Genomic DNA, 57,671 nt, shown 5'->3' with positions numbered 1-57,671 from the left:
CCTTTGGTAACTTCGAATGCGATGGGCTGGCCGTCGGCGGCTGCTTTGGAATTAGGAAGATAAACCGTTTCGAGCACGGTAACGCCGTTGAGCGAAAGGGTATTCAGGCGGGCGGAGTTAGGAATATGTTGTACAGACGCATCATAGGAGACTTCGAGCGTCTGCCAGAGCCCTGCCGACTTGGCTGCGTTCTGGGTTGGAAACTGGCCGATGTAGCCGGATGTCGATGCGTCCGCTGTTTTTTGTTTGCTGCTGTCGGAAATCTTCACCTTCTGTCCGCCTGGCAGGACGATATTTCCCTCGGCTCCCGGCGAAACGTTGAATTCAATGTAGAGCCGCAGGTCGCTTGCTTTCAGTTTGGTGGTCAGCACGGTGCCGGCATTTCCGACCAGCACGCCGTCGCCGGCCAGCGTTTTAGGCTTTGCAGTACCGGAAGGGTGAATGGAAATGCCTCCTTGTATCGACCAGTTGGGGGCGGCGCTCTCAAATGCGCTGAGGTCTTTGAGGGGAAGTAGTGAATAGTTTCCCTTCGCTGTCTGGCCCATTACCATCCCCGGACAAGCCAGGAACAGCAGGGAGACTTTCTGAAACAATTGATGCATTGGAATCGATTAAGTGTATTGTTTACAATTAAAAAGCGAAGTTCGGTATTTTTTTTTCGATTATATCCGGAAATAGTATGAATTTTTTGAAGGTTTTTTGGACAAAGGAAAGGCTCCTGATAGCGTTGTTCAAAAGTTTAACAAGGATGAATATGCATTGTCCCACGTATAGCCGCCAGGGTTGCAATCGGTTTCATGAGCGCGAGGGTGTGTGGGGCAGAGAAATGCGGACAGAAATAGTCCTCTCCGGAGATTTACCTGTATTATTTCAGAATTACCGCACTTAGGATTGTTTCAAAAGCCTCGGTTCCGTAAAATGCTTAGGAACAGTTCGGTAAGGTAAAGCATGGTTGCTATTTTTATAAATCCGATTTTGTAAATTTAAAGGGGCACGATGTGGGCGCGCGATCGCGGCGTTTGTGTGGCAGGTTCGACAGGAGTGATAATTAGTGAGATTTCCAAGCATTGATCAGTACTCAGTACCGGCTATCAGGGATGTAACCCAAGCCGCTGGATTTGTTGATGTTATGTTAATAAATACTTAACATAACAGACTGTATTTAACCGGATTTTTGCGTTTTCTAAGGCGGATTCTTGCCTCTTGCATTCTTTTCTCACCTAAAACAACCTAAGTGCTCATGATCAAAAAATTCTACTTATGCTTCCGGCTGAGTATTTTCAGAAGAAGCGCGTACACCGGGCTGATGCTCACGGGGCTGCTCTATTGCCACGCGGGTGTCGCTCAGTCGGTCGTTACCGGGCAGGTGACCTCCGACGATGACAAGCTGCCCCTGGCCGGTGTGAGTGTGATCGAAAAAGGGACCAACAACGGCACGGTAACGGATTCGAACGGAAAGTACCAGATCAGCGTCAAGGGAGCGAATTCGGTATTGACATTCTCGTTCCTCGGCTATGTATCGCATGATGTTACCGTCAATGGCCGCTCCGTCGCCGATGTTGTACTTTTTACAGATCAGAAGCAGTTACAGGAGGTGGTTGTAACGGCTTTGGGTATCAAAAAGGACGTTCGTAAACTCGGCTACGCGGTGCAGGAGCTGAAAGGCGAAAGCATTGTGACGGCGCGTGAGACCAACATTGTGAACCAGTTGGCCGGTAAAGTGGCCGGTGTGACAGTCGTAGGTAGCCCGTCGGGTATCGGCGGCTCCGCTCGTGTGACGATCCGGGGTGAGCGGTCGGTGGATTTGAACAAAAACCAGCCGCTGTACGTGATCGACGGGGTGCCTATCAGCAACTCCATCACCGGCGGTTCGGGGCAGGGTAACCTCGAAGTCGATTTCGGAAATGGCGCGAGCTTCATCAACCCCGACGACGTGGAAACGATGAGCGTACTGAAAGGACCTGCGGCCGCGGCGCTTTACGGTTCAAGAGCTGCGAATGGGGTGATCCTCATTACCACCAAATCAGGCAAGGGCAACAAAGGCATCGGTGTGGAAGTGAATAGCAATACCACTTTCGAGCGTGCATTGAAACTGCCTGAATATCAAAACAAATACGGCCAGGGCAACGGTAACGGCGGCGATTTTGCATTCGTGAACGGAGCCGGCGGTGGTCTCACGGATGGTACCGACGAAGGCTGGGGACCTGAGTTCAAAGGCCAGAGTTACCCGCAGTACAATTCGCCGCGTACGCTGAACGGGCAGGCAATTCCTTACCTCGGCGGTGACCTGAATGCCCCTGCCGGAAGCGTCATTACGCCAACGCCCTGGTTACCAGATGTGGATGGTTTGAAAAACTTCCTCCGTACAGGCCGCACGCTAACCAACAACATCGCGTTGATCGGGAACAACGACCAGGGGAGCTTCCGCTTGTCGTATACCAATCTGGATCAGACGGGTATCGTGCCTAATACGGATCTGAAACGCCATACGGTCTCATTGAGTGCGGGTTACAACCTGACGAAGAAGTTTTCGGCCAAGACATTTGTAAGCTATATCAAAAGTGCGAGCGGCAACCGCCCGTCGATCAGTTATGGTACGGAGAGCATTATGTATTTGTTCAACTGCTGGCTGCCGCGCTCGGTGAAGGTTTCGGATATGGAACGTTTATGGATGAACGGTCTGGAAGGCCGCCGTCAGTTTGGGTGGAACTACAACTACCATGATAACCCGTACCTGACGGTTTACGAAAACACCAACGGCCAGGACGTGAACCGCATTATCGGTAACGTGATCCTGAAATACGACTTCACGGACTGGCTGAGCCTGCAAGTGCGCACGGCAACCGACTGGGGTAACGAGCGCCGCGAATACCGCCGCGCATTCAGTACGCAGCGTTTCCCGTTTGGCCAGTACCGCGAGGTGAAAGTGAATACGGAGGAACGTAACAGCGATTTCCTCTTGTCGTTCAACAAGGATATCAGCAAGGATTTCAACGTGTCGGCCACGTTCGGTGGTAACCAAAACCGCCAGAGCTCGATTTATGACGAGGAAAATGCAGGCCAGTTGAACCTGCCGGGCATTTATAACCTGACCAACTCGCGCATTGCGCTGGTAGCCTCGCAGAGCAAGGTAGGCAAGCGCATCAACAGCTTGTACGGTTCGGCGTCCGTGTCGTTCCGCAATTACCTGTTCCTGGACATCACCGCCCGCAACGACTGGAGTAGCGCATTAACGCTCCCTACGGCGTTGAAGGCGTTCGGTACCGAAAATAACTCATACTTCTACCCATCGGTGGCGCTGAGCGCCGTGGTGAGCGATATGGTGAAGCTTCCTGAGGTAATTTCGTTTGCGAAAGCCCGCGCCAGCTTTGCACAGGTAGGTAATGATACCGATCCGTTCACATTTACGCAGGCATTTAACCCGAGCACGCCTTTCGGAAGCTCGCAGATTTACGGTGAAACCGATCGTTTGGCTAACCTCAACCTGAAACCGGAAATCAGTACGGCTTATGAAGTCGGTGCGGACCTTCGTTTCTTCAAGAACCGCGTCGGCCTGGATTTTACCTATTATCAAAGCAAAACCAAAAACCAGATCCTGCAAATCCCGCTTTCGTCGACAACGGGCTATAATGGCCGTTTCTTCAATGCGGGTGAGATCAAAAACTGGGGTTTTGAAACCATGCTGAACGTTACTCCGGTGGAAATCAACGATTTCAAATGGAATATCGGGGTCAACTTCTCGGCCAACCGCAGCAAAGTGCTCGAACTGTCCGACGGCATCACCAACTTCGTGATGGCGAGCAAGGGCGTGAGCATCGAGGCACGCGTGGGCGAGCGCATGGGGGATATGTACGGGATCGCATTTGCGCGCGTTCAAAACACCAGCGCTTCCTTGCCTTATTATGATGCGACCGGCCAGAACGTAGGTCAGATCGTTTACAAAGACGGCCGCCCGGTACCTACTACCAATGTTCAGAAAATGGGTAACTACAATCCCGACTGGCTTGCAGGTATTTCCAATCAGTTCAGTTACAAGAATGTGAAATTCAGCTTCCTGTTTGATATTCGTCACGGAGGAAAGATTTTCTCTGAAACACAAGTGGTTGGTCGTGAAGGGGGTATCATCAAAGAAACCCTCGAAGGCCGTGCGGATGGCTACGACCTGAGCAAACCGGGTAACGGCGTAATCGGCGACGGCGTGGTACAGAATGCGGATGGAACTTTCAGCAAGAATGATGTGAAACTGACTGCCCGCGCATGGCATACTGCCTTCACCGGCGGCCGGAATATCGCCGAAGGCGTGATGTACGACGCATCGTTCGTGAAACTGCGCGAGGTGCAGCTGGGCTATTCGATCCCGAACCGTTTGCTGGGCCGTTCGCCGCTCAAAAACATCACGGTTTCATTCGTGGCGCGTAACCTCGCATTATGGTCGGATGTGCCCCACGTGGATCCTGAAACAATGGCTTACAACGGCGGAACGGCATTGCCGGGTATCGAATACATGTCGATCCCTTCAAGCCGCAGCTATGGTTTCAATGTAAGTTTCAAACTGTAAAATTTCAATTGGAAAACAATGAAAAAGCTTATCCCGATATATATCATGGCAGCGCTGACCTTGTCGGCGGGGGCATGTACCAACGACTTTGAGGAAGTAAATACCAATAACAACGTGCCGAACGACGTCACGCCCGACCTGCTTCTGGCCGGTGTGATCCGCAACATGGTGAACAGCCAGGTGAACGACGCCTGGGGCATTGGGAACATCGTGGTACAGCACCACGCCAAAATCCAGTTCGTGAACGAAGACCGTTACCTGTGGGGCCAGCAAAACAGCATCTGGGACAATGTTTACGGCAATATGCGCAATGTAAAAAACATCCTGGACCAGGTCGGTACCGACGACGCCAATGCTTACAAGGGCATCGCGCTGATCCTGAAATCCTGGATGTTCGCGCTGGCTACCGATGCTTACGGCGATATTCCTTACACAGAGGCGACGAAAGGCAAAACCGACGGGGTGTATTTGCCCAAATACGACACGCAGGAGAGCGTTTACGCAGGCGTGCTGGCCGATCTTAAAGCCGCCAACGATATCCTCGCCAACAGCTCGACGGCGGTGTCAGGCGACATTCTTTTCGGAGGCGGTACTGCTTCGCTGATCAAATGGCGAAAACTCGCGAACTCGCTGCGCCTGCGTTACCTGATGCGTATTTCAAAGCAGAAGGACGTGAAGGCCGATATGCAGGCCATCCTCGCCGATCCTGCGAAAAACCCGATTTTTGAAGGAATACAGGACAATGCGGAGTTGAAATACCTTGCTGCGGCGCCGAACCAATGGACGCTCTACGGAGCACGTGTGGGTTCATTCGACGAGTTCCGCGTGAGCAAGACGCTCAGCGACCGCCTGACGGCGTTGAAGGACCCGCGTCTGACGGTGTTCGGTCGGCCTTCACAATCGTCCGTAACGGCCGGAAAACCGGTGATTGAAGGGGTGCCTAACGGATTAGGCGACGTGCCCGCGTTGAACTACAATGGCGGCCCGCAGGGCGTCTCGCGCGTGGGTTACACGTTCGCGTGCCTCGTGTGCAATGATCCGGGGCAAGCGGCACCAGATCCTTCTGCGCCGCGCGGAATCATCATGAACTACTCGGAGTTGCAGTTCATCCTTGCAGAGGCCCGCGAAAAAGGCTGGATTACCACCGGCACTGCGGAAGGTTACTATACCAAAGGCATCCAGAGCAATTTCGAGTACTGGAAAAGTGTGGTACCATCGTCGTATGGCATTAACGTCACGCCTGACCCGTCTTATTTTACGCAAGCTGCTGTGGCTTACACGGGTACGAGCGCGGAGAAACTGGGTAAAATTGCACTGCAAAAATGGGTTGCCTACTATTTCAATGGCCTGGAAGCATGGTTCGACTGGCGCCGCACAGGCATGCCGGAGATCAAACCCGGCCCTGATAACCTGAACCAGAACCGCGTACCGGTACGCTTCATTTACCCGCTATCGGAGCAATCGCTGAACGGAACCAACCGCGAAGAAGCCGTGAAACGGCAGGGGACCGACGATTTGAATACCCGGACTTGGGTGGCTAAATAACTAGCGTCGGGTTTAGTCAAGAGTGGTCAGGTGTTGTCAGTTGTGGTCAAGAGTAGTCAGGTGTTGCCAGTTGTAGTCAAGAGTAGTCAGTTGTTGTCATACATTCTCAAACAATACCTGACTACACTTGACTACTCTTGACTAAACTTGACAACACCTGACTAACCCCTTCCATAAAAATCAATGCGCTTCCAACCAATTAGCGCCGACCCCAATACCCGTTTCCATTCTCACCGCCATAGGGATCGCATTTCGCATTAGCTCATCTACTTTTTCTTTCAACAGATCGATTTCGCTGTAATGCGCGTCGAAAACCAATTCGTCATGCACTTGCAGAATCATGCGTGATTTGAGCTTTTCCTGTGCCATAAAATCATGGATGTTGATCATCGCGACCTTGATCATATCGGCCGCAGAGCCCTGGATCGGGGCGTTGATCGCGTTTCGTTCGGCATAACCGCGGTTGGTCTGGTTGCGGGAATTGATATCCGGCAGGTACCGGCGGCGGCCGAGGATTGTTTCCACATATTCACGCTCGCGGGCATCGTTCACAACTTTGTCCATATAACCCTTCACCGCCGGGAATTCCTCGAAATAGGCACGAATGATCTCGCTCGCTTCCCCGCGTGGAATGCCCAGGCGCTGCGCGAGGCCGAATGCCGAAATGCCGTAAATGATACCGAAATTGACCATTTTGGACTTCCGGCGCATATCCGAGGTCACTTCTTCCAATGGTACTGCAAACACTTTGCTCGCCGTGGTCGCGTGGATATCGCGGCCCTGGTTGAATGCCTCGGTCATACTCGCGTCGCCACTGAATGCTGCCATAATGCGGAGCTCGATCTGCGAGTAATCCGCGGAAAGAATCTGGAAATCATCATTATCCGGCACAAACGCCTTGCGGATTTCACGCCCGCGCGGCGTACGGATCGGGATGTTTTGCAGGTTCGGATTGGTGGAGCTCAAACGCCCTGTGGCCGCAACAGCCTGGTTGTAAGAGGTATGAATGCGGCCCGTGCGGCTGCTTACCATGGTCGGTAATGCATCCACATAGGTCGATTTGAGTTTCTGCAACTCGCGGTAATCCAGTATTTTACGGGCAATGAGGTGGTTCGCTTCGAGATCGGAAAGGATTTCTTCGCCCGTTGCATATTGTCCCGTTTTAGTCTTTTTCGGCTTATCGATCAGCTTCATTTTCTCGAAGAGGACCTCGCCAAGCTGCTTCGGTGAGCTGATATTGAACGACTGTCCTGCGGCCTCGTAAATCTCCGATTCGGTTAGGCGGAGATCGGATTCCAGCACCGCCGACATCTCCTTCAATGCATTGATATCGAGCCTTACGCCGGTGTTTTCCATGGACGCCAGCACTTTCGTCAGCGGCATTTCCACTTCATGGAAGAGTTTCGCCGCATTAACTTTCGGCAGTTCTTTACTGAAAATCGCGTTGAGCTGGAAGGTAATGTCGGCATCTTCTCCGGCATATTGGGTGATTTCGGGGATCGCCACATCGCGCATATTGCCCTGTTTTCCGCCTTTTTTACCGATCAGTTCGGTGATCGATACCGGTTCGTAGTTCAGGTAGGAAGCGGCCAGGATGTCCATTCCGTGACGCTTATCCGGTTGGAGCAGGTAATGAGCCAGCATGGTGTCGCTCAGCTTGCCGCGGACGTCGATACCGTAGTTTTTCAGCACCAGCAAGTCGTATTTGATGTTCTGGCCGATTTTTTCAATGTTTTCATTCTCGAAAACACCGCGGAAATGCTCAACGATTTCCTGTGCTTTGACCTGATCCGCAGGCACGGGAATGTAAAAAGCCTCACCGGCGAGGTAAGAGAACGACAGTCCTACCAGCTCCGCATCGGTGGTGTCGAGCGATGTGGTTTCGGTATCGAAGCAGAAAGCCTCCTGTATGCCCAGGTAGTGCGCCAGGCTCGTCATGAGCTCCGGGGTGTCTACCGTGTGGTACCGGTGGAATGTATTGTCGATAGTCCTTTTGGAGGTTGGAATATGGATTTCCCCGGTGTCTTCGGTGAGTTCACCATCGGCCAGATCTCCGCTGACCACCGCCGGCTGCTGGCCGATTTCTTCGGTGGGATTGCCGAAAATGTCGAGCTGGCCCTTGGCAGGGGCCTTGCGTGGCTGTGGAGCAGGCGTTCCACCTGGTCGTGTGGTTGGAGCAGGAGCACCGCCCGAACCGCCCAGTATGCGGGTTTTAAGCGTTTTGAATTCCAGCTCGTCGAAAAGCTCGGCAATCAGTTCCGCATTGGGTGCACAGATGGTCAGGTCTTCGGCGTCGAACGGCACGGGCACCTTGCAATCGATCGTCGCAAGTTGCTTGCTCAGAATAGCCTTATCGAAATTCTCCCGTACTTTTTCTCCAAGTTTTCCCTTAATTTCATCGGCGTGTGTGATCAGATTTTCGATCGTGTCGTATTCCTGAATGAGTTTCTGGGCTGTTTTTTCGCCCACACCCGGAATCCCGGGGATATTGTCGACCGCGTCACCCATCAAACCGAGAATGTCGATTACCTGGTCGATGCGCTGGATTTGCCAGCGGTCGAGTATTTCCTGAACGCCCAGCACTTCGGCGCCTTTGCCGAGGAACGCGGGCTTGTAAATGTGTACATATTGTTCGACCAATTGCCCGTAATCCTTGTCGGGTGTCATCATGAAAACCTCGAAACCCTCCCGCGATGCTTCTTTGGCAATGGTACCGATGATGTCGTCGGCCTCGTACCCGTCCAGTTCGAGAATCGGGATGCACATACCTTTCAGGAGGCGCTTCACAAGAGGAATAGCCACGGTAATGTCCTCCGGCTGGGCCTCGCGCTGCGCCTTGTATGCCTCAAACTGCACATGGCGGAAAGTAGGCGCGGCGGTGTCGAATGCAACACCGATGTGGGTTGGTTTCTCTTTTTGCAGTACTTCGAGCAGTGTGTTGGTGAAGCCGAAAACGGCGCTGGTATTCAGTCCTTTTGAAGTGATGCGCGGCGCCTTGATGAATGCGAAATGCGCCCTGTAAATCAAGGCCATAGCGTCCAGAAGGAATAGCTTGTGAACGGGTTTTTCCATGAGGTAAGTTTATGATCGAAACTCAAATATAATGCAACTACGGCGACAGAAGGGGTTTGCCGGCGGTTTTTTGTGGATTTGCCGGAGAAGTATAGAAAGGAGATTACTGTTGGTATGAATTAAATGTTTTATACAATTTAAATGAATGATACTATTTATTCGGATGAAAGTCAGATAGATGTATTGAAAGTTAGATATATATGGTATTTATTTTACATATAAAAAGTATTAAAAGATAAGTACTTTAATTGATTATACGCTTATTAAAAGTAATATTAGTTTCATATTTAAAATAATTACTTAAAGTTTAACAAGTATAATACTATTAAGATTTATTTAGTATAGAAAGAATAGAAAGATAAGTACTTATTAAAAATATAATCATATTAAAAGTATTATACTAATGATACTAACTTGGCGATAAGTTGGTTTTGTAATTACTTGATAACCAGTCATTCATAACCCGATCCCGCATATGAGAAAAAAAACCTTACTTTTAGCTGTTATCATTTTTTCGTGTAACCAAAATAAACCCGTGAAACAAGCATATCAATGGCCGGGAGCCACACCTCCCGTTGCAGCAATGAAAGACCATGAAACCGGCATGCATGGCGACAAACGAAATGACGAATACTACTGGATGGGCGACTTCTTTCGGGAAGGCCCCGATAGCGACAAGGTCGTAGAATACCTCAAAGCCGAGAATGCCTACACCGACACGATGATGGCGGGTACGGCGAAGTTTCAGGAAGCGTTGTTTTCGGAGATGAAGGGACGGATCAAAGAAAAGGACGAGTCGGTACCGGTTTTCAGCAATGGGTATTGGTATTACACCCGCAGCGAGGAGGGAGAGCAGTATTTCAAATATTGCCGCAAGAAAGGCTCTCTCGAAGCCGCCGAAGAGATCCTGCTCGACGTCGATAAAATGGCGGAAGGGCATCCCTACTATTCGGCAGTCGGTTTTAATGTAAGCCCCGACAACAAGCTGCTGGCATACGGGGTCGACACCGTTTCGAGACGGCAGTACACCATTCACATCAAAAACCTGGAAACAGGGGAGCATTTTGCCGACAAGATTTATCCGGCAAGCGGCGGCTCGGAATGGGGAAATGATAACAAAACGCTTTTTTACACAGCAACAAACCCGAAAACGCTCCTGAGCGAGAAGATCAAACGCCATACACTTGGAGCGGATTCCAAAAAGGATGTCGTTGTCTATAACGAGAAGGACAAAAGCAATTATATAGGGGTAGGGAAGACCAAGTCGGAGAAGTACATAGTGATCGCTTCGTCGGCCACAATGTCGTCGGAATACCTGATCCTCGATGCGGATAAGCCGGAAGGCAAGTTCGAGGTGTTCCAACCGCGAATGAAGGATGTATTGTATGATGTTGATCATCAGGGGGATAAATTCCTGATCGTGACTAATAAGGATGCATTGAATTTCAGGTTGATGGAAACGCCGGTAACTAAAACCGGTGTCGAAAACTGGAAAGAAGTAATCCCCAACCGCGCGGATGTGCTGCTCGAAGGCATCGACGTTTTTAAGGATCACCTGGTGATTACAGAGCGTAAAAACGGCCTTTTGCAGCTTCGTATCCGGAACATCAATACCCATAAGGAGCATTATGTGGATTTCGGTGAGCCTGCCTACACCGCTTATGCCGGCTCTAACCCGGAATACAACAGCTCGACGCTGCGCTACATTTACACTTCGCTGACGACGCCGAGCTCCGTGTACGATTACGACATGGAAACCCGCGACAAGGAGCTGAAAAAGCGCCAGGAAGTGGTGGGAGGCTATAATCCGGAGGAATATGTGACGGAACGTTTGTATGCGACCGTGCGCGATGGTGTAAAGGTGCCTATTTCGGTAGTGTATAAAAAAGGTACGCCGAAGAGCGCCGAAACGCCGCTTTTGCTCTATGCATACGGTTCTTATGGCAACAGCATGGACGCCGCGTTCAGCAGCACGCGCCTGAGCCTGCTCGACCGCGGGTTCATATACGCGCTCGCACACATACGCGGTGGGCAGGAAATGGGTCGGCAATGGTACGAGGATGGTAAAATGTTCAAGAAAAAGAACACATTCAACGATTTCATCGATTGCGCCGACTTTTTGATCAAGGAGAAATTCACATCGTCCGCGCATTTGTTCGCCGAAGGTGGTAGTGCGGGCGGCCTGCTCATGGGCGCGATTAGTAATATGCGTCCCGACCTGTGGCGTGGTATTATCGCCGACGTGCCGTTCGTAGATGTGGTAACAACCATGCTGGACGAAAGCATTCCGCTGACTACCAATGAGTTTGATGAATGGGGCAATCCTAAAAACAAGGAGTCATATGACTATATGAAGTCCTATTCGCCGTACGACAACGTGGAGAAGAAGGCCTATCCGAATATGCTCATTACCACCGGCTTGCACGATAGCCAGGTGCAGTACTTCGAGCCTGCCAAATGGGTAGCACGCCTGCGAAAGCACAAAACGGACCACAATGTGCTGCTGCTCAAAACGAATATGGAAGCCGGTCACGGCGGCGCGTCCGGACGGTTCGATTACTTGAAGGAAATCGCGCTGCAATTCGCGTTTATGTTCGCGCTGGAAGGGATTGACCGGTAGGGAGGCGGAACTTTGCTTGATGTAATCAGGTCAGGTATTGTCAGATGTTGTCAAGTTTAGTCAGATATTGTTAGGATAGAGTCTAAAATTCATGTTTTTATGACAATACCTGACAACATCTGACTAAACCTGACCCAATGACTTCGTTACTTTTACGCCCCAATCGCCTGCTCTACATCCGCGATGATATCGTCGATATGCTCGATACCTACGGAAATGCGCAGTTGAGTAGGCAGTACGCCAGCTGAAAGTTGCTCTTCGTCAGATAGTTGTGAATGCGTGGTGGATGCCGGGTGGATGATGAGCGTCTTCGCGTCGCCCACGTTGGCCAGGTTGCTGATCAATTGCAGGTTGTCGACAAAATGTTCCGCCGTCTTCTTGTCGCCTTTCAGCGAGAATGACAATACCCCTCCAAAACCGCGCGTGAGGTACTTTTTAGCCAACTGGTGGTATTTATTACCTTCCAGACCGATGTAGTTTACGCTTTCCACTTTCGGGTGTTTTTCAAGCCATTGCGCGAGTTTTAATGCGTTTTCGGCAATGCGCTCTACTCTTAGCGACAGTGTTTCAAGCCCTTGCAGGAACAGGAACGAGTTGAATGGCGACAGTGACGGACCCCAGTCGCGCAGGCCTTCCACGCGGGCGCGGATGATGAACTGGATATTGCCGAACGGTCCGCCGATACCGAAAACGTCGTTCAGGACAAGCCCGTGGTAGCTCGGCGAAGGCTCGGTAAACTGCGGGAATTTGCCATTACCCCAGTTGTACGTACCCGAATCGACGATCACCCCGCCAATAGAAGTACCATGGCCGCCGATCCATTTCGTGGCCGACTGTACGACCACGTGCGCGCCATGCTTAATAGGCTGAAAAATGGCGCCTGCCGCCCCGAACGTGTTATCGACTATCAACGGGAGGTCGTATTTCTTTGCAAGCGACGAGAATGCCTCAAAATCGGGTACGGAATAGCTCGGGTTACCAATTGTTTCGAGGTAAATGAACTTCGTTCTGTCGTCGATGAGCTTCTCGAAGCTGCTCACATCGTCGCCATCCGCAAAACGCGCTTCTACGCCGATGTTTTTAAAGGAGTTTTTAAACTGGTTGTAAGAACCGCCATAGAGGAAGGAAGTGGTTACGAAGTTATCGCCGACGGTCGTGATGTTGTTAATCGCCAGAAACTGCGCCGAATGCCCCGAACCGGTTGCCAATGCAGCTACGCCGCCTTCCAATGCCGCCACGCGTTTCTCGAAAACGTCGTTGGTCGGGTTCATAATGCGGGAATATATGTTGCCAAACTCTTTCAGTGCGAACAGGTTAGCAGCATGCTCGGCATTGTTGAACACATAGGAAGTGGTTTGGTACAAAGGCACGGCCCGTGAATTGGTAACTGGGTCGGGCTGTTGTCCGGCATGAAGCTGCAAGGTCTCAAATTTCATTTGGTTAGAACGTTTAAGGTGGATAAAACCCAAATGTATCAAACTAAATGATATTACTCTATGAAATTCATAGTCTTTTGCTTGCCGGATAATAAATTGGATTTTGATAAGGAGATATCAGCCTCCGATCAGGCTGAGCAGATTGGTGCATTGTATTCTGAGCTCGTTGAGCGTATGTGCGTCTGTTACACGGCCTTCCGTAATTTTCCCTTTGACGTTCGGAATGGAGAGCGCACAGGCGTCGGTTTTTTTCGTGCCTAACGCAGTCAGGGTAAGCAAAAGTGAAGCGAGGGCATTGTTTCCACCCGAATTGAGCGGAGAGGCGCTGATAGCCGACACCGGCTTGTCGTTCAGGTCGCCTGTGCCGACGGTCCAGTCCAGGGCGTTTTTGAGCGTGCCCGGCACCCCGAATGCATATTCCGGTGTGCATATCACCACGGCGTCTGCTTTTGCAATAGCGGCTTTGAGGCGGGCCACGGGCTCCGTATCAGGAAGGCCCGGAGAGAAATGCGCGATTTCGTCCAGGCCTTCGAAGATTTCAAAAGTGGTGTCGGAAGGCAGAAGGCTTCCCAAGGTTTTTAGGATGATGGTATTGGTGGAGTCGGCGCGCAGGCTGCCCGAAATGCCCAGTATGTGGATGTGTTTCATAAACAGCATTACAAAAACCGGTGGCTGCGGGTTTCCTGTACTGCCAATTTATTTAGCCATGACGTTGTAAAAATTGTAATCGGTCATGGGCGCGTCGGTGAAGCCCAGGTTACGGCCCATCGTGATGATCTGTCCGCGGTGGTAGGTAGTATGGTTCACGACGTGCATGATGTATTCGAAGTTCGGGAAGTTACATTGGAACCATGGGCTCTCCACAAGCGTCTCCTGCTGAATTTGTTGGGTCGAGAGGCTTTCAACGTATTCTGCAAGCTCCTGAGATTGCGCTATAAGCGTATCGAATGTCGAGTCGAGGTCTCCATCGAAATCCTGGCCGCTATAATTGCTCTCCGGATTGAGGACCGAGAACCAGTAGCGCTGCGTTTCAAGGATATGGATGAGCGTCACGCGGATCGTCGTAAAGCTCGATTTCAGCTCCGTTTCGAGGATTTCGGCCGGTTTTGTGCGCAACCAGTTCACCAAAGTGCAGTTGGCCCAATGGTTGTAATCTGCGAAATTTTTCATCGCGTAGGCCAAACTTTTTTCTGCGGTCGGAATTTCAATTGTGGCTGACATAGCTTCTTTGTTTAAGTGCAATACAAAGAAAACTGATGCTTGTGACAGCCCTGTGTCAGTAGGAATCGTCAGTGATTGAGATTTTCCAGAATTTTTTCAGAAAGCTGCCGCACGATCGTTTTGAGTGCCTCGGGCTCCATAATGCAGGCCTCGGGGGCGATCATCATGTACCACCTGGCAAAGCCTTCGAGTGATGCGCTGAGGAAGGTCATTTCAATGTAATCGTCATGCTCGGTTTCCGAAGCGAAGCCGTAGTAACTTCGTTGCTCGCGAATGTAGCGCGCCACGCGCTTGTTTACGCGCACCCGCACGAGACGCATGTTGTCGTTCTCCCAGCTGTCGTGCATGAAGTCTTTCAGTGGGGCATGTTTGTGCTGGAACGGACGATCCGTAACGTCGCATTGCAGGATGCGGTCGGAGCGGAAATTGCGGTAGTCGTTACGAAGGTGGCAGAAGGCGATGGTATACCAATAGTTGTTTTCATGGTAAATACCCACCGGCTCGATGACCCGCTCCACGGGCTCGGAGGCACTAAGCGCCACATAGAGGATTTTCGCAATTTTGCGCTCCGAAATGCTGTTGAGCAGAATATCGAGCGTGTTGCTGTTGGGCTGGTGAAATGCCCGTGGCCGGCTGCGCACTTCAATGTGGTTTTCAAGGTTTTCCACCATCGATTTTTCGGTACTGCGCAGCACGGCTTTGATCTTGTACATCGCCGCCTGGTAATGCGATTGCGTAGAGAAATCGGTGAATTTCTCCATCAGCTTCTCGGCGGTGATGAATGTGCGCGCCTCCTCCTTGGTGAACATAACAGGAGGCAGGCGGTAGCCATCCATAATGGAATAGCCGACGCCTGCCTCGCCTATGATGGGTACGCCCGCTTCCGCGAGCGAATTAATGTCACGGTACACCGTCCGCAAACTGATCTCGAAGCGCTCGGCCAGGTCCTGGGCTTTGACAATTTTGCGGGATTGAAGCTGGATCAGGATGGCTGTAATGCGGTCGAAACGGTTCATGAGTGTCGGTGAAGGAATGTCCGGCACAAATTAAGTTTAAAGAACCGGTTCTCTCAAATTAAATGCTTCCGAAATCAGTTGAAAGGATTTGATACGGTTTTCAAAAGTATCGGCCATGGTCGATACCATTACCTCGTCCGCTTCGAAGTCGACGGCCAGTTTGGTCAGCTGCTCCTTCACCGACTCCGGCGTACCCGAAACGATCCGGCCGCTGTTGTATTTGATCCGGTCGAGCTCTCCGAAATTGAACTGGTATTTTCGTACCGTTTCAGGGTCGGGGAACGGCCCGAACTTGCCGCGTTCGAACTCCACCAGCACGTAGTCCATCATCTTGCGCATTAAGGCCGCTTTTTCTTCGGTTTCGGCGCACAGGGTGAATGCGGAAATGATCACTTTCGGTTTTTCGAGCTGGTCCGACGGGCGGAAATTGCGTTTGTATTCTTCTACGACATCGGGCTTTACGAAGCCGTTGATGAACTTGGCCACGGCCAGACCCATTCCAAAACGGGCCGCAATGTTGCTGCTGCCGCCGCTCGAACTCAATATCCATTGTTCGGGAATAGTTGTTGACTGCGGGGTAGCATATATAAACCCTCGCTCGGTGCCAGCCGTATCCCTGAAAAAATGCTGCAAATGTTCCAGCTGGCGCAGGTAGCTGCTTTCGCTGAAATCGTTGGATGGGTTCAGGAGCGACGAGGTAATGCGGTCGGTACCGGGGGCGCGGCCCATACCGAGGTCGATGCGGCCCGGGTAGAGCGTTTCGAGCATGCGGAAGTTCTCCGCTACCTTCAATGCGCTGTGGTTGGGGAGCATAATCCCGCCCGATCCGACCCGGATATGGCTCGTCACATCCGCCAGTTTGACCATCAGAACTTCGGGGGCGGAACCGGCAATAAAAGTGGAATTATGGTGCTCGGAAACCCAGAAACGGCTGTAACCAAGTTCTTCGGCCAGCTTTGCAGTGGCAATGGTTTCCTGTATGGCTTCGCTGACTGTCGATCCGTGTCTGACGACGGATTGGTCGAGGACGCCGAGTTTGAAATGCTTCATACGATAAATACGTGATTTGAAGCATAACACGGCCAGCCCGGTTTGTATTCATTTTGGAGGCCTAAAATGTCCTTTCCGCGAGTATAGTAACGTTCGGCCGCAGGGTAGGGGAGGTCAGGGCACTCGGTCCCAGTAGGTACTTCTGCCCAGCAGCGGTATGCCCACGTAGCTCCTTACTTCGAGTTTTTCTTTCCGTAGTTTAATCAGGCAATTGTAGGTTTTACCGCTCTTGGGGTCGTACATTTTACCGTTGTCCCAAAGGTCTTCGCTAAAGACGAAGTTGTTTAGCAGGTTCACATGGAGCAGGTTCCGCGTGCGCAGTTTCTCGTTGGAATTCCGCGTGTCTTTCCGGGACGTTTTTCCATCCGCTTCAAAGAGATCCTCCGACCAGAGCAGGCGGCCGAAATATTCTTCCCCGGTTTTATAAATTTCGATTCGGGTATCTTTTTCTTCATTGATCCACTCGCCAACGATCTTATCTGCGACGATAATTTGTGATCCGGCAGGGTTGAAACTCACGAAAAAAAATATAGTAAAAAGTATTTTATACATTCTAATGGTGTCCCTCGGGTTGGTGTTTTCTGTTTTGAGAGCCTTGAAAATATGCAAGTTTAAAATTTCTAAAACTTTACTGTGTTAAGTGTTGCAAAAATCAAACCTGCGAAATTTTAGCCGAAGTGAATATTTTTATCAATGGTTTTTTATTTAACAATGATAGATTTGTCACTTAACATTGTTAACTCGTTTTGATCTACTCTTGTATGCGGGATTAAGTCCAATTATTTCCGATTGTTGGTGTGACAATATACGACACTTCCTCAAAATACGAAACAGAATTATTCCAAGATGGCCGCGCGGGCTTGCCGCTGCGTTCTATACCCGGGTGGCAATATGCCGGTGTCTTAGGACGGTATACTGCAAAAGTTATTCCGCGCAGAAATTTGTATCCATCGGTGATTTTACTCACCTCCTCCGGCTCGGGTAGGCGGATTTCGGCATTGTTTTTTTATAGAATTAGTTCCCTTTTTACATTAATGTTTGTAGAATTGGATATAAACTGCATTTACCTATGAGTACACCCAATGCGCCTGTGCCTGTCAATGAAATGGAACGTTTGCTGGCGCTCTCAGAGTTGGATATCGACTATTCGGATCACCAGGTTACATTTCAGGATTTGGCCAAGCTGGCGGCCAAGGTTACAGGCACGAGAATATCGCTCGTTAACCTGCTCGATTCGCTTACCCAGTGGACCATCTCGAATTATGGCTTAGATATCGAACAAATGCTGCGCGAAGATTCTGTCTGCCAATATACCATTATGGAATCCGACCATTTCGAGGTAGGGGACTTGACTGAGGACGCGCGTTTTAAGGACAAATTTTACGTCACCGGTGAGCCCAAAGTAAAATACTATTATGGTTTACCGCTCAGGACGAGTGAAGGGCTGCAAATCGGAGCGTTGTGTGTGCTCGATCAGGAACGTAAAACACTCGAACCCGAGAAAATAGAGCTTCTGAAAATTATTGCGGATGAGATTGTCGCACGCCTGAAAACGCACAAGGTGCTTGAAAACCTGAAATCGAGACTTTTGGAGGCTGGGCAGGCGCAGAAAAAGGTGGCACACGACATACGTGGGCCACTGGGCGGGATTGTCGGACTTGCCCAGATCATCCGCGACCAGGGGGAGCAAAACCGGATGGACGAGGTGCTGGAATTTATTAACCTGATCCATAAAAGCGGCAACTCCATTCTCGATCTCGCCGAGGAAATACTCGACTCGCATCGCGAAAAGTCAACGGATGTCAACGCACCGCGCGCTGCGAATGGACAGGGCTTTACGCTGATGATCTTCAAGGATAAGCTCGAAAAGCTATATGGACCGCAGGGCAAGCACAAAAACATTCGATTTCAGGTACAAACAAGTCCATTGACGGAGAATATACATTTTTCAAAAAACAAACTGCTTCAAATTACCGGTAACCTGATTTCCAATTCCATGAAATTCACGCCTGCCGGCGGCGAGGTGATGGTGGATTTGCACCTGCTGATCGACCAGGCGAGGCCTGTGCTGCAAATTTCGGTGCGTGATACCGGCGTAGGGATCAGCGAGGAGAACATTCAGTCGATTCTGTCAGGTAATGCATCGTCTACCGATGGTACCAGCGGCGAGCAGGGCTTCGGATTTGGGCTGGCGCTGGTGAAGCGCCTTGTCGACAGCCTGGGCGGGAGGATCAGCATTACTTCGGAGCCGGGTATCGGGACCAACTTTGAGATTAGTCTGCCGCAGAACATCTATTGATCCTGGTTGGCGGTTGGTGGGGCCCGCATTTGCATTCCAGCCGATCCATCGCCAATTTTGTCTTCTTGTTTTACCTGGAAACTGAAATTTTGAAACTTTATAAAGGACTTGTTGCCGCTACCGTTGAGGCATTGCAGGATATTTTTGTGAAAAACCGGCAAGCCGACCGCGTCGTAGAGCAATTGCTGAAATCCAATAAAAAATGGGGAGCCCGCGACCGCGCTTTCATTGCCGAGAACGTGTATGAAATCGTACGGTGGTGGCGGCTGGTGAAATACGCTGCTCATGTGGAGAAGGCCTCCGAGGGCGACGATTTCTGGCGTCTGGCAGGTGCATGGCAACTGATCAAACCGTTACAGCTGGAAGGCCGCGAGGCATTGGAAACCCTGCCAGAATGGCCCGAATTTGAAGGGATAGACAGGCAATCGGTCATCGAGCGCTATCAGGAAGGGCTGAAAATCCGCAAGATTGCGCAATCGATACCTGACTGGATCGACCAGATCGGGGAATCGGAGATCGGGGAGGAATGGCCTGCGGAGCTGGCGGCGCTTAACCAGATTGCACCGGTAGTTTTGCGCGTCAATTCGCTGAAAACGGATATGGCTGCGGTACGTGAGCAGCTGGGGCCAGACATTACCGAAACGGTAGCAGGTGTGCCCGATGCATTGGTACTCAAAAAGCGTATCAACGTGTCGGGGCTTGACAGCTTCAAAAACGGCTTTTTCGAGGTCCAGGATGCCGGTTCGCAACTGATAGCGCCATATCTCGATGTACATCCGGGCATGTCAGTGATCGACGCCTGCGCGGGCGCGGGCGGGAAAAGCCTCCATCTGGCCGCATTGCTGCGTAATACCGGTTCAATCCTTTCGATGGACATCGAGCACCACAAATTGCAGGAACTCGAACGCCGGGCCGCCCGAAATGGCGTTACCAACCTTACGACCATGCTCATCAGCTCCGAGAAAATCATCAACAACCTGTCGGAAACTGCCGATCGCCTGTTGCTCGACGTGCCGTGCTCCGGGTTGGGCGTGTTGAGAAGAAACCCCGACAGCAAATGGAAGCTCAAACCCGAGTTTCTGGAAAAGATTCGCAAGGTGCAGGCGGATATCCTGGAAAACTATTCCAAAATGGTCAAGAAAGGCGGTAAGATGGTGTACGCGACGTGCAGTGTACTGCCATCAGAGTCCGAGGAACAGGTAAAGGCATTTACTAAACGCCATAAGGCCGATTGGCGGTTTGTTTCCGAGCACCGTACCTCTCCTGCACGCGACGGTTTCGACGGGTTCTACATGGCGCTCCTCGAACGGAAATAGGATTATACTGCCGGCTGAACGGCGAAATACCAGACCCAGGCGATCAGAAAGACCTGCATAGGAATGCGGAACCACAAATATTCGGGACCTTTGCCGTCGTAGGTGCCTTTCTGGTAATCGAGGTGCTGGCTGGCCGCGTAAATGTTGGCCGGTAGCAGCGCAATGAAGAAGAGGATCAGGAAGATCCCCGCTGCATGGCGCGTGGCCGGGAAAAGCAGTGCAATACCTGCCGCGATTTCTATCAGGCCGGTTAACAAAACCATCGTCTTTTTGAAAGGGACAAATGGCGGGATCATCCTACTCATACCTTCCGGAAATTTGAAATGGCCCAATGCAGTGAATTGCAGCATCGCACACATCGCAATGTTGCCGCTTAAAATGTAGGCCGGTTCGCCCGAACCGGCCCAGGTAATGCCCAGGCTGGCCAAAAAAGTGACGATCAGAACGACGAGTACTGCCATAGTTGATGAAATGCTTTTCCGGTGAAAGCGTGAAATGCAGTCAAGTAGTTCCGCAATTTCGCGAAGGCATGGTTTTTTCCCGATTTCAAAAAATCAACGAACAAAAACCATGGACTTTCAGAACGAGTATGTATTGGCTTTCCCGGTCGCGGAAATGCCTGACGACCAGCCGCCTTCGCCAAGTTATCCCGAAAAGCCAAGGGAAACCGGCCCGCTGAACCCAACGCCCGACGTGCCAGGAACCGACGCGCCGGAGGTCAATACCGGTTCGAGGATTGACGAGGATCAGCCTGCTGAGCCGACTGATGAAGATGAGGTGGGGGAAATCGAGTCACAAAATCCCTGAACAAAAGAGGGTTACCGAAAGCCGGTAACCCTCTTTTGTTGACTTGAATGCTATACTATTGCGCTTCCACCAGCTTCTTGATCTCTACCAGGATCGGATTCCAGCCCTCACCGTTGTTGTAAGAATCCTGGTAGCGGCGCTCACCCTCGGCAACGGTGCTGTAATCACCCTGCGTGACCTTCAAAAGTGTCTTTTCGCCTTGTGGAATGACGTCGTACGTTACTTGAAGGTAGTTGTCGGATATATCGTCGATGTTTGAATGCGGATCGATGGTGGTGTAGCGGAGAAACTTCCCCGGGTCTATTTCCAGTACTTCCCCTTTGACCCAGATAATCTCTTTCCCTTCGTGCTCGCCCTTCCAGAGCAGCGGGCTGCCGACATTCCAGTCGGAAAGTGCCTCACAGCCAAACATATACTGCTTGGTTTGTTCGGGATTTACGAGCGCGTCCCATACACGTGCCGCGGGCGCATCAATGGTGATTTCGTTTTGGATGATGAGTGGAGTTTGCATTCGGTTTGCTGTTTAGTGAACGATGTTTTGTGGACGGCCGACGGCTGACCGCGGACCGCCGATTGCTTTATGCGACTTCGTCGCTGACCATCGACGATCGATCATCGACCATGGACCATGGACCATTACAATAGCTATCCGTTGCTAACTAACCTCTTCGATCGTCCATCGTCTATGGTCAATGGTCCGTTGCCTTTGGTCGGCGGTCCATGGTCGGCGGTCGGTCGGCGGCGGCTCCGGATGACAATATTACAGCACACCAGCCGCCGCCCCATTGCGTTTTACGGATTATTTCTAACCGAAAAGGGAGTGATGCCGAATTTCTTTTTGAAGGCATTATTGAAGTGCTGTGGCGTGGCGTAACCGAGCTGCATCGATATCTCTGCGGCTGTTTGCTGCGTATCCAGCAGGTATTGTTTTGCGAGTTGCAGGCGCTGGTCGGTGAGGTAGCCGAATATGGTATTGTTGAATGTCTCCTTGAAACCCTTTTTGAGCTTGTATTCATTCAGGCCTACGTGATGCGCTATCTCCGAAAGATTGGGCGGACAATGCACCCGTTCGTTGATCAGGTCGCGGACGGCTATAATCTTCTCCTTGTCGGTTTTGGTTTTGATAAACGTCTCTGTTTTACGCTCGGAGGCCTCGCAGGCGTCCGCGCACAGCACGAGGAGTTCAATGCTTTTGGAAAGGAGAAATAGCTTTTTGAGGTTTTCGGAATACTTGCAGTGGATGATTTGCTGGATCACCTGCTGGATAGGCGAGTCGATCGTTCCCCAACTCTCGGTCAGGATCGCACTCTTGCCCAAGATAATAGCTTCCGAAAAGCGTTTCAGGGCATCGTTGGCATTTTGTGTAAACTGAATAAAAACATCTTTGGGAAATTGAATACCGAAGGTCTCGATTTCAAGCGTTTTGGCCTGAACCGTCATTTCAAACTCCCTTGAATACATGATGTTATGATGCCCGCCGACGAGGTCGAATGTCTTTCCAAGCTGATTGTAGGTAAACATATAGTCGCCTTTCAAGCCAAAATGCATGCGGACCACGTCGGTATTGGCGCTTTTGGAATGGAAACCCGATAACTCCGTAAACCGCGAAACGGTATGTCCGAGCAAAATGCCGTCGCATTGCCAGGTGGTGCCGGTCATTTGGCCTTTATCGAAACTGCGGGTCTGCCTTTCTTCCATGGTCGGTCACTTTTTGCGGTTGGCGAGCCAGAGGATCGAGTTCACGATGAACTGGTTCTGCGCGTCGTTATCAAAGGTAAACGATAATTCCTTGTTCGTTTTATTCTCGTAATCGATGTCATTATGGCCCATATTCATGTAAAGCATTTTGTACTTTTTATTGGTCCACGCGACGGGGTAATAGCCGCTATGCCAGATTTCATGCTGCTTCGGACCTGTACCCAGCGGGAAACTCGACGGATCGATGGACAGCAGAATTTGAATGTCGGGATTTTGTGTTAAATCCTTCTCCCAGCGGTACCATTCGTTGGGGGAAGCTTTGAAAGTAGAACCCAACCCTTTGGTAGCGGGGCTTTGGGCATTTTCCACCCTCAAAACAGCCGAAGTAGGCCGCCAGGTGTTGCTTTTGTATTGCCCAGAGCCAAGGAATTGATCGTGGTACCAGTCCCAGTTCTGCGGGTAAGCTGAGGGAGTCAATGCAAATGCGGCGAAGTGAAAGCCGATCCAGCCGCCGCCGTTTTCCATATATTGCTGAAACGCCGCGCGCTGTTCGGGCTTCTCCGGGCGCGTGTCCAGGAAGAGCACTACCTGGTATTTCGACAGGAACCCGGCATTGAGGTTGTCCCAGTTGCTGGTAGAATCATAGGTAAACCCGTTTTTCTCACCGAGTTGGGGTAAACGTCTATGGGCTTCACCGACGAAACTGATGTGTGCCCGGTCATTTTTGCCTGTAAAAAAGGCGATTACTTTGAATTTGGCCTTCTTCTGTGCGGAGGCCGGATGCGCGGCGGAAATTATGCTGAGCACGACGATGAGGATAGCCAGCGGCTTTCCGAATAGATACTTCATTTGATAAGGGGTTAGGTATGAGGATTAAATTATGCCAAATATAAACGGTAAAATGCGTACGATGCTTCGTCTCTAATTTTAGTTTTGAAAACCGTGAATATCCGCTTTATTTGCCGTTTCCAATTTCATTAGTAAACATGAACTACACCCTTATTGCACAACAGGCGGGCGTCAGCGACAAGCAGGCGAGAAATACCATCGCGTTATTCGAGGAAGGCGCTACGGTGCCGTTTATCGCGCGGTACCGCAAAGAAGCGACCGGCGGGCTGGATGAGGTCCAGATTGGCGCAGTCAAAGAGGCATGGCAGAAGCAGCAGGAAGTCGAGAAGCGCCGGGAGGCCATTTTAAAAAGCATCGAAGAGCAAGGCAAGCTCACGCCCGAGCTGAAAAAGAAAATTGAGGGCGTGTTCTCCATGACCGAGCTTGAAGATCTTTACCTTCCGTATAAACAAAAGAGGAAAACCCGCGCGACGATCGCCATCGAAAAAGGCCTGGAACCACTTGCCAAGCTCATTTTCGAAGGAAAGGAACGCGACCCGGAAGGAAAAGCAGCCGGTTTCCTGAACGATCAGGTGGCGAATGCCGGTGACGCATTGCAAGGCGCGCGGGATATTATCGCCGAGTGGATCAACGAAAACCAGGACGCGCGGACCAAAATTCGTTACACATTCCAACGCGGGGCCATTGTCACTTCCAAAGTCAAGAAGAAGAAGGAAGAGGAAGGCGCCAAATACCGCGATTATTTCGAGTTTTCGGAGCCTTTGGCAAAAATACCCTCACACAGGCTGCTCGCGCTGCGCAGAGGCGAAGAAGAAGGCATTCTGAGTGTCGATATTTCGCCCGACGAAGACACGGCGCTGGAAGCATTGGACAGGCTGTTTATGTTCGGTACAGAGGCTTGCAAAGACCAGCTCGAACTGGCGATCGGCGATAGCTACAAACGGTTGTTGAAGCCGTCGATAGAAACGGAATTTGCTAATCTATCCAAAGAAAAGGCGGATGTGGCGGCGATACAGGTGTTCACCGAAAACCTCCGGCAGCTCCTGCTGGCCTCGCCGCTGGGCCAGAAAACGGTATTGGCCATCGACCCGGGCTACCGCACGGGCTGTAAGGTGGTGGTACTCGACAGCCAGGGTAACCTCATTGCCGACCATGTTATTTACCCGTTCGATAAACCTTCGGAAGCAGGTGCGAGGATCAGCGAGCTCATCAGGAAGTTCAAAGTCGAAGCGATCGCCGTTGGTAATGGTACAGCGGGACGCGAGACGGAGGATTTCGTGAAGAAGCTGCTGGATGGTTCGGGGCGGTCGGCGGAGATCGGACTGTTCATGGTATCCGAGCAAGGGGCGTCCATTTACTCCGCTTCGGAAGTCGCGCGGGAGGAATTTCCCGATAAGGATGTGACAGTCCGCGGCTCGATATCGATTGGGCGTCGCTTGATGGACCCGTTGGCGGAGCTGGTGAAAATCGATCCGAAGTCGATCGGCGTCGGCCAGTACCAGCACGATGTGGACCAAAATTCATTGCGAAATGCCTTGGATGTAGTCGTAGAAAGCTGCGTGAATTCCGTAGGCGTAAATCTCAACACGTCGAGCAAGCATTTGTTGCGCTATGTTTCGGGCCTTGGACCCGCTCTGGCGCAGAATATCGTGGATTTTCGTGCTAAAAACGGAAATTTCAAATCGAGGCAGCAATTATTGAAAGTTCCTCGCCTCGGAGCCAAGGCGTTTGAGCAGGCCGCGGGCTTCCTGCGCATTGAGAACGGGGATAATCCGTTGGATAACAGTGCGGTACACCCGGAGCGCTACGAGTTGGTGGAGCAAATGGCCAAAGATGCCGGGGCTACGGTGAAGGATTTGATGCAAAAACCCGATTTGCGGCGTCAGGTCAAAATTGAAAAGTATGTGTCGGCCTCGGTGGGCTTGCCCACTTTGAAGGACATCCTTGCCGAACTGGAAAAACCCTCGCGTGACCCGCGTGCGGAAATGAAGAAGTTTGAGTTCGATGCCTCCGTGAGGAAGCCGGAAGATTTGAAAGTGGGGATGATACTCCCGGGTATCGTGACGAACATCACCGCATTCGGCGCGTTCGTCGACGTCGGGGTGAAGCAGGATGGGCTCGTTCACGTTTCGCAGATGGCCGACAAATTTGTGAAGGACCCGAACGAAGTGGTGAAGTTGCAGCAGCACGTCACCGTAAAAGTAACCGAAGTAGACCTGAGTAGAAAGCGGATCGCTCTCTCGATGAAACTTTGAAAAATACAAAACCCGTTCTTCATAAGCGGAACGGGTTTTGTATTTAATACCGTCAAAGAACGTGCAGCCTCTCTTCCTCCACAACCTTTTTCAGCTCGTGCAGCACGTGTAACCAATTCCCTTCCGCTTTCACGACGGCATCGTCATCTTCCAGGTTATCCTGGGTCACTACCAGCGTTGTATTCTCGTGGTAGTCCGACAAGTGGAAGGTCACATGCGTATAATTATCCTCAAAGTCCTCGGTGCCCGACAGCGGGCTCCAGAACGAGTAGCTTAGCTCGCGTTCGGGCGTGATCCTCAGGATTTCGCCCTTATCGACATAATGCTGGCCTTGCCATTCACCCTCAAAGGTAATGGGGCTTCCGATTTCAAAATCCGAGCGCATTTCCGTGCCATGAAAGTACTTTTTGACGAGTTCGGGCTCTACCAATGCCTTCCAAACCGCAGAAGGGCTTGCATGGATAGAAATGGTTGTGGTTGCGAGCTGTTTTCTGTTCATGTTATTCGGAGTTAGTACTGTGATAAATGCTGAGAAAACTGTGCCAAAGGGCTTGGACCTGTCCGGCCTGCGCGGCCCGGCCTCCGCGGCGCGGATTTTGATCGCTGGCTGGGTATTTAACGTATATTAGGGCAAATGAGTTGACATGCGCGAGCTATATTTTAAACAATGGTTACCTATCAGCCTCGATGAGGCCTGGGCTTTTTTCTCCAACCCTTCGAATTTGAAGGAAATTACCCCTGCACAAATGGGGTTTGTAGTGACATCATCCTACCATGGCGAGAAGATGTACGCAGGACAAATTATCCGGTACATTGTGAAGCCGCTTTTCGGCATACCATTGAAGTGGTGCACCGAGATTACGCATGTGGTTGAAAAACAATATTTTGTAGATGAGCAGCGCTTCGGACCATATGCATTCTGGCACCATCAGCACCGCTTCACCGAACAAAACGGCGGGGTACTGATGGAGGATATTCTGCATTATAAGGTGCCTTTCGGCATTTTGGGAAGTTTGGTAGACCGGATGATCGTGAACCGGGAAGTGAATACGATTTTTGCTTACCGAAGGAAAATTCTGTCCGAGCGCTTCGGAAGCTAGAAATTGTATTGTACGCGGGCAGTGAAAACATCGTCCGAAACATCGCTTTCGTAACCCGCCAGCGCCGATTTTTCATTCCGCACGAACTCATAGTAGAATACGAATTTCAGCGATTCGTTCGCCATGTATACATAGCCCATTCCCAGGGTGTTATACCGAAGATCAGCCTTGCCGAAACCCTTGTCGGAGGCGATCTGCTTGCCCGAAACTTTGGTGTTGGGGTCGTACCAGTCGTATTTCAGCACAAACTGGTGATCCAGGCTGCCGAGGTGTTGGAGGAAATAGAAATACGCACCGTCGAAATTGCGGGAATAAAGCGGATCTTTAATACCATTGGTGACCGGGTAGGTACCGGGCGTTTCACTGGTACCGAAAGTCGCGGTTTGCTGGCCTTTGATATACTCGGCTCGGAACTCGGTTTCACCCTTCCGGTTGGGGAACGATAGCTGGAAGTCCGCCCCGGCGTAGTTGCGAGGCCGCGTCTTGTGCAAATTGGCCGCTGCCGAATCGCGCACTGCCTGGTACTCGCCGCCCCGGCGCTCCGTTTTATAAAGGATATCGGACTGGCTCACAATGCCGCCCGCGTAGCCTGATACCGCGGCGGACAACGTTGCGTTACCCAATGCGCGGATTGTGGTTGGTTTGAGGCTCAGCCGGCTGATCACATCCTTGTGGCTGTCGTAATCCATCGGTCCCGACATGCCCTGGCCATTGAAAACACCCAGGTCAAATTTCAGTTTCTGGTGCCATTCCTGAGTTTTGCGGCTGGTAACGGTCAGCATTACACCGATGTCGCGCTCGGTCTTCATCAGGATCTGGGACATGCGCCCACGCTCGGGCGACTCGCGGTTCGCGGACGAGAGGTTCACCTCGTGCCCGAACGGCCGCGCGAACATCCCGGTCGTCAATGCGAATATTTTAAACTTGTTCTCATAAAACCGGCCCCAGAAGTCGCGGATGGCCACACCGCGCTCGGTACCATCGAACTGAAATACAAAATATGAGGTCGGATCGTCGTTCTTGTTCAGGTGCGCGTAATCCACACGCAAGCGCCCGCGGCGGAGCATGAAACGGTTATTTGAGAGGCCGGAGAAGTTCCCGCCCGCGTAGGTTTCGGCTCCCTCTTTCGAAATAACCTGGAATTGTGGTTGAATATACCCGCTGATTCTCACACGATTATATCGCTCATAAATGGAGAGCATACCTTTTCCCATTTGGTTTGTGGTATCCACAAGGTCCATAAGGAAGCGCTGGGCAAAAAGGTTTGAATGGCTTAAAAGTATAAAAAGTAATAATAGGCCGGCAACACGGAACTTCATCAGGTTATATAATTGGTGGCTGTAAAATCGGGCTACAAAGAACCTGATTTTCCCTTAATTATTTCAGCCAGATCGGATAGTTTTTCTTGCCAGTGCCTTTTCATTGCATCGCGGTCGGCAGCTCTCGGCAACTTTTCATGATGAAAACTGATGACGCTTTTACCGGCGCTCTTGCTTTTGCTGCCCACCACGCGTACCTGTAATGTTGAATTGTAACGCCAGTGTTCGGGCCTCCACGCCACCCGGAAATGCGAACCTGGTGCCAGGACGGTTATAATTCCGATGATACCGTCCTGCGTTTTGAACGATTCGCCCATGCCGATGCAGCCATCGACGAGCAGGCCGAGCCAGATGGATAGCCCTGCTTCCGAAGCGATGAGCTCCCACGCTTTCTGAACCGGGATAGGGAACGTCCTGGAAATGCCTACTTCATAACCAGACAGGAGCTCCCCCAGCTGCCGCTGCCCGATGGCTTCGCGGTAACCCAGCGCGATTTTTTGCCGGTACCAGGTGTTTTCAACGTGATCTTCCAGCAGCGCGACGATATCCTTGTGCGCTCTTCCGTCTGATTTAAGGTTATCGAGCCATTCGATCCATTCCGGCCAATTGCGTCCGGTTTTTTCTTTTAAGGTGTGTGACGACAGCTTGGCAAGTTCATCTGCTGCTGACAATGCTTCATTTATAGCCATGATTTTGACAGGTTTTAGGAATGCAAAATTAGTCAAAAATCGGCGCTAATACGGACAGCGGTCGATTGACGGTCTGCGAGGGCGAAAAAATGAGTGGCAGTGGGTATGGCAGTTTTAACCGGTTGATGAGAATTATTGTCCGGTTTAAAAGGTTGGTAATCAATGTATTTTATAAGTATATACATTTGATATATTGAATACTTTTAAAATATATATAAATATTAAACATATTATAAGTATTAAAAGAATTGCACTTATGTGAGGTTCGAAAGTTAGGTACTTTAAATACTTTTTTTTATTACAGTATGAATTAAAAGTATTTACCATTTATCCATAGTATACTTTCTATAAGTACAAAAAGTCTGATACTTTTCATAAAATGTAAAGTATCAGACTTTTTGTATTCGGTAGGAAATTTAAAGTATTATATGAATTATACTTATAGTACTTTTAAAATGTATAAACAGTATTATTAATATAAATCTGATAATACTGTTTATATGAAGTATTCGGTTTATAAGTATGCTACTAATAGGCTGCTGTAAACCGCTTCCGGATGAAGTTGCCTTGCTCGATCTCGTCGACAATGGCGACTGCCGTATCGTCTACCGACAGCCTGCTGTGATGGTGTTCATCGAACACCGGCGTATCGAGTGCGGTGCGGTATTTCCCCGTGCGCTCACCCGGATGTGCGGGCGACATCTCTATGGCAGGGCTTAGAAAAGTCCAATCGAGCTCCGTTTCCGTTTTGAGGAAATTCAGGTAATCGCGGGCTGCTGTGGCACCGGCTTTATATGCCTCGGGGAAAGTAGGGGTGTCCACCAACTGCAACCCCGGCTTGATTTCCAAGCTTCCCGCGCCGCCTACGGTCAGGAAACGTTTTACACCAGCCTGCTTCACACCCGCCTGAATGGCCTTTGCACCGGCAAGGAAGTCATGGTAGATGTTGGGATTCGTCCAGCCTGCGTTGAACGTGCTGATTACGGCGTCGTGGCCCTTTACGGCGGCCGCAACCTCGTCAGCATTCGCTACGTCGGCAGCTTTGGCTGTAACCAGTTCGCTGCTGGTGTCGATTTTATCGGTATTGCGGGCAATGGCTGTAACCTGGTGGCCGCGGGAAACAAGTTCTTTCAAAACGTGGGTGCCTACAAATCCGGTGGCGCCGATCAATGCAATTTTCATAAGTATTTGTTTTTAAGATGGATATTCTAATCTGAAATAATAAATGTTACAGTTTTAATTAAAAAAATCAGTTGAACTTATCACAAAACTCGGCCAGCGATACTTTTCCGAGACTGGCGAGCAGCGTCTTTTCTGCATCGTCATAAAGGCTGTCGAGGTGGTCGTTAATCTTGCGGCCAACAGGACAAGCCGGGTTAGGGGAGTTGATACCTTTTCCCAGCAGATCCTTTTGTTTTACAGCCTCATATACCTCCGACATAAATATTTGGCCCGCAGGTTTTGCCAGCTTGCTTCCGCCCGATTTTCCTTCTTTACTGAGTACCAGGCCGCGTTCACGCAGGTTGCTGAGCTCTTTTCGCACAAGCACCGGATTGATGTTAATACTCCCCGCCAGGTATTCCGACGACGTCCATTCATCTTCCGAGAACGTCAATAATGTCAGGATATGTACCGAAATGGCGAAACGACCGCTGTTCATACTGTAACTTTTATTATTACAGTACAAAGGTGCGGAACGTTTCGGAGAAATGCAAGCGGTAGGGGAGTTTTTTACTCCCTCTAAATTCCCTGCCCGAATGCCGGATTGTTTTTATCAAACCACAGACGCTGGCTGTTCAGCGTGGCGGCGGTACGGTCGTTGGGCGTAAATCCTTGCTCTGTCTGTGCTTTGAGCCAGTTGGCGTTGTTGGTGCCCAGCGGCGGCTCATCGACCCAGTAGCGGCGCGGAATGGCCTCGTTAAACGCGTCCCGCGGATAATACGTGGAGCTGTTTTTGGGATAACCCGTCCTGCGCACGAATGTGAATGCCTCCGTCGGCAGGCGCATGAAGTTCAGGTATTCCTGAATGTAAATGCGTTCCAGATTATTGGTGCCGTTCAATTTTACCTGCGGAAGGGCGAGGTAGGCGGCAATTTCAGCGTCCGCATTGGCGGATAGCCCGGTGGTGGACAACGCCGCTTGCGCGATGGAGTTCATCGTGCGCATCGACGACGCAATGCCTTTTTTATACCAATCCTCGGCAGTACCCGTGATTTTCGAACCCGTTCCGTAGCCTTTCTGAATCAGTTCGGCAATGTAGAAACAGCCTTCTGCGCTCGTGATCATGTAACCCTGGAATGTGCCTTTGCCTCCGTTGCGGGTGGGCGCGAAGAATACTTTGTTGATCGTCGACATCACCACGTACTTGTTGCTGCCTGCATTGAGCGGGTTTTTGTAGTACTGTGCGACGGTCGGATTAGTCGTCCAGTCCGCAGGGCCGCCCTGGAAGCGGATCTGCGGATCTGCCGGATCAATGAACGCCGGCAATGCCTGGTTGTACTTTTTGAGCGTATCCAACGCATTCTTCGTCAGGTCGTTGGGGCTGAAATAGATCGCCAGCCGCGGATCTTTGGTCTGTTTCAGGAATGTCATGATCGACTTCGTTGCGAAACGCGTGCTCCGGTAATCGACATCGCCGCCGACAGGCCCCCAATCCGGATCGAGGTAGGCAAACTGGTCGGCATCCTCCACAACGGGGCCGATGGCATTGTCGGCCACTTCCTTATAAATCTGCTGCGTTTTGGCTTTGTCCTGGCCTTCATAGCGCAATGCGATGCGTAATTTCAGGGTGTTGGCCGCCTTCACCCATTTCACCCAATCGCTGTGGTAAATGATATCGGCATTACCGAAGCCTTCCTGGTCTTCCGACCCGGCGCTCAATGCAGCAATCGACTCGTTCAATTCGGCCAGCCAGGTGTCGTAAAGGGCCTTTTGCGTATCATATTCGGGTGTATAGTTCTGTTCATCACGGGCTTTAATGGCCTGGGTGTAAGGTATCGAGCCATTCATGTCCGTCACGCGCAGCCCGTGCAGCACGCCCACGATGTACGTAGCGGCGCGCATGTTCCGGAACCGCTCCTTATCCGATTTCATATCGATTTGCTTGCGAATCTCTACCAGATTGGGCAGGATGTTCGTGTAGTAAGCCGAATACCGGGAGTTGATATTGGTCGAAAGCTCGTAGGGGTCGGTGGTGAGGTGTTGCGAGAAGCGCAGGAGCTGTTCCAGGTTTTCCCAGATCCATTCGGTACCCTGGTAGGACTCGAGGCTGTTGAGCGAGTGGGTAAAAAGGAACTTGGGATCCGGTGTGATCACAATGCTCGGGTCGGTGTTGATATCGCCGAAATCCTTCTCGCAGGAAGTCGCCCACAGCAGGCCGGTGGCGAGGACGGTACCGGCGGCGCATTTGGTTAGTATATTTTTCATTTGAAATTTCTTTAAAAAATGACTGAACAAGAGTCGGTTATATTCAGAATGCAGCACGGAGCGTAACACCCAGGGCGCGGGTCATCGGCGGAATAAAACCGACCTCTTTCTGCACCGCGGTGCTGTTCGAGAAGTTTGAGGCGGGGTTGAAATTCAGCGGCAATGTGTTGTACAGGTAAAGCAAATCGCGTCCTACGAGGTTGACCGACAATGCATTAAGCTTGATTTTCTCGCAAAGCGATTGAGGGAACTGATAGCTGAGCGAAACCTGGCGCAGCGAAATCCACGAGTTTTCCGAAATCCAGTAGTCGCCAACAGCGGTCGAGAATGAGCCGTAGCGGTAGTTGTATTGCGGCAAATGGGTCGGTTCGACCAGGCCTTTTTCATAAGCTTCCCTGAAAGTCATCCCGCCGACGTTCACATTGAAGCCATCAGGCTGCGTGATCGTTTGTCCTGCCGCGAAAACGCCCTCGGGCAGAATGCCGTCGTCATAGGTTTTGCCGTCAAACTTGCTTTGGAAGACGATTCCGCCGTGATCGGCGTCGCGGCCTTGGAGTGAATTTTTGAAAACACCCGTGTGTGTGCCATAGCGGAGCGAAGTGATGATCATATCGCCGCCGATCTTGGCATCGAATAATACGTTGAGCGACAGCCTTTTGTAAGAGAATGTATTATCCCACCCGCCACGGAATTTGGCGTTGATATCCCCCACGTCTTTCCATTCGTTGCTGCGCGCCGGGAAAGCGGCGCGGGCGTCGCCGCGCCACGATAGGATCGGCATTCCGTTGCGCGGATCGTTCGCATCGGTCCCCTGGAAGCGCGCCGCGGCAATTTTGGTGCGGATCACACCGTAAGTGCCGCCCACTTTGGCGTAAGGAATGAGGTCGTTACCGCCTCCCGATTCGTCGGCCAGGGCATAGTACTCGCGGTCGCCATACAACTCGATGATTTTGTTGCGGTTACGCGAGAATGTGACAGTGCTGTTCCAGGAAAAGGCACCGATTTTGATCGGCGTTGCGTCGAGCGCGATCTCGATGCCGGTGTTCTGGATATTCCCTGCGTTGATCAGAATGCTGTTCACGCCCGTTTCAATGGCCGCAGAAATCGGGATCGGTTGGTTGCGGGAATTATCGCGGTATACCGATAAATCGAGCCCCAGCCGGTTGTTCAACACCTTCACTTCCAGACCGATCTCCTTAGCGATCTTGCGCAGGGGCTTGATATTGGTCTGCAAGGTCGATTGCGCGCTGAATGTCGACAATGCCTGGTCGCCGAAGCCTCCGGCATTGGTATAGCCTCCGAACTTGAATCCCGGGTTGAGCAGAAACGGCTCGATATCGCCGCCCAACGCTGCCAGATTTCCCCTCAACTTTCCATAGCTGAGCCAGTTAGGCAGGGACGAATGGAAGGATTGTGTAAAAATCCAGGACAAGCTGGCGGAAGGATAATTGTAAAAGTTGTTGCCCGACCCATTGGAATAGGTCAGCGCCGACGACCAGTCGCCACGCCAGGTTGTTTGCAGGAAAAGCTGCTCGCGCCATGCGAAATCTGCACTGGCATACAGTGACTTATAAGAACGCCGCGTCTTGATCCCTCCTTCCGATTTCTGCGATTGCACCGAGTTGGCCAGGAAGAAGTTACCGGGGTACGAAAGCCCGCCTACCGTTTCTGCATTGTTGAACGACAGGCTGTATTGCTGCGATTCTCCACCGATGTAGCCGTTGAAATCCAGGTCTTTGGTGATGGGTTTATTAAAAATCGCGAGCCATTTCATGAAGTTTGTTTGCTTCGTCGAATGCCCTAGCCCGTAGCGGCCGCCGGTGAAGTTCACGCCCTGGCCGAGCTCCTTGATTTCGCTCTTCGTGTACAGGTTGTTGAAATTGCCTTCGATCTGCAATTTGAGCCAGTCGGTGACGGTGGCAGTCAGCGCGAGACGCCCCCGCACCATTTGCTCGCGCTGGCTATAATTATTTTCAAAGATATTGAACCAGTAATCGGCGCCCGGGACGAGATTCGGCTCGTTCACGTCACTCACGTTCCGCAATCCGCCTTTGTAACCCAGGTAATTCTGACGCTGCATCCAGTATCGGGTATCGTAGTTGCGCGGGAAAATCCAGATGTAGTTGTTCAGGCTGAGCGAGGGCGGATTGGTACCTTCCGTCGTGGTGTAGTCGGCGGTGACGTCGGCCACGAGGAATTTGTTCAGGTTCTGGGTCGCGCGCAGGTTGAATGCATTCTTATCGAGGTTGTTTTTGAAATTGATACCCCGGCTGTCGACGCGGTTGTAGGAGAATCGGAACGTAGAGCGCTCGTTGCCACCATCAATCGCCACGTTCGTCAGGCTGCCTTTTCCTGTCTGGAATGCATCCAGGTAGTTGTTTGGATAGGCCTGGTAAGTGGTCATTTTGCCGTCGTAATCAACCACTTGCTGATTGGCGAAGCGCGGGCCCCAGTTTTCCAGCTCGCGGTTCATTTGCCGGTCGATATAGGGCTGGCCCTGCGCATTGGTTGGGAAGACCTTGGTGGTCCAGCTTTCGTCCGGTTTGTAGTTCGGGTCGCGGGTGTCGGTGAAGAATGCGCCTACTGTACCACCGCCATATTCGTTCTGGAAATCGGGCCCGCGATAGGGTTTCTGCATATTGAAAGTCTGCGAAACGCTCACACCAATGCCTTTGCGCTGAGCGCCTTTCTTGGTGGTGATCAGAATCACCCCATTGATTGCCCGGGTGCCGTACAATGCCGCGGCTGCCGAACCTTTGAGCACCGAAACGCTCTCAAAATCCTCCATATTGAGGTTTTTAAGCGAGTTTCCGAAGTCGCGGGGGCCGCTGCTGCCGTCGTACACGTCGTTGTCGAGAATCACGCCGTCGACGACGAAAATGGGCTGATTATTAACGCCGAGCGTAGAATTTCCGCGGATCAGAATTTTGGTGTTACCCATGAGCCCGCCAGCACCCTGGTCGATCTGCACGCCGGGAATGCGTCCTTGCAATGCGCTGATGGGGCTCAGCTCGTTCGTAGCGGCCATTTTAGCACCAGCGATCTCCGAAACAGTATAGCCGAGCTGCTTTTTCTCACGCTTAACACCCAACGCAGTAACTACCACTTCGTTGAGCTGCTGATTATCCTCTTTCAGGACCACATTGATCACGCTCTGGTTATTGACCTGCACTTCCTTTTTTTCAAAGCCGACGAACGAGAAAACAAGCGTTCCGCCGGAAGGGGCGTTGATCGCATATTCCCCGGCCGCGTTGGACGTAGTGCCATTATTGGTGCCTTTTACGAGGATGGAGATCCCGACAAGTGCCGCGTTGTCGGAGGCTGAGGTGACCGTTCCGGTAACCTTTACATTTTGGGCGTGCAGCGTGAGACAACTCCCAAGGATCAGGCACAGCAGCCGTAATAAGTACGCGCTGTGCAGAAGGTACATTTTCTTCATACAAAAGAGATTTAGAGGTACGAGCAGTTACTGTAATTGTGTAGAAAAGATTTTCGGGGCAATAGAAATACTACGCCGTAAAGACGCAGATAAATTAATAAGATTTTTTATTAATATGTCAGTATTTATTTATCTTTTTAAAAGACGGGCGGGCTCTGAAAACGCTGCATTCCTGCGGAGAAAGTTTTAAAAGCAGGGATTATTTGGTATTCACTATCAATATAATAAGTATCAGACGTATTAAATGTTATATATGTTTTAAATGTATATAATGTATTAATAGCTTATTATAAGTATAACATGTTTAATATGTTTAAAAAATATTAAAAGTATAAAACTTTTAATACAAAATGTTCATATGAAACTTACTGTTAGGGAACTACATATAAAACAAATACCCCGTAACATTCATATGAAATGCTACGGGGTATTTAGTTGATTAATAGTTATTTAAGAACTGTGAGCCCGCCTTTGTAGGAGCGCTTGGTATACTGTATAAGGAAGTAATAGTAGCCGCCGGAGATCTTGTCGGGGCACCAGTTGTTGGGTCTTACCTTGGAATAATAGACCTGCTTGCCCCAGCGATTGAATACGGTGATGTCCTTGAAATAGTCATCGCAATTGTCGGTCGGTAGTTCGTCGAACACAAGGCAATCGTTTTTGCCGTCGCCATTCGGCGTGATGACATTCGGGAATTCAGGGAATGGGGTAGAGCCGTTGTCCTTGATGGTAAGCTTTACGGTAGTGGTATCGGTGGCGGCTGCACAGCTCTTATCCTGGGTAACGAAATCGACCATGAAAGTTTGTTCGGGCTGGCCGTTGAGTACTGAGCATTCGGGATTCCAGGCGTATGGAGAGGTGATCGATTTTACGCCTGTTTTGGCCTCGAAAATCATTCCGGCATCCTTCATGTCAAATCCACGCCCCGCGGCCGTCAGAACGATCATATTCGTGTCGGGATCGCTTGCCAGCACATCGAAGGTAATGCCGGATGAGCTGCCGATCTGGTAGGTGATTTCCTGAACGGGCAGGGAGGTTTTCACCGACGGTGCCCGGTTGGGCGATTCATCCACGATGAAATACACCGGTTTCGAAACGGGCATCGGGTTGCCTTCGCAGCGCATATCCTCCACTTTGAAATCGACAGCGAGGGTATCGCCCTTTTTGGCATTGCATGGAGGTACCCATGTAAACTTCTGCTGTACGGTTGCCTGGCCGCTGGCGGGTTTGAAATCCATCCCCATATCGGTCATATTGAAATCCTGACCGCGACCTGAAAGTGCCAGATTATCCTTGTCGGGGTCTTTTCCGTACACGTCGAAGGTCACGGGGACGCCCGCGGTCACGTGTACGTAGTCGCTCGTGAGGGAGGTCGTGACGGTAGGGGCATTATTGCCGCTGCTTTCCCGGCGGATGTAGATATTGAGGGTGTCGGTCAGCGGGAAAGGGCAGCTGCCGTCCTGTGCCACGAGCTGGATCTTGATCGGGCGGTTATCGTAGGTGACGAAGCAATCTTCGAGGCAGACCTGGAATTTGAGGGTGTCGTTCGGGATCCTTGTGGTGAATTGGGCAGGCAGTACCGTAAAATAGTCCTTTGAATTGTTTACGGCATGGCCATCAACGGCCACAATCTGGTTCACGGTAGGATCGGTAACCATTACTTCAAAGCAGTTCGGATCGCCCTTTTTGATTGTGATAATCTCGTTTTCAGTGTAATAGGTACTCTTGCCTTTGGGTTTGAACAACAGCTTGGGAGGGTCCATTTTGGGGCAATCGACCACTTTGAGCTGAAAATCGCGCGTCAGCATCCCGATTTTAACGCCATTACGGTATTCCTCGACCTGCACCGCGAACACATACAACCCCACGGAACCAGCTGTTACGGACAGCATTCCCGTCGATTTGTTTACTTTCAGGGGAACGGGGCCCGGGATCATATTACTGACCGAAATGCCATCGATCCAGGTCAGGCGTGGGTAGTTGGATGAACCACGGGCAGGTGCGCTCGGGTTAGCCTTGTCGGCATAGCCCTGCATAGGCGTAATGAGTGAATACACGAGGCTGTCGCCATCGGCATCGGTTCCTCCGAAATCGAAGAGAAATGGTGAATTGACGCAGGCGTAATCGCCTTTGATTTCAGGAAAGACAGGGGAAGAGTTTTTGAAATTGGCATTATTCTTGAAAAGCGGCGGGAATTCGAGGTAAAAGAGGCTGCCGGCATCACCGGGTGCCTGAATGTTCGTAATTGTCCCGTTACGGCAGCATCGATCCCATACCATATAATAGCCCTCGGCATCGGCAAAATCGGTGGGAACAAGCCGTACTGCGGCGCTGTAAGTGATCTGCCAGGTCTGGAGTGTCGAGATTCCGCAGAGCGGGTTTGCGTAGTTGACCGATTTTCGTTCTATTTTTGGGGCTTCAAGAGAGCCTATGAGCACATTGTCTCGCTTTCTGAACACATAAATTGTGACGAACGGGTCTTCTGCGCCGGGATTACCATTGAGGGCATCGAAGTACATCGTGAGGCCCATGTTGTAGTTGTACCGGGGATCCTGGGTTTGCGTGATGAAGAGCTGCCCGCCGACGATGTGTGTGGCGCTGGCGTCGCAAATGGCAAACAGCATCAGAATAAATAAGATGAACCGTTTTTTCATGAGAATGATGCGGCAGTAAAATTGATCCGATAGGATATTGGGATTAGTAATTAAAACAGGAAATAATGTCTAAGAGTAACAAGTACGAGTACGTTGAAATTACCGATTTTGCGGCAGAAGGCAAATGTATATTTAAATCGGAAGACGGCGTAATCTTTGTAGAAGGTAATGTGGCTCCTGGTGACATCGTCGATCTTCAGGTTGTTCGCACCAAGAAAAAATTGAAGGAGGCCATCGTTACCAAAATCCATTCACAATCGGCCTTACGTACGGAACCCTATTGCGAACATTTCGGCGTGTGCGGGGGCTGTAAGTGGCAGCATATCGGCTACGAGCATCAGCTCAGGTTCAAAAGGCAGCAGGTAGTGGATCATTTTGAAAGGATAGGAAAGATCAGGAATGTTGAGATTAACGAGATTATCGCTGCCCCTAAGACTGAATACTACCGCAATAAGTTGGAATTCACTTTCTCGAATTGGCGCTGGCTCACCAAGGAGCAGCTCGATTCGGGACAGCCATTTGCCAAAACCGCATTGGGCTTCCACGTGCCGAAGCGCTTTGATAAGATATTCACCGTAGACCACTGCCACCTCCAACCGGACCCGTCGAACGCGATCCGGAACTCGCTGCACCACTTTTCGGAGGAAAAAGGGTATCCTTATTACGACGTACGTTTTAATGTAGGCGTCATGCGTAACGTGATCATCCGTACAGCCAATTCTGGCGACGTGATGGTGATCGTGCAATTTGGGGAGCAAAACGATGAAATTATCGCGGAAGTGATGGCGTTTTTGCATCAAAATCATCCGGAAATCACTTCACTGAACTACATCGTGAACCTGAAAGGAAATGATTCTTATCAGGACCAGGAAGTGATCTATTACGCCGGTGATAAGGTAATCCGCGAAACGATGGAAGATCTGACGTTCCTCGTGGGGCCGAAATCGTTCTATCAGACCAACTCAGAGCAGGCGTACAAGCTTTTCAGTGTGGCGCGCGATTATGCGCAGCTCACGGGTAATGAATCGGTTTATGACCTTTACACCGGTACCGGAACCATTGCCAACTTCGTGGCCCGGAGCGCAAAGAAAGTGGTAGGCGTGGAGTATGTGGAAGCAGCCGTGCAGGATGCGCGCATTAACTCCGAGCTGAATGGCATCACCAATACTTCATTCTTCGCAGGCGATATGCGCGCGATCATGAACGAGAGCTTCCTGCATACGCACGGCCGCCCGGACGTGATCATTACCGATCCGCCACGTGCCGGAATGGACGTGCCTGTGATCGAAACGATCCTGAAAGCCGCACCCGACCGCGTCGTGTACGTGAGCTGCAACACGGCCACGCAAGCGCGCGACCTGGCATTAATGGCAGATGATTACGAAGTGACGCGCGTACAGCCCGTAGATATGTTCCCGAATACGCACCACGTCGAAAATGTAGCATTGCTGGTACGGAAATAGCAAGTTGCTAGCGTGGGAGGAAGGGTCAGGAATAGTCAGGTGTAGTCAGGTGCAGTCAGGTGTAGTCAGGGGTAGTCAGGGGTAGTCAGGTATTGTCAAGAATTGTCAGGTATTGTCAAGAATGACTAGAAAACTCTTGACCACGCTTGACTACACCAGACAATTCTTGACAATCACTAGCCACACCTGACAAAGAAAGGCCGGAATGAGCGATCATTTCCGGCCTTTAATATTATTGTTCAAATCAATAGCGTATCAGAAAGGCGGTTCGCTTTCCGGGCCTTTGTAATCGAAGTTGCTCAGGTCGTTGGCGCGGCTGCGGAGTGTTCCACCCATGGCTGGTGCCGTAGGCTTGGCCTGGCTTTCGAATGATGATATCGGATTTGAGGTCTGAATCGGGCGGTCGATCGAGAATGGGGCAGGTGTGAAGCCCGAATCGAGATCGGCGAACTTGGTGTATTTACCAATAAAGCGAAGTTGGATCGTATCCAGTGAACCTGCACGGTTTTTAGCCAGAATTACCTCACCTACACCCGCCACCGAGTTGCCTGCTTCGTCTTCCGTAATGCCGTAGTATTCAGGACGGTACAGGAAGATTACCATATCCGCATCCTGCTCGATGGAACCGGATTCCCTCAAATCGGAGAGCTGCGGGCGTTTTTCACCGCCACGCGTTTCAACGGCCCGGCTTAGCTGCGACAGCGCGATTACCGGCACATCGAGTTCCTTTGCAAGGTTTTTCAACGATCGTGAGATCATCGCAATCTCCTGTTCACGGTTGCCGGGGCTTTTACCGCCCGTATCGCCGGTCATGAGCTGCAGGTAGTCGATTACGATCATCTGAATATCGTGCTGCGCTTTCAAACGGCGGCATTTGGCACGCAGTTCAAGTACCGAAAGGGCAGGGGTGTCGTCAATGTAAATGGGGGCATTAGTCAGCCGGTGAATGCGGTGGTGCAATTGCTCCCATTCGTGCGGTGCCAGGCTTCCTTTACGGATTTTCTCACTATCAATCTCAGCCTCGGCGGAAATCAAACGATTGACCAGCTGCACCGAGGACATCTCCAAAGAGAATATCGCCACCGGAATATTGAAATCCACAGCCGCATTCCGCAGCGAGGACACGACGAATGCCGTTTTACCCATACCGGGGCGTGCCGCGAGGATCATCAATTCCGTCTTTTGCCAGCCGGAAGTGAGCCTGTCTAGCGCACTGAAACCGGACGGTACGCCGGTAAGACCGTCCTTATTATTCTTTTTCTGGTCGAGTTCGGCCAGCGCCTGGCGCATGAGCGCGCCCATGTCGGCGTAGTTTTTCTTGATATTGGATTCTGAAATCGCGAAAAGCGACTGCTCTGTTTTGTCGAGCAAACGGAACACGTCGGTCGTATCTTCATAAGCCTCGCGCTGAATCTCGGAGGAGACTTTGATGAGCTCCCGTTTGATGTAGGCCTGCGAGATAATACGAGCGTGGAATTCGATGTTGGCCGCGGAGTTGACTTTGCTGGTCAGCTCCATAATGTACGATGCGCCACCGACCAGTTCAAGTTCTCCGGTGCTACGCAATTTGGCCGTCACCGTCAGCATATCGATAGGCTCCGAGTCGGCGAAGAGCGTGACGATCGCGCTGTAAATGCGGACGTGAGACTCCTTGTAAAAACTATCCGGACGGAGGATATCCGCTACCGCCGTGAGGGCATCCTTTTCGATCATCAAAGCGCCCAAAACCGCCTCTTCCAGGTCGATTGCCTGAGGTGGTAATTTGCTGAAAACCTGATCGTTGGATGGCGTTCTCGGAGCAAAAGCCCGCTTGGTACCGTTACCGGTTTTGGAGCCGCTCCTGGGGTAGCTGTTAGATGCCTTTTCGTTTTCCATATTAAGACAAAGTTAATCATTGGAGGCCTTCAACGAAAGCGGCGGCGGGGAGTTTGGCGCAATAATTTTTTTTCTGCCACACGACTTTTTTGTCCGTGTCTGATAATGAAAGACTTGGTCGGGAAACGCTAATTTTTTCGCCCGGGATTTAGCAGGTTAATTGTTTTTTCGACGATTATGTTTTACAAATGTTGGTTATTATTACTAAATTTTACAAACAATAGAGAAACATTAAACACTGATTCATTTGCTGGAAAAAATCATCACACTCGAAGACGTATCCATGGTCGATTTTCTGGGCATTCACAATTCGAATATCAAGGAAGTTGCCGCCGCTTTCCCCGAAAGTAAAATCATTTCACGCGGAAACGAGATCCGCATCCAGGGGACTGCCCCCGAAATTATCCGAATCACAGATGTAATCGACTCGCTTCTGGCACATTACCAGAAGTATGGAAAAATAACCAACGACAACGTTAAGGGCTACCTGAACGGCATCGCTAAAATGCCCGTAGCTACCGGCGAGGACGACGACGACGTGATCCTCTATGGCAACAAGGGGCTTGTTGTGAAAGCCAAAACGCCTAATCAGAAGCTCCTGGTAGAACAGGCCGGTAAATACGACCTCGTATTTGCGATTGGTCCGGCAGGTACAGGAAAAACCTACACTGCCGTAGCCATTGCCGTAAGGGCATTGAAGAACAAGGAAGTACGTAAGATCATTATCACGCGTCCTGCGGTGGAAGCGGGCGAGAACCTGGGCTTTTTGCCGGGTGACCTGAAAGAAAAGATCGATCCGTACCTACGCCCGATCTACGACGCGCTCGACGATATGATTGCGCCGGAAAAACTGAAATTGTACCTGGAAAGCCGGGTAATCGAAATCGCGCCGCTTGCCTACATGCGGGGGCGTACGCTGAACAACGCATTTATCCTGCTCGACGAGGCCCAGAATACCACGCCGATGCAAATGAAAATGTTCCTTACCCGTATGGGCCCGAGCTCGAAGGCGATCATTACCGGCGATAAGTCGCAGATTGACCTTCCTAAGAACCTCAAATCGGGGCTGATCGACTCTCTGACGGTTTTGAAGGGCATTAAAGGGATCAGTTTTGTAGAACTGGATGGTTCTGACGTGGTACGGCACCGTTTGGTGAAGGACATTCTTGCTGCCTATGAAAAATCGGAAAAATAGCCTTTTGCTGGCTGGCTTGTTGCTGGTATCTGTGTTCGGAAAAGCGCAGGATTCGCTCGTTACGCGCTGTGCCAGCACGGAGCGTGATTCGGTGCGGCTATTGAAAAACCCCGCGCTGAGGAACCTGAGACTCCAATCGGAGCAGGCGATACAGAACTACGTGCGCTCCGCTGCGGGTGCACGCACGAGCGCGAGTGAGGTAATCACGATCCCGGTGGTAGTGCACGTCGTTCACAACCGGGCAGATAATGTGGTCGGTGGCGCAGGGAACGGCAATATCTCCGATGCGCAGATTCAGAGTCAGATCGACGTGCTGAATGAAGATTATGGCAATACATCCGGCTACAAGGGCTTTTATACCGATTCACTGGGTGTCGACACAGGCATCCGTTTCAGGCTGGTGTCGGTGGTTCGCACCTATAATGCGACTTCGCAGTTCAGCCCGATTACCGACGCGGATGATCTGGCGAACATCTCACCAGCCTGGTTTACCAATCGTTACCTGAACATCTGGGTAACAAGGCTGAATGACCGTTATCTCGGGACTTCGCAATTTCCGGTTGTGACGGAAATTAATGACCGTACGGCTGGCCTTGCCACTTCCGAAAACACGGAAGCCGATGCATTGACCGACGGGGTTATCATCGATTACCGCTACTTCGGACGCAATTCCGATGCGATCACAAGCCGGATTTATAACCTGGGCCGGACCACCACACACGAGGTGGGGCATTGGCTGGGCCTGATCCACATCTGGGGCGATGCCACTTGCGGTACCGATTACTGCGATGATACCCCCACGGCTAACACCAAAAATGAAACTACCGATGTTTCGTGCTCACCGGTGTACTCGCAATGCCGAGGGAATGTCGTGACGCGTAATATGATCGAAAATTACATGGATTACTCGCCCGACGTTTGTATGAGTATTTTTACAAACGATCAGAAGGAGCGGATGCACGCCGTAATGGCGCTGAGCCCGAGACGTGCGAAACTGGTAGAATACTCGAAGATTTCGACGAATGAACTACTGGTTGAAATTTATCCTAATCCGGTCCGTGAAACATTGACAACCAATGTTTTTACACCTAATTTCGAGAATTACACCGTGTCCGTTTACAATCAAAAAGGGCAAAAAGTGACGGAGGATACCGTTAACCGTACTTATCTCAACGTTAAAAACTTTCCCAGCGGTTTGTACTATTACAAGGTAACGATTGCCGATAAGACAATCACGAAACGTTTTGTTGTACGATAAACACCCATGCTATCACGCGCTCCGTTTGTCAGCGTAGTCATATTCCTAGCAACCGGCATATTGGCGGGCGACGCATTGCGTACAACCGGCGGTATGCCGGTTGTTTTTGTTTTGATAGCATTGGTGCTGGCGACGATCGGATGCATTTTGCTGTATCGGTTTGGACGTCGGGTAGCTTTTGCGATCGGATTGGCTGTTTGGATGTTTTTGCTTGGAGCCGGAATCAAAATAAAGGTTGAAGCGGAAAAAGACGCACGAATTGCAGCGCTTCATGCATTGGAATACACCACCTATACCGCGGAAGTAACTACTATACCTGAAAAACGCAGCAATTCCATTCGTTTTGAAGTGGATGTCAAACAATTCGGTCACGAGAATAAGTGGACCAGTTATCCGGTGAAAGCGTTGATTTATCTGCCGGATAGCCTTTCAGACATTCCACAACCTGGCGATTTGCTGCTGGTGAAGGGACGGTTGGAACGTCCTGCTCCGCCGGCAAACCCCGGGCAGTTTGATTATGCACAATATCTGCGCAACAGGGGTATTCTCGTCACCGCATTTGTGAATGATCGCTCGTACAAACTGATTTCATCCGGCTCGCGAAAGAGCCCTTCCTATTGGCCGGAGGCCGTTTCAGAATGGGCGGACAGTCAATTCCGTGTGTACGTGAGCGATCCGGCCGCATATGGGCTCGTAAAGGCCATGTTACTAGGGCGACGGGACGACCTCGGAGCGGAGCAAGTGGGCGATTATGTGATTTCGGGTGCCGTACATATTCTTTCCGTTTCGGGAATGCATGTGGCGATTATTTTTCTCGCCATCAGTATGGCCCTCGGCTGGGTGAGGCGTTGGCAGTTCGGCAAATGGGTGTACCTGTTTTTGATGGCCGCATTGCTGGGCTTTTATGCATTGGTGACCGGCTTACCGCCTTCCGTACAGCGTGCCGCGCTGATGTGCATGGTACTGGTGATTGCAGAAGTCGCCGAGCGAAAGCACAATTCGATGAATACGCTGACGTTTTCGGCACTGATTATTCTGCTGGTAGATCCTTGTGCATTGTATGATGTCGGATTTCAACTGTCGTACCTCGCTATGACGGGCATTTTTCTCTTTTACGAGCCGGTCTACGGCCTCCTGAATCCGGCCAATCGCGTTTTGAAATTCGTCTGGCAGGTTACCGCATTGGCGTTCGCAGCTCAGATCGCCACATTTCCGCTCAGTATCGTCTATTTTCATCAATTTCCGACCTATTTCTGGCTTGTGAATCCGCTGGTCGTTGCGTTTACCAATATACTGCTGCCTGCCGCATTGGTATTGCTGCTGATCAGTCTGTCAGGAATTTCCTGGTTGGGATGGTTGGGATGGCTGGCGGGTCAGGTTGTAACATTTTCAGCAAAGCTAACCGATTGGGCCGCCTCGATCCCGCGACGGCTGCCGGGGCATTTGGTAGAAAACCTGCATTTGAACAAGTTGGAGGTGGTTTTGCTATACGCGGTCCTTTTTGCGATCTGGTATGCCTGGTATGTGCGTTCGCTGAGCTGGTTGAAGATATCGGCCGCGGGAGTAACTCTTTTTGCAGCATTTTCAATCGCAGGGAGTTTGAATGTGTATTGGAATGCCGAACCTGTCGTTTTTCAGGTTCCTAAGCATCAGGTACTGAGCTTTAAATCTGGAAACAGGCTTTACCTTTTGAGCGATAGGTCGTTTACAGACGATGCCCGTGCATTTGATTTCAATGTAAGGAATTACGTCGTGAGCCATGAAATCCAACAGATTATGCGAATTACCGCGCCGTAGGGATTACTGCACGGAATAGAGCGCTTCGATCTGCCTGGCGATTTTTTTATCCCACGCGGCTTGCGCGCCGTCGTTCAGCCCGTGGCCGGTTTCGCCGTCGTATTGTTCCTGATCCCGGTTCATTTCCCGGAATGCTTCCAGAAACTGGTATTGGATCTCGCTATCATAGTCTTCGATAGTCAATTCGGCCTTACGGAGGCGTTCTTTAAACTTCTCGACCACCAGCCTCGTAATATCGAAATGAATCTGCTCATGACGCAATGTGCCCGCATTGCGCGACTCCGGCCTGCCCCATGACATGCTTTTGACCATGAATATCTTCAATCCGATTTCCACCACCAGGTCGTCGTCTTTCGGATAGGAGCGGCCCTCATAGCCGAAACTGGTAAATACCGCCGCCGCGTAACGGCTGCCTGGCCTGGCGCTTCTTACCTTGAAATCGTCCCAAACCAACGGACGTTTCGGCGAATAGAAAACCGTGTCTTCGGAGGCCGTGTTATTGATTTCTTTGAATGTAACAATCAGGTTGCGCGCCAATGCGGGCGTTTTACCTGCATTGGAGGCCATCCACTTTTGAAAATGGCCTAATGCTTGATCTACAAGCTGTTTTATCAGTTTGTCGTGGGTGAATGCCGTTTCGGGCCGCGTATAGTTGGCTGCCGTTTGATAACCGGTCAGTTCCACCGGTTGCATATCACGGTACCATCGGAACCGGACATTCAGGCGGACTTCCCCGGTAACCTTGTTTGGCCCGATCCGCTTTTCATTTACAGACAACTCCTTGATGGTGATATAAAGCGGCAAATACGATTGCTCTTTCCTAGGCGCCAGGTACGACCAGTAGCTGAACAGTTCGTTTTCGGCTTTCCCTGGCAGTACCGCCGGAATTTCTTTACCAAGGGCGATTACTTTGCCGAGCGAGGCACCTGGTTGCGGTCGCTGGTCTTCCACGTTCTGAATGAAGAATTTATAGGATTTGAAAAGGCCTGCCGGATCTTTGGAAAGGGTAACAACCGACCTGTCCTGCTGTGCGAAAAGCGGGTTAAGGAACACGGTCAGGAAAAAAAGAAGGGCAATGCTTCGGGTCATACTTTTCAAACTGCGTTGAATCCAGCCGTCATTTCCCTAATTTTGTACCCTGAATTTTGGATTGAAAAGAGAATGACAATACCTACAACGAATTTGCGGCCGGAATTTGATGACATTTATATGGACCTGGCAAAAAATCTTGCCAAACGTTCACACTGTATAAAAGCGCAAGTGGGGGCGGTGCTAACGAAGGACACGCGGATTATTTCGATCGGCTACAACGGTCCTCCTGCCGGCACCCACAACTGCGATGAAGAATTTCCAGGGGTAGGATGTCCGCGTGACGCAAAAGGAAGCTGTTCGCTGGCTTTGCACGCCGAGCAGAATGCCATCCTTTTTGCTGTGAAAAACGGATCGAATATCGAAGGATCAACACTTTTTGTGACCCTTGCGCCTTGCATTGCCTGCGCGCGGGTGATTTATACGATGAAGATCAAAAAAGTGATTTTCCTGCATTCCTATGCCGCCTACAAAGGCATTGCGGTAGAAGAGGGCGTGGAGTTTCTGAGGAGGTTCGGCGTGGAGGTGGAGCAGTATCGCGGGGCCGTTGACGAAACGATTGGGCTGTAAGTCGGGTGTAGTCATTGGTAGTCATTTGTTGTCACGTGTTGTCATTTATAGTCATGAGTAGTTTTAGATATTCATTCGAAATGACAATACCTGACTATTCTTGACCACACCTGACAACAAATGACTACCAATGACCATTAGTGATGATGCACCCCACCAACCCCGTGTACGTGGCCGTGATCGAGCTCCTCAGCCGTAGCTGCGCGTACGCTCAGGATTTTACCTGCAAAATGCATTTCCTTGCCGGCTAGCGGGTGGTTGAAATTCATGATTACCACGTCGTCGCTGATCTCGACGATCTGGCCGTGAAGCCTTTCACCTTCTTCGTTGGTCATCGGAATAATATTGCCCACTTGCAGGAGTTCGTTCTCGTCTACTTCGCTGTTCTGGAATACCGATTTAGGCAGGTCTACGACCGCTTCTTCATCATATTCTCCGTACCCTTCCTCGGGAGCTACCGTAAATTCAAAGGTATCACCGGCCGACAAGCCTTCGATCTGATTTTCGAATCCTTCCGGCAAACCACTGATACCGTGGATAAAGTACATCGGGTCGTTTTCGGTGACCACTTCCACCACATCCGTTTCGCCTTCCGAGTCTGGAATGCTGAGGCTATATGTAAGCGCCACGACGCTATTTTTTTCGATTTTCATTTGCTAGTTTGATTAAAATAATGGTTGTTGTAAAAGAATTGTTCCCCGGAAGAGTATCGGAACAAACGTACGGGAATTTTGTCAAAATGTCATTTAGATGAATTTTTTAGCGCATATTTTGCTGTCAGGAGAGAATGAAGGAGTGATGATGGGCAATTATGTCGGGGATTTCATTAAAGGGCGTTTGAGCAAGGAAAAAACTGCAACCTGGAATCCCGATTATGTGCTCGGGCTGAAACTGCACCGTTTTATCGATTCGTTTACGGACACCCATCCCGAAGTCTCGGAAGCCAAAGACGTAGCAGCCGTTTCCCAGGGAAAACTCGCGGGTATTGTCATGGACATTTACTTCGATTACTTCCTGGCTAAAAATTTCGAGCATTACCATAAGGAACCTCTTTTTATATACGCCCACAGGATCTATTCGATTATCGAACGGAATCACCACCTGATCCCGGAAGCGATGGTACCCATGGTGCGCTCTATGGTCCGTCAGGACTGGTTGAATACTTACGCGACGCTCGACGGTATCGATACTACCTTTAAAAGGCTTTCGCGCCGTGCCGGGTTTTTGGAGCCTATCTCCACGGCTGTGAGCGATTTGCGGGCAAATGAGGAGTTTTATTATACCAAATTCCTGTCTTTTTTTCCTGAATTGCGTGCGAAGACCGCTCAATTTATCGCTGAAAACGCGGCATAAATCGGCGCGGAACGGTAAATTTGGTGTCCGGACCACATTAGGTCCCAATCTGCAAATTCATGGCACAAACACCCGATATTATCCTTAAAGAACTCAGAAGCAAGAAGTTCCGTCCACTCTATTTTTTGCACGGAGATGAGCCTTATTACATCGATTCGATTGCCGAAGAGCTTGAAAATAAGGTGGTTCCGGAGTCGGAGCGGGGCTTTAACCAGTTTGTGCTTTACGGGAAGGACACCGATGTAGCGGGCGTGTTGAGCTATGCACGGCGGTTTCCATTCATGGCCGAGCGTCAGCTGGTGTTAGTCAAAGAAGCGCATCGCCTGAACGGCATTGAGCAAAAGGAACAGCAACAGCGCCTGGAAGACTATGCATTGAACCCCGTGCCGAGCACGGTTCTGGTGTTCTGCTATCACGCCAATGCCGACGAGCGGAAATCCTACCTGAAAGCCTGTAATGCCAACGGGGTGGTGGTGCAATCCAAAAAGATGTATGACAACAAGCTGCCCGACTGGGTAGGGGCATTTTGCCAGCACGAGGGCGTGAAAATCAGCCCGAAGGCGGTGCAGATGCTTGTTGATAACATCGGCAACGATCTGAAACGGCTTTCAAACGAGATCCGGAAGATTATGGTGAACCTGCGCGTGGACGAAGGAATCGATGCTGCGGCGATCGAGAAGTTTGTCGGGATCAGCAAGGAATACAATGTTTTTGAATTTCAAAAAGCATTAATGCATCGGGATGTGCTGAAAGCGAACCAGATAGCTGCTTTTTTTGCATCCAATTCGAAGGACAATCCGTTGGCCCCTGTACTGATCATCCTGTTTGGCTTTTTCTCCAAACTACTTCTCACGCACGCCGCTCGCGACAAATCGGAGAAAGGGCTTGCAGCCGAGCTGGGCGTAAATCCCTATTTTGTCAAAGATTATTTACTGGCTGCCCGTAATTATCCAATGGGCAAGGTGGCCAATATTATACATTATCTGCGTGAATGTGACGGGCGTTTGAAGGGGCTTGACGGCACGAGCATTCCGGAAGGAGAGTTGCTGCGGGAACTCGTTTTCAAGATCGTGCATTAATCCGCAAGATTCAGGTTTGCAGCGGGGTCTTCCGCGCGGTACTTTCACTTATGGATTCACAACAAACGATTCTCATCCCTGTTCCCCCGCTTTTCAGTTTCCAGGAATGTCTCTGGTTTTTGAATCGCAATTACGACGACTGCCTGCATTTCGTGGGAGAAAACTTCGTTTTGAAAGCGATCGCGACGCCGTTCGGTGACGTTCTTTTTCGCGTCAGCGAGCATGGAGGATTTTTGCATGTTGACCTGTTAGCCGGTGTTTCGGGCTCCGGAAGCCGTGATTTTATCACCGGCTACGTCCGTGAATGGTTCGATTTGGATCGTGATCTTGCGCCATTTTATACCCATTTGAAACGGGACGGTCGGCTGGCCTATATGGCCGATGACTTTTCGGGCCTGCGTTTGATGGGGATTGTGGACATGTTTGAAGCGCTTTGCTGGTCGATTATCGGTCAGCAGATTAACCTCACATTTGCTTACAAGATGAAACGGCGCATGGTGGAGCGCTACGGCAGGCATATCGAATGGGACAACCAGGTTTTTCATATTTTTCCAGAGCCCGAAGTGCTGGCTAATGCGGAGGTAGATGTACTTCGGGGAATGCAATTTTCCCAAAAAAAAGCGGAGTACGTGATCGGCGCAGCCCGCGCGTTTGCGGAAGGTACGCTCAGTCGTTCGCTCATTGATTCGCTGCCTGATTTTGAGTCGCGGCAGAAAGTTTTGGTGGCGCACAAGGGCATCGGCGTCTGGACGGCCAATTATGTGCTCATGAAATCGTTTCGGGCGCCGGAAGGCATTCCGCATGGGGACGTGGGGCTTTTGAATGCATTGGCCGGCCACGGTATCATTGCGGAACGTAGCGAAAAGGAAAAAATCGAGGCCTTTTTTCGCGATTATGCCGGCTGGGAAACCTACGTTACTTTCTATCTATGGCGCAGCCTCGCTGTGAAGCCGTTAGCCTGATTTCCATTTCAAATAGGCCTCGCGCATGCAATGCCCGCACGGGCGATACCCGTGTGTGCGGGCGTCGTGCTCGTCCGCGAAAAACACCCGGTTGCGGCGTTTCATCCGCTTTCCCGAACCGCAGGATAATAGTCCGTAGATTTTCAGATTTCGGTTACCGGCCAGGGTGATTTGGCCGGTATGGATCATTGTTTTCAGTTTGCGGCTCGCTGCGAAGCCTTCCGGACCTATTTCGTGGTGGCTGATCATTACTGGTTGTGGAAGATACGAGTGTGCTGTAAATCAGCTTAATGCATCATGAAAAATAATCCCGAGCGTATACCGCTGGCCGTCATGCACTTCGCTCACGCCGTGCTTCATATTGACCCGGTAATATCCCTTGCTTCCTTTCACAGGCCTGAAATTCGTGGTAAAAAGCAATGCGTCGCCCTTGCGGGGTTTCAAAACAATGGCTTTGGATTGCGCACGGGGAATTTGTTCGGTCATAACAAACTCGCCACCGGTGTAGTCCTCTTCCGGTTCGTTGAGGAACAATACCATTTGAATAGGGAAGAACAGGTCGCCGTATAGGTCCTGATGAAGGGTATTGTGGCCGCCCTGGCCGTATTTCAGGATCAATACCGTAGGTTTGGTCTGTTGCTGTGCCCGGCATAACTCTTGAAACTCTTCAAAATCAGCAGGGTAGGGATGGCCCATTTTCAGTACGTCCATCCATTGGTTGGCGACGGGAACCAGTTTGGGAAATATGTTTTCGCGCAACCGTTGAATAATTGGAGGCAGCGGGTAGGAAAAGTATTTGTATTCACCCAGACCAAACCGGTACCGCTCCATGACGATCGTCTTGCGGTAATGCACCGGATTGTCATATTGTGCGATCAGTTCGTCGCATTCACGGGCACTGAGGACTTGGGAAAGCTGTGCATAGCCGCGCTGGTGGAGGTTTTCACGAATGGAAGGCCAGTCAAGGTTTTCGATGTTGATCATTGCAGCGGATTTTGATTGATTAAACCAAAATTACCCGGCCGTAAGGCCTATTCAAACCTGATTCTTGCGTAGTTGAATGATTGAATGAGTGAATGAGTGAGTGATTGAATGAATTTTGATTGATCGAATCGTCCGATAGGAGTACTGGATCGCGATGAAGTTGTTTGAACTTCAGGTGAATAATCGCGTAGCGATGCAATATTGGTAGCAAATCTTGTACGATCGACTACAAAAATCCCGCTAGGGATGTAACATCAGTGCCATTGCAATGCATAGTTGTTACATCCCTAGCGGGATTTTTGTAATATGGAGCATTCTAGTTGCTACCAATATTGCATGCCTAGCGGCATTTGTGGGAGCGCAACTCCTTGATTCGGCCTTCGTGCCAACGCGACCCAGGCAAAGTTACTCATCGCCGATGCCCCGGTCGTTCTCCGTTCTACGGCAGTTCATTCCTTCATTTAGTCATTCTATCATTCTCCATTCGACGGCGGCTCATTCAAAATTCACTCATTCATTCAAAATTCACGCCGAAAGAACCGTCTCGTCCTTACGCTCTCCGATTTGCTGGCGCCACATTGCGTAGTAGAGGCCTTTTTCTTCCAGTAATGCATGGTGGCTGCCGGTCTCGACGATACGGCCCTTTTCGAGCACGTAAATGCGGTCGGCGTACATGATGGTGGAGAGGCGGTGCGCGATCATGACGGTGATATGCTGGCGCTGGTCGGTGATATCACGGATGGTATTCGAAATCTCTTCTTCCGTAAGTGAATCCAATGCAGAAGTGGCTTCGTCGAAAATGATCAGGTGCGGGTTACGCAGGAGCGCACGGGCGATGGACAGACGCTGACGTTCGCCGCCTGATAATTTCAAACCGCCTTCCCCGATCACCGTGTCGATGCCATTCTCTGCACGGGCCAGCAGATTATAGCAAGCGGCTTTCAGAAGCACGTCGTTGATCATCTCGTCGGTCGCTTCCGGGTTTACGAAAAGCAGGTTTTCTTTGATCGTTCCCGAGAAAAGCTGCGTATCCTGCGTCACAAAGCCGATTTTGTGTCTGATTTCATCAAAGTCAATTTCTTTTCCATTCACACCATTATAAAGCACATGGCCTTCAATGGGTTGGTACAATCCCACGAGCAGCTTCACCAAAGTAGTTTTGCCGGAGCCCGACGGCCCTACAAATGCAATGGTTTCACCGCGTTTTACATCAAAGGAAATGTCTTCCAATGCCGGGCGCTTCGCCGACTGGTGCTGGAACTTCACGTGATCGAACTGCAAATCTTTGATATCCGTAATCGTTTCCGGATTAGCAGGTTTGTGTTCTACCGGGCGGGCGAGCAGCGTTTGCAGGTTGTTGAGCGACGCCTCGGCTTCGCGGTAGGATAGGATTACATTGCCTAATTCCTGCAATGGCCCGAAAATGAAGAATGAATAGAACTGCATCATCATCATCTGGCCCACGGTAATCTTATCCCGGAACACAAAAAACAGCAGCGCGAACATCACGCACTGTTGCAGAAAGTTGACGAACGTTCCCTGAATGAAACTTACCGAACGGATACTTTTCACCTTTTTCAGTTCCAGTTTCAGGATTTTGTAAGTCGTCGTGTTCAGCCGTTCGATTTCCTGGTGGGTGAGTCCGAGGCTTTTCACCAGCTCGATATTGCGCAGGGATTCGGTCGTGGAACCGGCCAATGCGGTCGTTTCTTTCACGATATTCTTCTGGATCGTTTTGATCTTGCGGCTTAATACACTCGTTAGAAACGCAAGGATCACGGAGCCGACGAGGTAGATCAGCGGTAGCCAGGGACTGAGCCTGAATGCTACTACCACCACGAAAACAATACCTACCGATGTGAAAAACAGTACGTTAACGAAGTTCAGGATAAACTTCTCGCAATCGGCGCGGACTTTCAATAGAACGGACAGCGTTTCACCCGACCGTTGGTCTTCAAAATCCTGAAAAGGGAGCCTTAATGCATGCCGCAGGCCATCCGTATAGAGGGCGGCTCCAAATTTCTGGATGACGACATTCACCAGGTAATCCTGAAATGCCTTGGCAATGCGGGATACCATCGCTACGCCGATGATCATCAGCAAGCCCATTAATACCCCCTTGAAGAATTCATTATCAAGCCCTTTGGTACGAAACTCCACCGCCTTGTTGGCGTATGGGTCAATGAGGTAATTACCGAGGATGTAAGGGTTGAGAAGGGAGAAAGTCTGGTTGATGGCGGCCATCAGCAGGGCGAGGAATATAAGTGCCTTGTACCTGCTCAGGTATTGGATCAATAATTTCATACAGTTCTGAGGTGATTCGGTGGTGTTACCAATTACTGTAAACCCAAACGCGCAAATTTTAATTCTCGGAGAATGCGCAAAATGTGCGGAAATAAAAAAGACATCCGGAGAGGATGTCTTTCAAAATGTAGCGGGGAGCAGGATCGAACTGCCGACCTTAGGGTTATGAATTCTATTCGATATGGATTACTATGAATTACTATGGTTTGATATGGTTTATAAATATCAAATAATCAGTATATTATAATTTTAATCAATTCATGGTGACACACAAAAAACCACAAAATGTTTTACAAATGTTTCACAGATTATCGCTAGTTTTGTTTGACTAACAAACAATCACATGGCAACAACAATCAAGGTGGTTACGAGAAGCGCCCCGAAGGCTGACGGGACATACGCGCTGGTCTTGCGGATTACGAAAGACAGAAAGTCATCCTACATCCCGATTGGCAAAAGCGTAAGTCTTGAAGACTGGGATGAGGTTGCATGCAAGGTACGTAAATCTCACCGTAATTCAGTGAGATTGAATAATTTAATTGCCCAAAAACTCGCTGAGGCCAGCGACACAAGCCTGGAACTTGAAGCGAAGAAGAAAGACGTTTCTGCGAAGTTTGTTGCCAAGAAAATAAAGCCTAAGAAGGGTGTGACGTTTTTTGCCGTAGCCAATGAATTCGTAGAAAACATGAAGAAGGAGGGGAAATATAACCGGGTTCCTACCGATCAGTCACGCCTGAAAAATTTCAAAACATTTCTGAAAACAGAAGATATAGACTTCACAGAGATTACTGTCCCGTTGCTTAATAGGTTTCGGGCCTATTTGAAAGGTGATAAAAAGGTCAGTGAACGGACGATTGTCAACCACCTTATTCTCATTCGGACGGTTTATAATCAAGCCATTCTCGCGGATATTGCAGATTTGAAATCATATCCGTTTGGTCGGGGAAAAATTCAGATAAAGATCCCGAAATCATCAAAAATCGGTCTTACGAGGGAAGAAGTGCAGAAAATAGAAGAGCTTGAGCTTCCCGACCCGAAAATGAATCATGCGCGTAATGTGTTTCTGTTTTCGTACTATTTTGCCGGTGTCCGTATTTCTGATGTGCTGAGAATGAAGTGGTCTGATTTCCAGAATGACCGCCTGTTTTATTCTATGGGCAAAAACGACAAGCCCGGATCACTGAAAGTCCCTGCTAAGGTTTCGAAGATTTTAGATCAGTATCGTGGTGACGAACGGACGCATGACCTGATTTTTCCCGAGCTGAAAGTGGTCGAGGATATGACCGACCAATACACGGTTGAGAGGAAAATCTCTTACGGTGTCAAAACCCTGAACAAGCACCTGAAAAGTGTTGCCAAGGAAGCAAAGATCGACAAGCCTATGACAAACCACATTAGCCGTCATACGTTCGGGAATATTTCAGGGGATAAAATCAGCCCTCAGATGCTTCAAAAGCTCTACCGGCACAGTAATATCACGACGACAATATCTTACCAAAACAACTTCATTCACAAGACTGCTGATGAAGCTCTGGACGCTGTTTTGGGATCTTGATTGGTTTTGATATATTGGGAGAATGAACCCTGATGAATTTGAAAAATTTCTTAACGAGCTTGTTACCCGCCTGAAAAAGGAGATGGGGGTAAAGCCCCGCGACAAGTGGGTGGATGGTGAGGAGGCTATGCGCTATATGCGGATCTCTTCCAAAACCACCTTGCAAAAGCTCAGGGACACCAATGCAATTACATTCACTCAGCCTCTCCCGAAGCATATTCTTTACGATCTGGACAGTATCGACGAGTATCTTAATAAGCACTCAAACAAGTAGCCATGGGAAAATTAAGCAAAATACTGGAAGAGTTGTTGCAGTCCATTCGTGGGAAGGACTTCAAGGATACCAAGAAAGAGATTATTGCCAAAAAGGAAAAGGATAGGCAACCGGTGGGGCAGAGTGATTCGGCTCGTTCATTCGGAGGCAATAAACGAGAAATAATTAAAGACGGTAGAACGGTCGTTAAGCCAGATCCCTATCAGGTAGAAGTCAACAAGATCAACGAGCGGATTAAACAGGCGAAGGCGCTCACTCCTCAGGACATGAAGGAGATCGAAAAGTCTCTCGCCGAGCAGGATATTAAGAAAGATATTTTCCGTTCCAGAATGCAAATGCGTTCAGACGAGGCGAAAGCGCAGCAAGCTTATCACTCAGCATCGGAGGACAGAAAACGAGATCAAAAAGAGCTGTCAAAAAAGGAAAAGTTTCTAGCGGCATTCAAGAAAAAAGAAAAAGACAAGGATCATGAGCGATGAAAATGATGATGTTCGCGTAAATCCTGAAATAGTCAGAGGCTATAACGATGGATATGTGCTGGAAAAGCACGATCACAAAAAAGCAAAGGAAGTCCTCAAGGCTATTGAAGGTCGAGAGGACTTAAACCTAAGCAATTACACCATGGCCTTCAAAGCAGGAGCAAAAGAGGCCAAGAAGGAAAAATTCAAGGAGAATTTCAAGCCGGGACAGAAGGACAAAGATCACGAGAAGTAGGCTGCAAACTTCTCAGGAAATCACCCGCCTTGCTGGCAGCACCAGCAGCGGTTAAAATTGCCCGTTTGTCTTTTTTCAGTACGGTCAGCCAATCACCAAGATAGCTTGCATGATCCGGCTGCGGCCCGTCCGTAATTTCCAGCCCCGCACACAGGAACGCGGATGACATTTCCGCCACCAATTCTTCCATCGCGTAGGCATCATCACCAAATCTTTTACCCATCTGACGGTTGCAGCGCTTCTCAACACCCGACCAGTGCGATAATTCATGCAGTTTGGTGGAGTAGTAAGCTTCGGTGGGATTCTGCGTCTCAGTGCCTGTAAATGCGAATGTAGGCGGCATTTGAATGTAATCCTGAGCCGGATTATAAAAGGCTCGGCTTCCACCATGCTTGACGACCGCTCCTGTGTTGTTGATGAAGTCGTCGGCTTTCTGAATGCGTGTCACGAAATCAGCCTGGTCTGGCTTAGGCTCTTCGCCCTTGTAGGACTGTAATTGGCATTGATTGAATACAAAAGACATTTTCAGGAAGGGGATTTTTTTGATCTCGTCATCCTTTTCACGTTCGATTGTATCGTAATAGACGATTGTGGTGGCCTTCTCGCCCTTACGAACGAATTCTTTCTTGTCGGCCCACTGTTTGAAGCTCGCCCACTGGTGGCTGGTATATTCCTTTTCAGCCGCAGCTCCCCACAACAAGGGAATGTTAATTCCTCTATATGATTTACCTGTGGTGGGTATTTCGGAGAAGTTGACCACCTGATTCCGTGGCAAATTGACCACCTAATTGTCTGGCGGCCGGTGGCAGAAAAAAGCTGCAGAAGCAGTT

47 protein-coding genes (1 of these 47 running past the window's edge) are annotated in these 57,671 nt (G+C 50.3%); 20 read left to right on the top strand and 27 right to left on the bottom strand.

Annotated elements, in window-relative coordinates:
- Positions 1-602, bottom strand: the start of a protein-coding gene (locus tag CLV60_RS25400) for a 3-keto-alpha-glucoside-1,2-lyase-like domain-containing protein (RefSeq protein ID WP_106598206.1). The gene continues 1,126 nt to the left of window position 1, outside the view; only the first 602 of its 1,728 coding nucleotides appear in the window; the start codon lies at positions 600-602; its stop codon lies beyond the left edge, outside the window.
- A gap of 638 nt (positions 603-1,240) precedes the next feature.
- On the opposite strand from CLV60_RS25400, the gene CLV60_RS25395 reads away from it, so the two are divergent.
- A complete protein-coding gene (locus CLV60_RS25395; RefSeq protein WP_106598205.1) occupies positions 1,241-4,558 on the top strand; it encodes a SusC/RagA family TonB-linked outer membrane protein in 3,318 nt (1,105 codons plus the stop codon).
- An 18-nt stretch (positions 4,559-4,576) separates the two neighbouring features.
- Positions 4,577-6,103 carry a SusD/RagB family nutrient-binding outer membrane lipoprotein gene (locus CLV60_RS25390; RefSeq protein WP_106598204.1) on the top strand — a complete coding sequence of 509 codons (1,527 nt, stop codon included), beginning with the start codon at positions 4,577-4,579 and terminating at the stop codon, positions 6,101-6,103.
- Between the two features lie 180 nt (positions 6,104-6,283).
- Here CLV60_RS25390 and polA read toward each other — a convergent pair whose 3' ends face one another.
- Positions 6,284-9,175: a DNA polymerase I gene (gene polA, locus CLV60_RS25385; protein WP_106598203.1), complete on the bottom strand. Its 2,892-nt coding sequence runs from the start codon at positions 9,173-9,175 to the stop codon at positions 6,284-6,286.
- Positions 9,176-9,758: 583 nt separating this feature from the next.
- Here polA and CLV60_RS25380 point away from each other — a divergent pair.
- Entirely contained in the window at positions 9,759-11,795 is a 2,037-nt protein-coding gene (locus CLV60_RS25380) for a S9 family peptidase (protein WP_262510573.1), read from the top strand.
- 152 nt (positions 11,796-11,947) lie between these two features.
- On the opposite strand, the gene CLV60_RS25375 is transcribed toward CLV60_RS25380, so the two are convergent.
- The 6 genes from CLV60_RS25375 to CLV60_RS25350 all read right to left on the bottom strand — a co-directional run bounded on the left by CLV60_RS25375 (position 11,948) and on the right by CLV60_RS25350 (position 17,037).
- Positions 11,948-13,231, bottom strand: a complete 1,284-nt coding sequence (locus CLV60_RS25375; RefSeq protein WP_106598201.1) for an O-acetylhomoserine aminocarboxypropyltransferase/cysteine synthase family protein — start codon at positions 13,229-13,231, stop codon at positions 11,948-11,950.
- A gap of 117 nt (positions 13,232-13,348) precedes the next feature.
- A complete protein-coding gene (locus CLV60_RS25370; protein WP_170118864.1) occupies positions 13,349-13,879 on the bottom strand; it encodes an NADPH-dependent FMN reductase in 531 nt (176 codons plus the stop codon).
- A 48-nt stretch (positions 13,880-13,927) separates the two neighbouring features.
- Positions 13,928-14,452, bottom strand: coding sequence for a DinB family protein (locus CLV60_RS25365; RefSeq protein WP_106598199.1), 525 nt, complete (start codon positions 14,450-14,452; stop codon positions 13,928-13,930).
- A gap of 68 nt (positions 14,453-14,520) precedes the next feature.
- A complete protein-coding gene (locus CLV60_RS25360) occupies positions 14,521-15,468 on the bottom strand; it encodes a helix-turn-helix transcriptional regulator (protein ID WP_106598198.1) in 948 nt (315 codons plus the stop codon).
- A 36-nt stretch (positions 15,469-15,504) separates the two neighbouring features.
- A complete protein-coding gene (locus CLV60_RS25355; protein ID WP_106598197.1) occupies positions 15,505-16,518 on the bottom strand; it encodes an LLM class flavin-dependent oxidoreductase in 1,014 nt (337 codons plus the stop codon).
- A 114-nt stretch (positions 16,519-16,632) separates the two neighbouring features.
- Entirely contained in the window at positions 16,633-17,037 is a 405-nt protein-coding gene (locus CLV60_RS25350) for a DUF2147 domain-containing protein (RefSeq protein ID WP_229211126.1), read from the bottom strand.
- Between the two features lie 550 nt (positions 17,038-17,587).
- Here CLV60_RS25350 and CLV60_RS25345 point away from each other — a divergent pair.
- On the top strand, positions 17,588-18,817 hold the full coding sequence (locus CLV60_RS25345) for a sensor histidine kinase (RefSeq protein ID WP_106598195.1): 1,230 nt from the start codon (positions 17,588-17,590) through the stop codon (positions 18,815-18,817).
- A gap of 89 nt (positions 18,818-18,906) precedes the next feature.
- A complete protein-coding gene (locus CLV60_RS25340; protein ID WP_106598370.1) occupies positions 18,907-20,133 on the top strand; it encodes an RsmB/NOP family class I SAM-dependent RNA methyltransferase in 1,227 nt (408 codons plus the stop codon).
- 2 nt (positions 20,134-20,135) lie between these two features.
- On the opposite strand, the gene CLV60_RS25335 is transcribed toward CLV60_RS25340, so the two are convergent.
- Positions 20,136-20,594, bottom strand: coding sequence for a DoxX family protein (locus tag CLV60_RS25335; protein WP_106598194.1), 459 nt, complete (start codon positions 20,592-20,594; stop codon positions 20,136-20,138).
- Between the two features lie 109 nt (positions 20,595-20,703).
- Between CLV60_RS25335 and CLV60_RS25330 the strand changes: the two genes are divergently transcribed.
- On the top strand, positions 20,704-20,940 hold the full coding sequence (locus CLV60_RS25330) for a hypothetical protein (protein ID WP_106598193.1): 237 nt from the start codon (positions 20,704-20,706) through the stop codon (positions 20,938-20,940).
- A 55-nt stretch (positions 20,941-20,995) separates the two neighbouring features.
- On the opposite strand, the gene CLV60_RS25325 is transcribed toward CLV60_RS25330, so the two are convergent.
- The 3 genes from CLV60_RS25325 to CLV60_RS25315 all read right to left on the bottom strand — a co-directional run bounded on the left by CLV60_RS25325 (position 20,996) and on the right by CLV60_RS25315 (position 23,487).
- Positions 20,996-21,451, bottom strand: coding sequence for an SRPBCC domain-containing protein (locus CLV60_RS25325; protein ID WP_106598192.1), 456 nt, complete (start codon positions 21,449-21,451; stop codon positions 20,996-20,998).
- A gap of 281 nt (positions 21,452-21,732) precedes the next feature.
- Positions 21,733-22,638: a helix-turn-helix transcriptional regulator gene (locus CLV60_RS25320; RefSeq protein WP_106598191.1), complete on the bottom strand. Its 906-nt coding sequence runs from the start codon at positions 22,636-22,638 to the stop codon at positions 21,733-21,735.
- A 6-nt stretch (positions 22,639-22,644) separates the two neighbouring features.
- The gene (locus CLV60_RS25315; RefSeq protein ID WP_106598190.1) at positions 22,645-23,487 is read right to left on the bottom strand and encodes a ThuA domain-containing protein; all 843 of its coding nucleotides are present in this window, start codon (positions 23,485-23,487) and stop codon (positions 22,645-22,647) included.
- A 137-nt stretch (positions 23,488-23,624) separates the two neighbouring features.
- Here CLV60_RS25315 and CLV60_RS25310 point away from each other — a divergent pair, with 137 nt between their 5' ends.
- The gene (locus tag CLV60_RS25310) at positions 23,625-25,742 is read left to right on the top strand and encodes a Tex family protein (protein WP_106598189.1); all 2,118 of its coding nucleotides are present in this window, start codon (positions 23,625-23,627) and stop codon (positions 25,740-25,742) included.
- Between the two features lie 52 nt (positions 25,743-25,794).
- Here the strand turns inward: CLV60_RS25310 and CLV60_RS25305 are convergent, their stop codons facing one another.
- Positions 25,795-26,241, bottom strand: a complete 447-nt coding sequence (locus tag CLV60_RS25305) for an SRPBCC domain-containing protein (RefSeq protein WP_106598188.1) — start codon at positions 26,239-26,241, stop codon at positions 25,795-25,797.
- Positions 26,242-26,386: 145 nt separating this feature from the next.
- On the opposite strand from CLV60_RS25305, the gene CLV60_RS25300 reads away from it, so the two are divergent.
- Positions 26,387-26,842 (top strand): SRPBCC family protein, encoded by a 456-nt coding sequence (locus CLV60_RS25300; RefSeq protein ID WP_106598187.1) that lies wholly within the window; start codon positions 26,387-26,389, stop codon positions 26,840-26,842.
- Here the strand turns inward: CLV60_RS25300 and CLV60_RS25295 are convergent.
- The 7 genes from CLV60_RS25295 to CLV60_RS25265 form a co-directional block, all read right to left on the bottom strand.
- Positions 26,839-28,044, bottom strand: a complete 1,206-nt coding sequence (locus CLV60_RS25295) for a putative porin (RefSeq protein WP_229211125.1) — start codon at positions 28,042-28,044, stop codon at positions 26,839-26,841. The two genes, CLV60_RS25300 and CLV60_RS25295, sit on opposite strands and share 4 nt — an antisense overlap.
- Before the next feature lie 149 nt (positions 28,045-28,193).
- Complete coding sequence (locus CLV60_RS25290) at positions 28,194-28,850, bottom strand: SRPBCC family protein (RefSeq protein WP_106598185.1); 657 nt, start codon at positions 28,848-28,850, stop codon at positions 28,194-28,196.
- A 528-nt stretch (positions 28,851-29,378) separates the two neighbouring features.
- Entirely contained in the window at positions 29,379-30,032 is a 654-nt protein-coding gene (locus tag CLV60_RS25285) for an NAD(P)-dependent oxidoreductase (RefSeq protein ID WP_106598184.1), read from the bottom strand.
- A gap of 67 nt (positions 30,033-30,099) precedes the next feature.
- Positions 30,100-30,510, bottom strand: a complete 411-nt coding sequence (locus CLV60_RS25280; RefSeq protein ID WP_106598183.1) for an Rrf2 family transcriptional regulator — start codon at positions 30,508-30,510, stop codon at positions 30,100-30,102.
- An 80-nt stretch (positions 30,511-30,590) separates the two neighbouring features.
- Positions 30,591-32,276 (bottom strand): SusD/RagB family nutrient-binding outer membrane lipoprotein, encoded by a 1,686-nt coding sequence (locus CLV60_RS25275; RefSeq protein WP_106598182.1) that lies wholly within the window; start codon positions 32,274-32,276, stop codon positions 30,591-30,593.
- A gap of 43 nt (positions 32,277-32,319) precedes the next feature.
- Positions 32,320-35,715, bottom strand: a complete 3,396-nt coding sequence (locus CLV60_RS25270; protein ID WP_106598181.1) for a SusC/RagA family TonB-linked outer membrane protein — start codon at positions 35,713-35,715, stop codon at positions 32,320-32,322.
- 446 nt (positions 35,716-36,161) lie between these two features.
- Complete coding sequence (locus CLV60_RS25265; RefSeq protein ID WP_106598180.1) at positions 36,162-38,369, bottom strand: T9SS type B sorting domain-containing protein; 2,208 nt, start codon at positions 38,367-38,369, stop codon at positions 36,162-36,164.
- A gap of 65 nt (positions 38,370-38,434) precedes the next feature.
- Between CLV60_RS25265 and rlmD the strand changes: the two genes are divergently transcribed.
- Complete coding sequence (gene rlmD, locus CLV60_RS25260) at positions 38,435-39,832, top strand: 23S rRNA (uracil(1939)-C(5))-methyltransferase RlmD (RefSeq protein ID WP_106598179.1); 1,398 nt, start codon at positions 38,435-38,437, stop codon at positions 39,830-39,832.
- Positions 39,833-40,087: 255 nt separating this feature from the next.
- Here rlmD and dnaB read toward each other — a convergent pair whose 3' ends face one another.
- A complete protein-coding gene (gene dnaB / locus CLV60_RS25255) occupies positions 40,088-41,707 on the bottom strand; it encodes a replicative DNA helicase (RefSeq protein WP_106598178.1) in 1,620 nt (539 codons plus the stop codon).
- Positions 41,708-41,954: 247 nt separating this feature from the next.
- Here dnaB and CLV60_RS25250 point away from each other — a divergent pair, with 247 nt between their 5' ends.
- The 3 genes from CLV60_RS25250 to CLV60_RS25240 are packed head-to-tail and all read left to right on the top strand — an operon-like array spanning position 41,955 to position 45,957.
- Positions 41,955-42,902: a PhoH family protein gene (locus CLV60_RS25250; RefSeq protein WP_106598177.1), complete on the top strand. Its 948-nt coding sequence runs from the start codon at positions 41,955-41,957 to the stop codon at positions 42,900-42,902.
- A complete protein-coding gene (locus CLV60_RS25245; protein WP_106598176.1) occupies positions 42,883-44,160 on the top strand; it encodes a T9SS type A sorting domain-containing protein in 1,278 nt (425 codons plus the stop codon). Before CLV60_RS25250 ends, CLV60_RS25245 begins: the two co-directional genes overlap by 20 nt.
- Positions 44,161-44,166: 6 nt before the next feature.
- The gene (locus tag CLV60_RS25240) at positions 44,167-45,957 is read left to right on the top strand and encodes a ComEC/Rec2 family competence protein (RefSeq protein ID WP_106598175.1); all 1,791 of its coding nucleotides are present in this window, start codon (positions 44,167-44,169) and stop codon (positions 45,955-45,957) included.
- Positions 45,958-45,960: 3 nt separating this feature from the next.
- On the opposite strand, the gene CLV60_RS25235 is transcribed toward CLV60_RS25240, so the two are convergent.
- The gene (locus tag CLV60_RS25235; protein ID WP_106598174.1) at positions 45,961-47,046 is read right to left on the bottom strand and encodes a DUF922 domain-containing protein; all 1,086 of its coding nucleotides are present in this window, start codon (positions 47,044-47,046) and stop codon (positions 45,961-45,963) included.
- A gap of 72 nt (positions 47,047-47,118) precedes the next feature.
- On the opposite strand from CLV60_RS25235, the gene CLV60_RS25230 reads away from it, so the two are divergent.
- Positions 47,119-47,616, top strand: a complete 498-nt coding sequence (locus CLV60_RS25230; RefSeq protein ID WP_106598173.1) for a deoxycytidylate deaminase — start codon at positions 47,119-47,121, stop codon at positions 47,614-47,616.
- Between the two features lie 137 nt (positions 47,617-47,753).
- Here CLV60_RS25230 and CLV60_RS25225 read toward each other — a convergent pair whose 3' ends face one another.
- Complete coding sequence (locus CLV60_RS25225; RefSeq protein ID WP_106598172.1) at positions 47,754-48,269, bottom strand: FKBP-type peptidyl-prolyl cis-trans isomerase; 516 nt, start codon at positions 48,267-48,269, stop codon at positions 47,754-47,756.
- A gap of 97 nt (positions 48,270-48,366) precedes the next feature.
- On the opposite strand from CLV60_RS25225, the gene CLV60_RS25220 reads away from it, so the two are divergent.
- The 3 genes from CLV60_RS25220 to CLV60_RS25210 are packed head-to-tail and all read left to right on the top strand — an operon-like array spanning position 48,367 to position 51,010.
- Positions 48,367-48,969 (top strand): acyl carrier protein phosphodiesterase, encoded by a 603-nt coding sequence (locus tag CLV60_RS25220; protein WP_106598171.1) that lies wholly within the window; start codon positions 48,367-48,369, stop codon positions 48,967-48,969.
- A gap of 59 nt (positions 48,970-49,028) precedes the next feature.
- A complete protein-coding gene (holA, locus tag CLV60_RS25215; protein ID WP_106598170.1) occupies positions 49,029-50,048 on the top strand; it encodes a DNA polymerase III subunit delta in 1,020 nt (339 codons plus the stop codon).
- Positions 50,049-50,098: 50 nt separating this feature from the next.
- The gene (locus CLV60_RS25210) at positions 50,099-51,010 is read left to right on the top strand and encodes a DNA-3-methyladenine glycosylase family protein (protein ID WP_106598169.1); all 912 of its coding nucleotides are present in this window, start codon (positions 50,099-50,101) and stop codon (positions 51,008-51,010) included.
- On the opposite strand, the gene CLV60_RS25205 is transcribed toward CLV60_RS25210, so the two are convergent.
- From CLV60_RS25205 to CLV60_RS25195, 3 genes are all read right to left on the bottom strand, one after another.
- Positions 51,002-51,259, bottom strand: a complete 258-nt coding sequence (locus tag CLV60_RS25205; protein WP_106598168.1) for an Ada metal-binding domain-containing protein — start codon at positions 51,257-51,259, stop codon at positions 51,002-51,004. The two genes, CLV60_RS25210 and CLV60_RS25205, sit on opposite strands and share 9 nt — an antisense overlap.
- A 33-nt stretch (positions 51,260-51,292) precedes the next feature.
- Positions 51,293-51,994: a 2OG-Fe(II) oxygenase gene (locus CLV60_RS25200; RefSeq protein ID WP_106598167.1), complete on the bottom strand. Its 702-nt coding sequence runs from the start codon at positions 51,992-51,994 to the stop codon at positions 51,293-51,295.
- A gap of 525 nt (positions 51,995-52,519) precedes the next feature.
- A complete protein-coding gene (locus CLV60_RS25195) occupies positions 52,520-54,298 on the bottom strand; it encodes an ABC transporter ATP-binding protein (RefSeq protein ID WP_106598166.1) in 1,779 nt (592 codons plus the stop codon).
- 343 nt (positions 54,299-54,641) lie between these two features.
- Here CLV60_RS25195 and CLV60_RS25190 point away from each other — a divergent pair, with 343 nt between their 5' ends.
- The 4 genes from CLV60_RS25190 to CLV60_RS25175 are packed head-to-tail and all read left to right on the top strand — an operon-like array spanning position 54,642 to position 56,841.
- Positions 54,642-55,853: a site-specific integrase gene (locus CLV60_RS25190; RefSeq protein WP_106598165.1), complete on the top strand. Its 1,212-nt coding sequence runs from the start codon at positions 54,642-54,644 to the stop codon at positions 55,851-55,853.
- A gap of 22 nt (positions 55,854-55,875) precedes the next feature.
- Positions 55,876-56,127: a helix-turn-helix domain-containing protein gene (locus CLV60_RS25185; RefSeq protein ID WP_106598164.1), complete on the top strand. Its 252-nt coding sequence runs from the start codon at positions 55,876-55,878 to the stop codon at positions 56,125-56,127.
- Positions 56,128-56,129: 2 nt separating this feature from the next.
- Positions 56,130-56,606 carry a hypothetical protein gene (locus CLV60_RS25180; protein WP_106598163.1) on the top strand — a complete coding sequence of 159 codons (477 nt, stop codon included), beginning with the start codon at positions 56,130-56,132 and terminating at the stop codon, positions 56,604-56,606.
- Complete coding sequence (locus CLV60_RS25175) at positions 56,596-56,841, top strand: hypothetical protein (protein WP_106598162.1); 246 nt, start codon at positions 56,596-56,598, stop codon at positions 56,839-56,841. The genes CLV60_RS25180 and CLV60_RS25175 overlap by 11 nt, the downstream gene beginning before the upstream one ends.
- Here CLV60_RS25175 and CLV60_RS25170 read toward each other — a convergent pair.
- A complete protein-coding gene (locus CLV60_RS25170) occupies positions 56,804-57,616 on the bottom strand; it encodes an ArdC family protein (protein WP_170118863.1) in 813 nt (270 codons plus the stop codon). The two genes, CLV60_RS25175 and CLV60_RS25170, sit on opposite strands and share 38 nt — an antisense overlap.
- Positions 57,617-57,671: the final 55 nt, after the last annotated feature.

This window comes from Dyadobacter jiangsuensis, from assembly GCF_003014695.1.
GTDB classification, from domain to species: Bacteria; Bacteroidota; Bacteroidia; order Cytophagales; family Spirosomataceae; genus Dyadobacter; species Dyadobacter jiangsuensis.
Note: the sequence above shows the minus strand (reverse complement) of the source record. Positions and strands in the feature narration are given on the sequence as shown.

Excerpts from the sequence above, each read along its gene's own strand:
- CLV60_RS25395 (WP_106598205.1), top strand. The coding sequence starts at position 1,241 with ATGATCAAAAAATTCTACTTATGCTTCCGGCTGAGTATTTTCAGAAGA.
- CLV60_RS25390 (WP_106598204.1), top strand. The coding sequence starts at position 4,577 with ATGAAAAAGCTTATCCCGATATATATCATGGCAGCGCTGACCTTGTCG.
- polA (WP_106598203.1), bottom strand. The coding sequence starts at position 9,175 with ATGGAAAAACCCGTTCACAAGCTATTCCTTCTGGACGCTATGGCCTTG.
- CLV60_RS25380 (WP_262510573.1), top strand. The coding sequence starts at position 9,759 with ATGAAAGACCATGAAACCGGCATGCATGGCGACAAACGAAATGACGAA.
- CLV60_RS25375 (WP_106598201.1), bottom strand. The coding sequence starts at position 13,231 with ATGAAATTTGAGACCTTGCAGCTTCATGCCGGACAACAGCCCGACCCA.
- CLV60_RS25370 (WP_170118864.1), bottom strand. The coding sequence starts at position 13,879 with ATGAAACACATCCACATACTGGGCATTTCGGGCAGCCTGCGCGCCGAC.
- CLV60_RS25365 (WP_106598199.1), bottom strand. The coding sequence starts at position 14,452 with ATGTCAGCCACAATTGAAATTCCGACCGCAGAAAAAAGTTTGGCCTAC.
- CLV60_RS25360 (WP_106598198.1), bottom strand. The coding sequence starts at position 15,468 with ATGAACCGTTTCGACCGCATTACAGCCATCCTGATCCAGCTTCAATCC.
- CLV60_RS25355 (WP_106598197.1), bottom strand. The coding sequence starts at position 16,518 with ATGAAGCATTTCAAACTCGGCGTCCTCGACCAATCCGTCGTCAGACAC.
- CLV60_RS25345 (WP_106598195.1), top strand. The coding sequence starts at position 17,588 with ATGAGTACACCCAATGCGCCTGTGCCTGTCAATGAAATGGAACGTTTG.
- CLV60_RS25335 (WP_106598194.1), bottom strand. The coding sequence starts at position 20,594 with ATGGCAGTACTCGTCGTTCTGATCGTCACTTTTTTGGCCAGCCTGGGC.
- CLV60_RS25330 (WP_106598193.1), top strand. The coding sequence starts at position 20,704 with ATGGACTTTCAGAACGAGTATGTATTGGCTTTCCCGGTCGCGGAAATG.
- CLV60_RS25325 (WP_106598192.1), bottom strand. The coding sequence starts at position 21,451 with ATGCAAACTCCACTCATCATCCAAAACGAAATCACCATTGATGCGCCC.
- CLV60_RS25320 (WP_106598191.1), bottom strand. The coding sequence starts at position 22,638 with ATGGAAGAAAGGCAGACCCGCAGTTTCGATAAAGGCCAAATGACCGGC.
- CLV60_RS25315 (WP_106598190.1), bottom strand. The coding sequence starts at position 23,487 with ATGAAGTATCTATTCGGAAAGCCGCTGGCTATCCTCATCGTCGTGCTC.
- CLV60_RS25310 (WP_106598189.1), top strand. The coding sequence starts at position 23,625 with ATGAACTACACCCTTATTGCACAACAGGCGGGCGTCAGCGACAAGCAG.
- CLV60_RS25305 (WP_106598188.1), bottom strand. The coding sequence starts at position 26,241 with ATGAACAGAAAACAGCTCGCAACCACAACCATTTCTATCCATGCAAGC.
- CLV60_RS25300 (WP_106598187.1), top strand. The coding sequence starts at position 26,387 with ATGCGCGAGCTATATTTTAAACAATGGTTACCTATCAGCCTCGATGAG.
- CLV60_RS25295 (WP_229211125.1), bottom strand. The coding sequence starts at position 28,044 with ATGCTCTCCATTTATGAGCGATATAATCGTGTGAGAATCAGCGGGTAT.
- CLV60_RS25290 (WP_106598185.1), bottom strand. The coding sequence starts at position 28,850 with ATGGCTATAAATGAAGCATTGTCAGCAGCAGATGAACTTGCCAAGCTG.
- CLV60_RS25285 (WP_106598184.1), bottom strand. The coding sequence starts at position 30,032 with ATGAAAATTGCATTGATCGGCGCCACCGGATTTGTAGGCACCCACGTT.
- CLV60_RS25280 (WP_106598183.1), bottom strand. The coding sequence starts at position 30,510 with ATGAACAGCGGTCGTTTCGCCATTTCGGTACATATCCTGACATTATTG.
- CLV60_RS25275 (WP_106598182.1), bottom strand. The coding sequence starts at position 32,276 with ATGAAAAATATACTAACCAAATGCGCCGCCGGTACCGTCCTCGCCACC.
- CLV60_RS25270 (WP_106598181.1), bottom strand. The coding sequence starts at position 35,715 with ATGAAGAAAATGTACCTTCTGCACAGCGCGTACTTATTACGGCTGCTG.
- CLV60_RS25265 (WP_106598180.1), bottom strand. The coding sequence starts at position 38,369 with ATGAAAAAACGGTTCATCTTATTTATTCTGATGCTGTTTGCCATTTGC.
- rlmD (WP_106598179.1), top strand. The coding sequence starts at position 38,435 with ATGTCTAAGAGTAACAAGTACGAGTACGTTGAAATTACCGATTTTGCG.
- dnaB (WP_106598178.1), bottom strand. The coding sequence starts at position 41,707 with ATGGAAAACGAAAAGGCATCTAACAGCTACCCCAGGAGCGGCTCCAAA.
- CLV60_RS25245 (WP_106598176.1), top strand. The coding sequence starts at position 42,883 with ATGAAAAATCGGAAAAATAGCCTTTTGCTGGCTGGCTTGTTGCTGGTA.
- CLV60_RS25240 (WP_106598175.1), top strand. The coding sequence starts at position 44,167 with ATGCTATCACGCGCTCCGTTTGTCAGCGTAGTCATATTCCTAGCAACC.
- CLV60_RS25235 (WP_106598174.1), bottom strand. The coding sequence starts at position 47,046 with ATGACCCGAAGCATTGCCCTTCTTTTTTTCCTGACCGTGTTCCTTAAC.
- CLV60_RS25230 (WP_106598173.1), top strand. The coding sequence starts at position 47,119 with ATGACAATACCTACAACGAATTTGCGGCCGGAATTTGATGACATTTAT.
- CLV60_RS25225 (WP_106598172.1), bottom strand. The coding sequence starts at position 48,269 with ATGAAAATCGAAAAAAATAGCGTCGTGGCGCTTACATATAGCCTCAGC.
- CLV60_RS25220 (WP_106598171.1), top strand. The coding sequence starts at position 48,367 with ATGAATTTTTTAGCGCATATTTTGCTGTCAGGAGAGAATGAAGGAGTG.
- holA (WP_106598170.1), top strand. The coding sequence starts at position 49,029 with ATGGCACAAACACCCGATATTATCCTTAAAGAACTCAGAAGCAAGAAG.
- CLV60_RS25210 (WP_106598169.1), top strand. The coding sequence starts at position 50,099 with ATGGATTCACAACAAACGATTCTCATCCCTGTTCCCCCGCTTTTCAGT.
- CLV60_RS25205 (WP_106598168.1), bottom strand. The coding sequence starts at position 51,259 with ATGATCAGCCACCACGAAATAGGTCCGGAAGGCTTCGCAGCGAGCCGC.
- CLV60_RS25200 (WP_106598167.1), bottom strand. The coding sequence starts at position 51,994 with ATGATCAACATCGAAAACCTTGACTGGCCTTCCATTCGTGAAAACCTC.
- CLV60_RS25195 (WP_106598166.1), bottom strand. The coding sequence starts at position 54,298 with ATGAAATTATTGATCCAATACCTGAGCAGGTACAAGGCACTTATATTC.
- CLV60_RS25190 (WP_106598165.1), top strand. The coding sequence starts at position 54,642 with ATGGCAACAACAATCAAGGTGGTTACGAGAAGCGCCCCGAAGGCTGAC.
- CLV60_RS25185 (WP_106598164.1), top strand. The coding sequence starts at position 55,876 with ATGAACCCTGATGAATTTGAAAAATTTCTTAACGAGCTTGTTACCCGC.
- CLV60_RS25180 (WP_106598163.1), top strand. The coding sequence starts at position 56,130 with ATGGGAAAATTAAGCAAAATACTGGAAGAGTTGTTGCAGTCCATTCGT.
- CLV60_RS25175 (WP_106598162.1), top strand. The coding sequence starts at position 56,596 with ATGAGCGATGAAAATGATGATGTTCGCGTAAATCCTGAAATAGTCAGA.